This window comes from Bradyrhizobium sp. LeoA1Lang (assembly GCF_055413685.1).
This window is the reverse complement of sequence record NZ_JBVAPG010000021.1, coordinates 1-57671: the sequence shown is the minus strand read 5'-3', so window position 1 is coordinate 57671 and position 57671 is coordinate 1. Positions and strand designations below refer to the sequence as shown.

The following is a 57671-nucleotide window of genomic DNA, read 5'->3' as shown; positions in this document are numbered from 1 at the left end:
CACTTTTTTTCGTCATGGCCGGGCTCGTCCCGGCCATCCCGATCAGGAAGGCAGTGCGCCCCTAAGCGGGGTCACCTCTGCGACTCGGCTTCGCCGAGTCGCAGAGGTCAAGCCCGGTGACGACGAGTAAATTGTCCTAAGCCGCGCCCCGCGCGGTCTTGGCCTCGCACCATTCGGTCCACAGCCGCATCAGTTCGCGTGAGAGGTTGTCGGCAAAGCGCGGCGCGTCGCACAGGGGGGACGCGGCGACGCGGGCGCGCAAACCGGAGCGCAGGTCGGCGAGTTCGTCACGCCGGCGGGTCCAGTCGACCGCCATGGCGACGTAGTCGTCGATGCTGGTCGTGCAGAAGCTGCCGAGCCCGGCTGCGGTCAGGTGGGCCGCGGAGTGGCGGCCGGCGAACGTGTCGCCGACGAAGGTCACGGTCGGAACGCCCATCCACATCGCCTCAAGCGTGGTCACGCCCGCCGAATAGGGGAACGGATCGAGCGCGAGGTCGACGTCGCAATAGGCCTGCAAGATCTTCGGCTGCTCGGCTTCGCCCACAAGCTCGACACGCTCGCGTGGCACGCCGCCCTGGCCGAGCACGTTGTAGATGGCGTCGCGCGTGCTCGCCTCGCCGAGTCCGCCATAGACCATGAGGATTCGCGAATCCGGCACCTGCTCGAGAATCCGCGCCCAGGCCTTGCCGACCTCGCTGTTGAGCTTCGCCGGCCGGTTGAAGCAGCCGAATGTGAAGCGGCCGCCATTCGCGCTCGGCAGCGGCAGCACCTCGGGGGCTTTCTCGGGCGGATGATAGCAGACGTAGCAGTCCGGCAGGCGGATCGGACGCTCGATATAACTCGCGTCATGCTCCGGCGGAATTTCCACCGGATCGGCGATCAGGCCGTCATAGGTGTCGAGCCCGACGGTGCCGACATAGCCGGCCCAGCCGAGCTGGATCGGCGCCGCGCGCGTGGCGAACAGCGACAGGCGGTTGCCGGCGGTGTGGCCGGCGAGATCGAACAGGATATCGATCCGATCATCGAGGATCTGCTGCCCCAGCGCCGGCCCGTCCATCCCGGACACATCGCGCCAGGAGACCGAGATCTCCTTGTAGCGTTCGCTGAAATCGTCGTCCTGCCGCTTGCTGTCGGTCTTGTAGCAGCAAATCTCGTAGCCGAGCGCGGCGAGCGCCTCGAACGCGCGCAGGACCAGGAACGACACGGCGTGACGATGCATATCCGCCGACACCAGGCCAAGTCGCGGCTTGCGCGTCGGATCCGGCGTGTTCGGAAACGCCAGCCGATCCATGGGCGCGGTCGGCCGATACAGCGTCGCCCACCGCCTGTGGGCGTGCAAGAGCTCGTCGCGCGTGACGCCGGGCTTGTGCTGGAGCGCGAACAGCAGCGTTCCGGCGAAGCCGGGGTTGGCAGGATCGAGCTCGCCCGCCCGCCGATAGGCAGCGACAGCGTCCTCGATGCGGCCCTGCCCGAGCAATCCGAAACCGCGGGCGACATGATGCTCGCCCTGCAGCGGATCGAGTGCGAGCGCGCGATCGACATAACTCAAGCCACGCTCGAACTGGCGGTGATTGATCAGGAATTGACCGTACATGTACTGCGGCAGAGCCACGGTCGGAGCGCTGTCGGCGGCGAGTTCGAACAGCCGCCCCGCCTGCTTGTCGCGCACCGCCAGCCCGAAATTCACGCCGAGCTCGATGATCGCCTTGTAGTTCTGGCTGTCGAGCGTGGAGGCGGCGCGGAGATCGTCGACCGCCTTGTCGAACTGACCGTCCATCACATAGGCGAGACCGCGTGTGCGATAGGCCTCCACGTAGCCCGCATCGAGCTCGATCGCCTTGTCGAGCGCCGCGAGCGCCTCACTGCGCCGGTTCTCGGTGAGCAGCGCAAGACCGAGACTGTATTGCGCGAGCGGCATGTTGGGCAGCAGGCGCAGCCCTTCCTGAAGATAGGGGATACCATCCCGGGTGCGCCCGGTGCGCGCCAGACACGTGCCGATCTCGGTCAGCGCCGGCGCGTGGGTCGGCGTCACCCTGAGTTCCGCCATGAACGCCTCGCGCGCGTCGTCGAAGCGATCGAGCCGGCACAGCGCCACACCCTTGCAGTAGTTGAAGGCGGACTGGTCGGGCGCGAGCCGCGCCGCCTCGTTGAATGCGCGCAACGCCTGACGCCAACGATCCTGCTGCCCATGCGCGACGCCCTGCTGGTGCAGCTCCTGTGCGCGCCGCAGATTGGCGGACGGACGCTCGCCTCCGTTGATTGCGGGCGATCTTGCGGCGGATGGTGACGGCACCGGCCGTGCCAGAATTGCATGGCCGCCATGCTCCACGCGTATCGCGAGGCGCCCGCCTGAATTGTCTTCCATGTGGGAGGCCTCGCTTGAAACAATTCCCGCGTCGATGGCACCGCCGGAAGACGGTCATCAGGTCGGGATTCCATAGATCATTTATCAGAGTATTGCCAAGTTATTTTTCCACACCTGACTCAAAATTTTCTCTGCGCGAGGTCAAGGCTCACGTTGTCTATTAGATGTTAGCCAATCATCGACGACGGAGACATAACTTCGACGCGTGAGTGACTTGCAATCTTCATACGTCATCGCTGTGACTGTGACAGATATGCATAATATTACTTCATCAAATCTTGAACATTACTTTGCACTCTCGTGACGACGGGATGACGACGCGCGCCGCTGGTTACAAACCAAACCCCACAGGACCTGAGACATGAAAATGCAATCGTCCAAATACCTGCTCGGCACCGCGTCGGTGCTCGCGCTGCTCGCCTCGTCGGCCACCGTGCCCGCGAACGCGGGCGCCTCCTCGGCCACCAAGCCGATCTACTTCGCCGGCAGCACGCTCGCCTCGGAAGCCTTCCGGCAGATTCTCGACTGCTACACGGGCGGCACCGTCGGCTTCGGGTTCGGCGCCACGGCCAACGACGGCTACCAGTTTGGCGGCTTCCCGGCACCGGGCCATCTGCCGACCACCTGCACCGTGAGTACGGTGGTGAACGGCCTGTATGCCGGCGTCGGCTCCGGCAACGGCACCCGCGGCTTCATCGCCAACAACCCGCAGCAGTGGTATAGCGGCTCAGTGACCGCAGGCTCGGTGATGACGTCGACGATCACCACCATGTTCCTGCCGGCGGCCAAGCCGCCGATCATCGACTATTCGAATACGGGCTCTCCGGCGACGATCTTCGGCAGCTATCCGTATCCGCGTGTCGACGTCGGCATGTCGGATTCGCCGCTGGCGATTGCCACCGGTGCCACGACCCTTACGACGGTGTCGTTCACCTTCACCCCGGCGCAAAGCTGGTCGACCACCGGCGGCGTGGCCCCCGCTATCACCGTGGGCACCTCGACGGCTGTTGCCTATAACCCCACCACCTATGGCGCGCCGATCCAGGTTCCGGCGTTCGAGGTCAACGTCGCGATCGTCGTCAACACGAACGGGATGACCACCGTTAGCGGAACAACAACAATAAGCAGCGTCTACTCGGCGGTCACAGGCGCGGGCACCACGCCAGGCACCCAAGCCAACCAAGGCGCCGCCATCCAGCTCACCACGGCGCAGATGTGTGCGATCTTCTCGGGCCTGGTGACGGATTGGAACGACACCACTCCCAACAAGGTCCCATACCTCGACAGCGCCGGCACGCCACAGCTCGGGGCCTTCAACGACGCCAACAAAGACCCTTCGGGCGTGGCGCAGCCTTACTCGGCGACCTCCAAGACCATCAGGGTCGTGTATCGCGGGGACGGCAGCGGCACGAGCTTCATCCTGACCAACTATCTCAAGGCCGTCTGCCCGCAGATCTCCTCCACGTATGCGACGATCTTCGGCGCCACGAACCTTCCGAGCACGAGCTTTGCGACCCTGATCGCCAACATCAACAACTCGGCCGTCACGTCGCAGTGGATCGCCCAAACGGGAAGCGGCAACGTGGCATCCAATGTCAGCACCGACGCAACCAACTCGGGCCGGATCGGATACGTCAGCGCCGACTTCTCCCAGCCCTACACCACCAACGTCCCGACCGCGGCGGGGGGGACCGTCACAGCACCGTATTCGGCAGCGCTGCAGAACGAACAGCTGCGCATCGCCGGCATCTATGTTCCGGACAACACGACACCTACAACCCTGGAGTTCATCGCGCCGACACCGGCCGGTGCCCTCAACGCGTGGACCGACACCAGACTGCGGGTGCCGGCGACGACCTGGACCTGGGTTGACTTCAACATCTACAACAACGTCTTCGGCTCGGTGACCCAGGGCGGTGTGAGCGTGACCGGCAAGTCTGTGCTGCCGCTCACCAACAGGGCGAACGCCTATCCGCTCAGCGGCACCGCGTTCATGTTCCTCTATAGCTGCTACAAACTCCCGGCGGGAGAGCAACCCACCGACCCCGTCAATCGCGTCACCAGTCTGACGAACTACCTGACCTGGCACTACGCTGCCAGCAACCCCTTGCTCACGGGCGTGATCCAGAACGTCGGGTTCAACCCGGTGCCGGCCTCCTACGCGACCATCATCAGGAACAAGTACCTGAGCCCCTCCAGCGCCGAACGAATCGCCGCGGGCGGCACAGCCGGCACCAACTGCGCCAGCGCCGACGGCGCGCTGTAAGCCAACGTCGACGACGTTCAACGACAAACTCAGCCGGGCGCCTCGATCGAGGCGCCCGGTTTTTTGTGCGCGACTGTCCTCTAGTTAGGCCTTCTAACTCTCTATTCGTCGCCACCGGGCTTGTCCCGGTGACCTCGCTTACGGACGCACTGAGTCCATGATCACGATGTCAAACGCACTGCTTCCCTGATCGGGGTTGTTTCAGCGACTTCGGCGAAGCCGAAGTCGCTGAGGACGAGCCCGGCAACAACGAGAAAAAAGTGCGGACATGACAACGACACGACGACTGCGCAAGCACCGCGAAAACGTCGCGCACCCCTAAAAATAAGGCGAAAATCGCTGCGCCTTGGATCGATTCAAATTGTCTTAGGGATGTGAGCACTGCACTGGCGTCGTTGTCGATACGGCGCGGAGGGCCGCCTGGTCCTGCGCGTCTTGCTGCCCCATGGTCCTGCTGACTTCCCCGAAGGTCTTCTTCATCACCATCCATTTCACCGCATCGAACAAGATCTTTTCCGGTCCCGAGGCCATGGGCGGGTCGCGCGACGCCGCGTCACATCGTGAAACAGGGAGCATAAAGATGACTAAGAGATCCTTTGCCGGGCGCCTGCTGGGCTCGACCTCGCTGGTCGTGCTGTCGGCCGTCGCCGTGATCGGCGCGGCGCAGCCGGCCGCGGCCCAGACCGGCCTCTACGGCGGCGGCAGCACGCTGCCATCGCTGGCGCTGCGGCAGATCTTCGACTGCTACGAGGGCGCCACCCTCGCCAATGACGGCCAGACCTTCTCGCCGGGCTTCACCTTCTCGCCGCCGAGCCCGAACCAGCTGCCGACAAGCTGCACGCAGTTCTCGACCACGGTCGAGGGCCTGTTCGCCGCCGTCGGCGCCGGCAATGGCCAGCGCGCCTACATCGCCAACGATCCGAAACAGCTGTTCCGCGGCAGCCCGGACTCGGCGCCGGCGCTGGTGCGCAAGCCCTCCGCAAAGCCGCCGTATCGCGACACGGCCAACGCCAATTTCTCGAGCTATCCGTATCCGCGGCTCGACTTCGCCGCCAGCGACATGCCGCTGGCGAGCCCCGTCGCCGGCCTGACCACGATCTCGTTCGGCAGCTTCCTGCCGACGACCAACTGGCAGAATACCCTCTTGATCGCGGCGAAGACCAGCACGGCGGTGAGCTTCAACACCGCGGCCGTCGGCACGCCGATCCAGATCCCGGCCATGGCAGTGCCCGTCGCCATCGCGGTCAACACCGCGAACTCCCTCACTGGCGCGACCTGGACCAACCAGTCGGCGCTGTCGCCGAACACCCAGGCCGGCGGCGCGATCCAGCTCTCCTCGGCGCAGCTCTGCGCGATCTTCTCGGCCACGGTGACGGACTGGAACGACACCTCGACCCTGATCCCCTATCTCGACGAGAACGGTGTGCAGCAGTTCCAGCACTTCTATGACGACAACACCAACGGCACCCTGACCCCGGTCAGCTATACCAGCCGCCGCCTGCCCATCAAGGTGGTCTACCGCTCCGACGACGCCGGCACGAGCTACATCCTGACCAACTATCTCGCCGACCTCTGCCCGCTGCTCGACCCGACCGGCACCTACAACTACAAGAAGATCTTCACCGGCGTCGGCGTCGACGGCGCCACCACCGCCAACCTGCCCTCGAGCAAGTTCCGCAACCTGCTCAAAAACATCAAGGCGGTGAAGGGCGAGGCCGATCACGACCACAACGATACGTACGATGTGGACGACGATTCCGAGCGGCCCGATCCGCGCTGGATCAACGCCGAGGGCGCCAACCAGCAGGCGCTCAAGATCGGAACCGGCTCGCTTCTCGCCGGCCGGATCGGCTATCTCAGCGCCGACTTCACCCAGCCCTATGCGACGACCGTGACCGAGGAAGTCGCCGGCGTCATGCTCTCCGGCCCGGCTCCATTGTCGGCCAGCGTTCAGAACGAAGTGCAGCGCCTCCTCGGCGTCTATCATCCGGGCCAGTCGGGTCAAAACTTCGTGCCCCCGACGCCGGACAGCACCGCTCAGGCGTTCAGCAGCCTGACGCCTCCGGCGCTTGATGGCGGCTACAATGGCTGGAATATCTACGGGCAACGCTACGCTGCTGGAACCGTGATTGGCGGCGTCGACTACAGCGATCTGTCCGTGATCGGCGTCCCGCTCGTGGCGGAGAATGTCTATCCGCTCACGGGTGCGAGCTACATCAACGTCTACAGTTGCTACAGCGATGCCACCGGCACGCGGGTGCCCGTCCTGAAGAACTGGATGGCCTGGCTGTTCGGCGGATCGATCGACGCGCTGCCGGCCTACAATCCGGCGACGTCGAATGCCAACTCACCGGGGTATGATCCGAACGTCGCGAAGGTCATCCGCAACAACGGCTTCCACGAACTCGACCCCGCATGGGCGACCAACGCCCTGAGCGTCTACCTGACGACGAGCGTTGCGGGCGGCCTGCCGAGCGCGATCGCGGCGTACAACCCGTCGGGTGCGCAGATCGACGGCTGTCAGGGCGTCACCGGCGGCGCGAAGTAAGGAAGCATATGAGATCGTGATCCGGTGAGAGATCAGCGGATCACGATCGCAGCGACAACAAACGGCAACGGCCGGGTCCTCGATGAGGCCGGCCGTTTTTCGTTGTTACGCAGAGTTTGCAGAAGTGCTTCGACTTCTTATCGCGCGCGCATCATCCCCACCGGTGTCATCGCCCGGCCGAAGGACCGGGCGATCCAGTAACCGAGAGTACCCATGATTGAGATCACGGCGAACCAAGACGTACGATTGTCCACGTCGTACCGCTTCATTTCTATTACTGAACTCGGCGTTTACTGGATCGTCCGGTCAAGCCGGACGATGACACTGAATTTGTAGAGACCCCTCGCCCCTCACACCTTCGCCGGCTCCGCCGCGCCAGCGTCGCGGACCGTGCTGCCGCCGCGGGTGGTGCGGATCATGTCGAAATAACGGCTGCCCGCTTCCGGCTCCAACGTCTTGCGATGGATCAGATGCTGGATGCAGATAGCCGCGAGATCATGGGAGCCGTAGCAGTGATGGGCCACCAGGGCGAGATGCCTGAGCTGCTCGTCGCTCATCGTGTCGGGCCGGGTAAAATCGCGGACATACACCGCGTCGGCTTCGACCAACTGATGGATCGCCGCAAATGGATCGGTGCCGTGCAACGGCCAGATCATGCGCCGGTTGAACTCGGTCAGGGCGTGCGGAATGAAGCCCTGGCCGCGCAGTTCCAGGTCGATCTCGCCGAACACCGGCTGTTTCTTGTACAGCGGGACAAACGAGACTTCGGTCTGGATGACAGCCGCCTCGGCCAGGCGCCGCTGCCCATTCTGGAAGATCGCAAGCTCCGAGCCCTGCACGTCGATCTTGAGGAAATCCATCGCCTCGATTTCGCTGACATCGTCGAGTTTGCGGGTTGCCATCCTGGAGTCGGCGACGACCCGCCCCCACTCGATGAAGCCCGGAAAATGCTTGAGCATGTGCGGGTCGGGCTCCAGCAGGCTCGTCATGCCCGATGCGAAGCATTCGCGCAGGCGGGCCTGCTCGCCGTTGCCGACGACATAGGGCAGATAGGTCTCCAACTCGCTCTTGCGGGCGTTCAGTTCGGCCAGCGCCGCGCGCTGCGGCTCGAAGCCGTAGAGGCGGCACAGGCGCCTCTCGAGCATGGTCTTGTACGGCGGGTCGGCACCGACCGGGTTGGCGCCGATATCGACCACGGCGGTGAGGCGTTCGGGCGCAAGCAGCGCCGTCAGCGGGTCGGAGTCGGCGTATGGAGCTGACGGCGCGGGCGGTGTTGGCTGGGCTGAGGTCATGACAGGTCTTCTCCCTACTTCGGCGTCGCGGGCTGGCCCCCACCGAACTCTCGCGTCGCCGGGCTTGTCCCGGCGATCTCGCTTAAAGCATGATCCGAAAAGGTGGCGCCCCAAACGCGCTGAACTACTCCTGCGCTTCGCCCCGGCGACGCCTGTCGTCGTCGCTGGTGTTCGGCGTGCCCTGATTACCGCCACTTCCGCTACTGCTCGGCGTCTCGCCATCGCCGCCGCTGCCGCCATAGCCCACCACCTCGACGATGACGATGGAGGGCTGATCGTTCGGCTTGGCCGGCCCGGGCTGGCCGGCCTGTTGCGTAGCGGCGGTCGCGTTGTTGTTGACGGCCGCCAACGCGGTGTTGGGCGGCGGGGTGAACGCGAGGCCCGTCACGGTGCCGGTGGACTGGATGTTGAAGGAATTGAGCACGACCTGCGCCACCAGCGTGATGTCATTGCCGCGGATGCCCGCGGCGCCGAGATCGATGGTGCCGCGTGGCGCGACCAGGGTGACGTTGCTCCTGGTCGGATCCTGGCCCGGCAGCGTGACCAGGGCGGCGATACCGGCGCCGGTGATCAAGCCCTGCGGATTGGTGTAGCAGTAGCCGACGACCGTGCAGATCACGCTGACAGCCGGACTCGAGACATAGGTCTTCGGCCCCGAGCCGGCGTTGATGTCGCCATTGGCGACGAACAGGCCGATGTCGCCGCCCTGCTGGGTCATGATGCGGCTCTGGTTGACCAGGATGGAATCGTCGGCGAAGGCGCGGATGCTGCCGCCGCCGAGGGTGAGGATGCCTTCCTGGTTCGGCCGGAGGATGTCGAGCGAGGCGTGGCCGACGGTGATGCCGCCGCCCGGGCCGACGATGTTGATGTCGCCGCCCATCTGGGTCTCCAGCACGGAGGCGGCGATGTTGAGCTTGCCGGTCGCGATCTTCGGCGCGGCATTGCCGTCGACGCTCAGCCTGTTGTCGGTGTAGCCCAGGCCCGCCGGGAACAGGGTGGAGATCGCGGTATAGGCGCGGGCGTACTGCCCGAAATAGGGGCTCGACGGATTCTTGTAGTCCTTCCCCACCTGGATGACGAAATCCAGGAAGGCGCGGTTGACCAGCAGGCGCTGGCGCGCCGGCGACAGGCCCTGGAAGGTGGTCCAGGCCTCGCCGCGCGGCTGCCCGAGGGCGGCGGCAATGCCGGCGAGAAAGTCGATGCCGCCGGTGCCGGCACGGGCCGGATCGATATACTGGCTGATCGCCGCAGCATAATCGATGCCGGGCTTGACGCCGAACAGCACGTCGATCTCTGCGCCCTGCGCCGGCAGGTAAGGCTTCACGGGGTCCGCGTTGCCGAACGTACTTCCGAACGTATTGCCGAGCGCGCTGCCGTTGCCGAGCGTGGCAATGCCAGAGGTTTGCGACGGCTCGTACACCGACGGCGTGAACGGCCCGAGGTCATGGCCGGCCTGCAGCACGAAGGTGCCGGGCCCGTAGAGGACATAGGAACCGCCGACAAAATCATTGCCGGCGGCGATGCTGGTGATGTCGGAGGCGTTGTTGTTCTGGCCGATGAAAACAAACGGCTTCAGTTGAGCGCCGCTGCCGGTGGTCGCAGGCGCCCCCGACGGGGCGGTCGCCGCGTAGATATTGTTCCCCGCCTCGATCCGCGCCGGCTTGATCAGTTTCAGAACTGCCGGGTTACCCGCCGTGCCGGTGGCATCGATATCCTGGCCGGCCGCGATGACGACCGGGTTGGAATCGTTCGCGTGCAATGCCTGGGTCAGAATGGGGAGCGGTCCCCCGAGCGGACTGATGTAGTTGCCGTAGTCCAGTTCTAATGAATTCGCGTGGATATACTGCGCGGTCCCGTTGATGATGTCAGGCATCGTCAGGCCCGCCCCGAGGTCGATGGAGCCGGCGGCGACCAAATTGATGGTCCCGGTGCTGTCTCCGCTCAGGGTCGGATACGGCACCAGGTTGGCGTTTCCGATGCCGTCGATGGACGTGGTGCCGCTGTTGAAGACGATGCTGCCGCTGAGCGCCGCCAGATCGAGCGTGGCGGGCAGCAGCAGGCCGATCGTGCTGGAAAGCAAGTTCAGGTTGGGCGCCTTGCCCGCGAACAGCCCGGTGCTCGCCGCCGGCGCCACCGTCAGCGCCGTCACATCGCCGGTGACGCTGGTCAGCGAAATGCCGCTGCCGGGACCATAGCTGGTGAACAGGTTGCTCCAGATGGAATTGGATTCGCCAGCCGTGCCGGGCAGGTATTGGGACGGGGTCCGCACCGTCGCATTGAGTGGCAACGCGGCGGGATCGTAGACATTGCCGAGCGTCACCGAGCCACGCGCGCTCAGGGTGATGAAGCCGTCCTGCACCGCGAGCAGCAGCGGCAGCGCGTACGAGCCGGTGACTCCAAGGGTGTTGTCCGTCGTGATCGCCCTGGTCGGCCTGCCCCCGTTGAGCGGATTGCTGGTGGTGGCCTGCACCGCCCCGCCGACCCGGATCACGCCGGTGCCGCGGCCGACCAGGAAATTGCTGCTCAGGAGATCACCGCCGGCAGTCAGGCTGAGGTTGCCGCCGCCATAGTAGGTCGCCTTCGCGTTTGCCGCGGTAAGGCCGCCGCCGACCACCAGTGTCTCCGGCAGTGATGCGCCGACGTCGACGATGTCGGCGCCCGCCGAGAGCGTGATGTTGCCACCGCCCAGCGCGCCGAAGCCCTGGAAGAAGGTGGCGTAGTTGATCCAGGCCGCGGTCTGGCAGGCAATCGATCCTGCGGCCGCGCAGTCCGCAAACGGCGTCGCGCTGCTGCCGTTCGACACGCCGTAATGGATATACCAGTCGCTCCACATCTGTCCCGTGGCGGCACCGACGACCCCGGTCTGACTGCCGTCGGTGTCGGTCGGCATCTCGATGCCGATGATCGATCCGCCGGCGGTGACGGTCACCGCGCCACCGCCGGTGGCCCACGCCGGGGTGCTGACGAGGCCGTTCGGCGTATCCGTATAGGCCCTCGGCAATGTCGGCGCCTTGAAGTCCCCAGGCGTCGCAGTGGCTGCGCCGGCGGTGTAGACCGCGCCGGGCGCCACCTGGTCGAGCAGTTCGACATTGCCGGCGGCCGCGATGGTGATGGAGCCGGTGCCGGTGCGCACCAGCGTCGGGATGTTGATGATCAAATTCGAGGGGTTGCCGAAGGGATCGGGCGTCGGCATCAAAACATTCTTGTACGACGTATGCCCGTCGATGGTGACATTCCCCGTGACGGTCGGCGGCAGCGACGACACCGGGATCACCGCATTCGGATCGACCGAGGGCGTGTCGTCAGACCTGAAGGTCGCCCCGGCGACGAAGTCGTAGGAGAACGAGCCCTTGCTGCCGCCGAGGCCCACCGGCATCAGCGCGATGGCCGCCGTGGTGTTGTAGACCGGCATGCCCAGATAGATCGCCGGATTGTTGGCGATCTGGTTAGCCGGTGGCAGCGCCGACGGCAACGGCAACGTCGGCGGGGGCATGGGCGCATATGTATCAGCGAACAGCGTGAGATAGGCCAGCGGCGCGGACGGCGGCGTGACCGCAAAGCAGGCCAAGCAGAACTGAGCATCAATCCCCGCGACATTGTCAAGGGTTCGCGGCTTGCCGTTCAAGGCTGCGTCCAGCGAGCGCGGCGCTCCAGATATAAGCCGGCCGTTGTTTTGCAAATTTGCATCGATGACATCAAAGAAGTAGTTCTGCCACAACGATGCGTAATCGGCCCCCGCTGCAGCGCCATTGATGTTGTAATAAAGGTAGGGATTCACCTCCTTGGTCGGCGCCACCGGGATGGATGGAGGGAGGACCGCCGTCACGAAGAAATTGGTCCGCAGCACCCTCGATACATCGGCATAAGTGAAATACGCGCCTCTTCCAGCCGGTGTCCCTGTTATGGTGGCAGCATTCGTATTGCCCTGCACGATCTCCACCTGGTAGGCGTGATACATGTCCACGTACTGAATATAGAACTGGTTATACTGATCAATCACCTGCGCGCGCAGGATCGGATCGCCAGGCAGGTTTGGATCGTCGCTGATGAGAGCCGGCTTCTGCAGGTGGAACTGCAGTGAATTGAACAGATTGAGGTTCTCGGTTGTGCCATCGAGGCCGAAAAACGCCGCGTCCCCCAGCGAGGGGGCGGGCGGGAATCCAACGGCATCAGCCTTGAACAACAGCAGGTCGCCCTGGAACAGACCTTCATAGGCGGCATAGGCGGCCGTTGCGGTTTCCAGTGCGTAGGCCTCCGCCGCGTTGCTCGGCGTTCCTGCAACCGGCTGATAGAAGCCGTCGCTGATGGTGGCGTTGATCTGCACGTTGTTGAGCGCACGCAGCGCCAGCGTGCCGGGCTCGCCCGCCCCCGTGCGATAGTAGAGCGTGGTGCCGGCGCCACCAAGAGGCGCACCGGCACCGAAATTCCAGTTGCTGGCGACGGTGATGTTGCCGTTGTTGATGGTCGAGCTGGGATTGACGAGATCGATCCCGGGCCGCAGGTGCAGCATGGACGTCGACGACAACGCCACCGCGGGAGCGCTGGATCCCGCGATCTGCAGCTTGGCCCCGGCGAAACTCGCCTTCACGGCATCCGCGTTGAACGGATTGTTGACGAAGCCCAGCAGCGTGTTCTGGTAGAACTCGACATGGGGCATGTAGGCCCCCTCCGCCGGCCGGTCGATCGTCGAGATGGGATAGAGGCCGTCGGCGGCAAAGATGAGCTGGGTCGGCTTGCCGTTGGTCAGGGTGGCGTCGAAGAATCCGGCGGGATCGATGATGCCGTCGAAATGCTGCCGGAGCTGTGCCTGCTGCTCCGGCGTCAGCGCGTTGTAGGCCGCAACCGTGGTGACAGTGCTGCAACCGCCGGGGATCAGGGAGCAGCCGTCGGTGGTGCTCCACACGGCATAGGCGTTGAGCACCACGCCGCCGCCGCTTGCGTTGCCCAACGCGTCGGCATTGGTGATGACGGTGCCCTTGAAGTCGACATTGACGCCGCCGCTGGTCAGGATCGGCGCGCGGATGATCACCGAGCCGCCGGTGTTGTCGATGTTGGCGCCGCCGGGGCCGCCGCTGACATTGAAGATGGCGCCGTCGGCGACGCTAATGGCGCCCGATGTGGTCACGTTCTGGTAGCCGTGGGTGGCGTTCAGGGTGATCGTACCGGTGCCATCCTTGTCCGGCGTGCCCGTGGTGCCGAGGGTGATGGTGCCGCCCTTATGCACCAGAGCGGACGTGCCGTTGGAATACAGCGGATCGCGGGGATCGTCGGCCACGTACGAGGCATTGAGAACCGCGGTCGCGCCGATCCTCACGCCGCCTTCGCCGGTGGTCGAGCCATTGACGATCCTGCCGGCGCCATAGAGCGCGATTTCGCCGCCGGTCGATCCGCTGGCGTCGATGGTGCCGTCCACGATCACGCTGCCGTTGTTCGCAACCAGCAGCACCTTGTCGGACGACAGGGTCTGGCCGGCGGCGACGGTGATGTCGCCGCCGCCGAGCCGCACCGTGAAGCTGCTGCTGAAGCCCGCTCCCAGCGGCAGCACACGAGATCCACCCAGGCGGTCGGCCTCGAGCGTGAAATCGCCGCCGAGATCCTTGAAGGCGGCATGGCCGTCAAGCGTGCCGTCGAGGGTCGCCGTGTTCGCGGCCACGACCGACAGCGATCCGGCAAAGCCGTTGCCGGCCGCAGCCAAGCTCACGGTGGCGCCGGGATTGATGGTCACGTTGCCTGTGGCCGACACCAGCCGCACATTGCCGCCTGGCGCATCCTGGGCGAGATCGAGGACGGTGATGCGCGAGCCGGAGGCATCGATGAAAGCCCCCGCACCGAGCACGACATCGCCCGCGGTCGCAGCGAGGGTGACATTGCCGGACAGCGCGCGGATGGTGGCGTTGTCGGTGATCGAGCCGCCGCTGACGGCGAGCGCGCCGCCGATGTTGGTGGCGACGCCGGCCGGCGCGGTCCCCGCGCCGGTGGCGAGCGTCACATTGCCTGAGGTCAGGACCGATTGGGTCGCGCCGCCGTTGACCACGATCACGGGGGCGGACAGCAGCATGTTCGCCGACCTGGCGCCGCCGCCGGAGAAAGTGATGGTCGGGAGGCTGGAATAGCCGGTGCCGGCCTGGGTGAGATTCAGCCCGGAGACGACCAGGCCGGACACCGACGCGGTGGCCGTGGTCTGCGATCCGCCGCCGCCGCTGATGGTCACGGTCGGCGCACTGACATAGCCGCCCCCCCCACCGGTGACGGTGATGGCGGTGGCGTTGACCAGAGCCTTCGCCGCCGCGCCGCTCCCGCCGCTGCCACTATTATCGATGAAGGAGAATGTGGGCATGCTGGTGTAGCCTGCCCCCGGATTGGTGATGGTCACACCGGTGACACTGTACGACGAAACGTCGATGGAAGCACTGCCATCGCCTGTCAGGCTATCGATAGTGAGGGAGTCGTAGAAAGAAACGGGGAAGCCGGACCCGGAGGAGATGAGCCTGACGCTGGTGATCGTGCCGTTGGAATCGACGACGGCCGTGCCGGTGGCCTTTACCTGGTTTCCGTTGGCGTCTGTTCCGAGGACCGTGACAACATCGCCGTTGCTGTAGCCGGAACCACCGTAGAAAACTGTAAAGCCGGCCACGCCCATCAACGCGGTCGCCGTTGCCCCGGAGCCACCGCCGCCAGAGATGACGACGTCGGGGATGCTGTTGAGGTAACCGGAACCACCGCTGGTGATCACGGCGCCGCCGACGTTGAAGGTCAGCGCCGCGGCCGCGACCGGGCCGGTATCGAGGCTGCCGCTGCCGCTGAAGGCAATGGCCTGGCCGGCATTGAAATTGATCTGGCCGAAGCCGGCAAGGCTCTTGGCGCCGAGATCCTCGGTGATGGTTCCCGTGGCGTTCAGCGTCAGCGTGCCGCCGGTCCCGAGGATGCCGTTGCCGGTGGCGCCGCGGCTGTTGGCAAGCGTAATGTTGGTGGCGCTGACCGTGGTGCTGCCGCCCTCGCTGTAGAGCCCCGCGCCGTCGAAGGTCAGCGTGCCGATGGGATGGGAGGGATCGCCGATCCGCAGGCCGCCCGCGTCATAGAGATTGATCACCGTCGCGCTGCGCAGGCGCACCGAGACCGCGTCGTTGAAGTTCGCGAGCACCGCATCGTTCAGCACGATGCCGGACGAGCCGCCGCCGATGTTGATGACCGAGCCGGCGATGTCATAGTTCGCTGCTCTCAAAATTGCGTTGGACGCGAGCGTGCCGCTGCCGCTGGTGTCCAGCGTCAGCGCGTTGCCGCCGTCGATGATCGCACCGGCGCCGACGGAGAACGCGCCCCGCGGCACGGAGCTGCTCGGCGGCGTGCCGGGACCGGTGTATTGTCCCGGCACGAAGAACCGCGTGACGTTCACGACGGTGCCGTTGGAGACGCGCAACAGCGAACCGTCGCCGGTGATGCCTGCGGTGTATCCAGTCAGAACTCCCTGAGAATTGTACTGCGCGACAGGATCGGCGCCGAAGCTGATGTCGCGGCTGGTGCCGGCCGGCACCGTCCCGATCGCCTGGACAACGCTGCCGTCGCCGACCACGACGCCGCGGCCGCCGGCGAGCGAGACCAGCAACAGCTCCGGCCCGGTGAGCGGATGCGCCGCATCGTTGTCAATCTCGAGATTGAGCGCGGTCGCGGTGATGTTCTGCACGCCGTCGACGATCTTCGCGGTGCCGCCGATCATCACCGAGGACGCGCCGAGATCGCTGATCTGGTCGACGTCGAGCACGAGATAGCCGTTCCGGGTCGGAAGCTCTCCATTGGCCTCGCGTACCGCGACCAGAATATTCTCGCCGCCGATCTGGACCTGGCCGCCGCCGCCGACCAGGCCCGGCGCGAGAGCGCTGGTCCCCGGCGCGAAGCGGTTGGTGCCGGCAAGGTCAAGCGAGGTGTTCGCGCCGAGCAGCAGTACGCCGCCGTCGATCGGCAATGGCGGCGGGGCCTTGCCCGCGGCGAGCGCCTGGTTGCGGAAGAAGGTGGTGCCCGAAGTGATGTCGATGCGCGAGTATTGCGACCACACCGCCTGCGACTGCAGCTGGAACATGGCGGTCTGTGACGATTGCGTGCCGGTGAGCGCATTGCCGAGCTTGCCGGTGACATACTGCGAGCCGTCGGGGCTGGTGAAGTTCACCGGCGTGTTCGGGTTGACGTTCCCAGCCACCTGCACCACGCGGTAGGCCCCGGGCAGCGTCGCATACATGCCGGGCAGCAGCGTATAGGTGCCGGCCGGGATGCTGCTGCCGGGCCCGATGGTCACCGACTGACCCGGCGCGATTGCGTTGGGGAATGCCCCGCCGCTCGATGCGCTCGCGCCGGAATAATAAGGCTTATAGGCGAAGTTGGGATCATAGGCCGCGACCGCGGCCTGATAGGTCGGGACCAGGGCATAGACCTGGCGCCCGTCGTCGTATTGCGGTGTGACGGCGCCGGTCGCGAGGTTCTGCTGGTAGGTCGTCAGCACATTGCGGGTGCCGCCGGTGCCGCCGACGAATTCGGTGGCATAGATGTCGCCGCCGCCGTTCAGGTCCAGCACGGCGCCTTCGCTGGTGGTCACACGGTCGCCGAACAGGCTGATGGATTTGCTCGGCGGCGCTGACAGCACGGGCGGCGCGTTGTTGGTGCGATTGCTGTCAGTGGGAGAACCCTGGTACCAGGTGGTGCCGTCGACGGTGTAGCCGTCGGGAATGACGAGACCCGCCGCCGAGACCGAGGTCAGGCTGCCGGCGGCCAACGTCACGCTCTTCGTCGCAGTGAACGCGCTCGGGGCAAGGAGACCGCCAAGGCCGACGCCGGAAAGCGCACTGGCGAACTGGGTCGGGACATCGCTGCCCGTTCGCACGCCCAGGATGATGCTGCCGAGCGGCGCCCAGAGCGTGCCGCCCTGCTCGATGACCCGCGCGCTGAGCAGGATGCCGCCGCCGGCCGAGAGCGGCGCTGTCGGTGTCCCGTTCTGCGCGATGGTGATGGTGCTGGCGCTGTCGAGCTTGCCGGTCGACATCAGGACGAAGTCGGTGTTGCTGACCGGATAGATCTCGGCCGCCTTGAGCGTGAGGTTGCCCGGCGCGACCAGCGCCCCGCCGGAGGTCGGCCGTCCGGAGCCGTTGCTGCTGGTGACAAAGCCATAACTATCCGGCAGCAGCCGGATGGCGGACGTGCTGGCGAAGCCGGCGGTGGCGATGTTGTCGAGCGCGATCCCGCCCTGCAGATCGATCCATTGCGCCGAGACATTCAGTGTGCCGTCGGCAAGGGTCGGGCTGCGGAAGCTACCACTCTGGTTCGGGGTGTCTCCGACAACGCGGACATAGCCGGCGTTCAGGTTCACGGTGGTGCCGCCGATGCCGGGGATCGTGCACCCCGTCCCGCAGGCCGGCGCAAAGGTCGCCGGATTGGCGAAGTCGATGCCCGACGGCAGCAGCCCGGTGCCCGCCGGCAACAGCACGACATGTCCGTTGTCCGCGCGCAGGGTCAGCGCGCCGGGGATTGTCACATCGACCGAACCGGCGAACGCGACGGCGGCACGGGCATTCAGGGTCACGGAATCGAAGCCGCTGTTGCTGAGCGTGTCGGCGCCGATGAAAGCGCCAGCCGTGGGCGATGCGCTGGGCGCGGGCAGGTTCGCCGCGACACGGCCGGCCGGCTCGATGACAATCGCGTCGGGCAGGTTGAGGACCGCCACCGGCAGGAGGCTCGCGACCGCGCTGGGGATGGCGACATCGCCGATGGTCAGGCTGCCGCCCGTCGCCAGCGGCGCGCCGCCGGCTGCATCGATGCTGCCGGCAAAATAGAGGCTGGAGCCCACGAGTTGCAGCTTGCCGCCATTGCTCCAGGCCGCCTGCCCGACCAGACGCGGCGCGAGCCCGCCCTGCGGCTGCTGGATCAGGTTGCTCTCCGCGGCGACGGCCGCGCCCTGCAGATTGAACTGCGCGCCCGGCCGCACCACCACGGTGTTGCCGCCGAGCGTGACGGTGCCGCCATCGAGCAGCGCGCCGGTGGAATACGCGACAACCCGCGGATTGGGCACGAACACGCCGCCGACATCGAGCACGGCGCTGGAGCCGATCGAGACCTCGCCGAACACATTGATGGCGCCGCCGGGCGCAACGATGCTGCCGAGGACGGTGACGTCGCCCAACGCAGACGTGATGTTGTTGGGTCCAACGACGATTGCATTCCCCCCGACCAGGCTGACGGTGGCCCGCGGATCGGCCACAATGGCGGCGCCGCTGTCGATGACAACGCTGGTCCCGTTCAATGTCAGGCTGAGCGGCTTACGCAAGCCGTCCGGCAGCAGCCCCGCGGACGCAAAATCGCGCATCGGCACGCCGGTCGGGATCTGCACGACACCGCCTGTGGGTGGCACGACCGTCGGCTGCTGCAGCACCACCTGCGTGCCGGCGGTGACTGTGGTTCCGCCATAAACATCATTCAAGGTATACTGCGAGAAACCGCCGCTGGTGAAGAATGAGGGTGACAGAACCAGCTGGCCGGTACGGGCATCCGACACGGCGAAGCCCGCGGCGGACGACCCGACCCTGGCGGCTGTCGCGCTCGACACATAGGACGTGGCCTCTGCCGCCGCGCCGTCGATGACAATGGTCGGCACCTGCAGGGTCAGCGTGCCGCCGCCGTCGAAGCCTCCCGCATAGATGGTGCCGCCAAACAGCACATTGGCTTGATCGGGATGATTAGTCCCCGTCGGAAGGAAGTTATACGCGTTAGCCGGGGCCTGCGGGTCATTGCTGAAAAGAACCCACCGGTTGCCCCCACTCTTCGACGTGTATGTCTGAAGCGCCAGGCTGCCGCCCTTTCCGACCGGCAGGCCGTCGGACCCGGTCCTGAGCTTGCCGGTGGTGTCGACATAGCCACCTCCGGACACGTCGATGATGCTGCCGGGCGCCAGCACGATGCTCTGGGTGACGTCGACGAAGGTGCCGTCACCGCTGTCCGACGCGTTGCCGGCCGCGAGCGTCGAGATGCTCACGCTGCCGCCGTTGATGAAAGCCTGGCCCTCGAGCTGATCCGACAACAGGCCGGTGTCGTTGACCCAGCGGCCGCGCACGTTGAGCACCGCGTTCGAGCCAATCACCAGCGCCGGCGTCGGTGGCGATTGCGGATTGTTGACGGCATAGGTGAAGCCGGTGAGGCTGATCTTGCCGGCGGATGCGCTCAGCGTGCCGTCGATGGTGCCAACACCGTCGAGGGTGATGCTGCCGCCGGGGCGCACCGACAGGACGGCATTGGTCGCCATGTCGAGCTGGTGCGCGCCCGTGATCGTCACACTGCCGAGCGACGCATTGGAGAGCACGTCGGTGAAAATCGAGAACACGCCGTTGGCGAGCGTCGGCGACCAGGTGGACGCATTGGTGAAGCTGAGGCCGCTCAGGCCATACGGGTCCGCTCCCGCATCCGCCTGCGACTGCAGCACCACGTTGTTCGGGTTGAAGCTGGTGGCATCGGTCGACGGCTTTGCGAAGGTGATGCTCAGCGACGCACCGCTCGGCATCTTGTCCAAGCCCGCGCGCTGGCGGGTGCCGGCGACCGCATTGCCGATGATGTTGTTGACGATCGGGTTGACGGCGGCCACGGTGACGGAGCCGGCATCCGCGCCGGCGATGTAGGCCGCCTCGTAGTGCGAGTAGCTGCCGCCGCCGAACGGATTGGAATAGATTTCGGTCAGCCTCGGATCGACGGTGCCGTTGACCTTGTGCAGGACGGTGAAGCCGTTGGCGAGGCCGAGATAGGCGACGTTGGGATCGGCGCTGCCGATGTCGTAAATGCGCCCGTTGGCGCCGAGCAGGCGGGTGGTGGTGATGACGCCGCCGGTGTACTGCACATAACCGGCCGAGACATCGATCACCGCACCCGGCTGTTGCACGACGTTGCGGCCCGACGTCGTGAAGCTACCGCCGGCGGTGAGGATCTGCTGGATGCTCTGGGGGATCAGCCCGATATAGCCGTCCACGTCGATGATGGGCGAGCCGACCCGAGCATCGATCAGCACGGTTTTGCCGATGAGGCTCTTGGCGAGCGGACTGTCGGCCACCTCGGCGGAGGTGATCGTGATGCTGAGCTGGTTGACCGACATCGGCAGCGTCACGCCGGCGATGCCGGAGAGATCGATGGTGCTGCCTTTCTCGAGCAGGACCGTGCCGTCGATGCCGGCGCCGATCGTCAGCGCAGCGCCCGGCGCCTTGATCAGCGCGCCGGCGCCGCCAGCGCCGCTGCCCTGCACGTCGACACTGCCTATCGCCTGGATATTGATCGTCGGCTGCAGTACCGCCTGGAAATACGGCGACGCACTGTTGCTGCCGTTGACCGTGACTGAGGAATTCGCTGTTGCGGTCGGCAGCGTGCCGCTGGTCTCGTCCGGCAGGATCGCGGTCAGGCTTGATGCTCCGAGCACGATGTCGCCGCTCGCGCCACTCGCGCAGCCGCCTTGCGGGCAGACCGTGCTCAGGCTGATCGAGCCGGTGCGCGTGGTGGCGGTGGTGGCGACGATGCCGCCGAGTTGGTTGATCGCGCCGCCCGAGAGCGTCGCCGCGCCGTCATTGGAGACGAGCAGGCCGCCGGCCTCGTTGGTCACGGCGCCACCGCCGGCCACCACTTGCATCGCGGTCCTGGTTCCAACGTAGTTCGAAGGCGGCGTGACCAGGTAGACGGAGCTGTCCGAGGCGAGGATGATCTGGCCGTTCTGGGTGGTGATGCGGCCGGCATTGCTGACGCCGCCGTCGGCGAGCAGCGCCACATAGCCGCCGTCGCCGGTGGAGGTGATCTTGGCGCTGGTGTCGATGATGGCACCGGGCTGGACGATGACCTTGCCCGTGCCGCTGCCTTGATTGAAGATCGCGGCCCCCGAGCCGGTGACACCGGCCGCCTGCGGCACGTCGCTGAGCAGCGAGAACAGCCCGTTCTGCAGGAAGCCCTGGTAGTTGGTGGCGCTGAGCTTCGACGACAGATCCAGCGTCGAGGCGATCAGGGTGTGGACGTTGATCTGGCTGGTGCCGCTGAAGATGATGCCGTTCTGGTTGATCAGGTAGACCGCGCCGTCGGCCTTGATCGTACCCATGATCTGGCTCGGCGAGGCGTTCGACGCGACCCGGTTGAGCGCGGCCCAGCTCGCGTTGCCCTGCTGGTTGAAGTTGACCGTGGTGTCCCTGCCGACGTTGAACGACTGCCAGTTCAACACCGCCTGCGACTGCGTCTGCTCGATATTGACCGTGGTCTGGCCGTTGCTCGTCGTTTGCGTCGGGGTGTTGGCGCCGACCCAATTGGTGACTGGATTGGCGACGCCGGGCGCGGCGAGGCCGCTGCTCGGCACCAGTCCGCCGATGTTCAGACCGTTCGGGATCGAAGTCGGCGCGCTCGCCGCGAGACCGCGCGCCGCGCTCTGCGCCGCCCGCAAGGCCTGGATCGCCTGCGCCGCGCGCGCCATCGACGCTTGCGTGTTCTGCGCTGCCTGTTGCGCCTGCTGGGCCGCGGCCTGCGCCGCAGCGGTCGCCGCTTGCGTGGCTGCGGTGTTCGCGCCCCATGAGCCGAACGGGCGGGCATGGGCTCCCGAACTGACCGCAATCGCGACCGTGCTTGCGCCGACGAGAAGCAAAGCGCGGCGCGAATTCAACCGGGGGCGGAGAAGCGAATGCATGCGGAGCCTTCCAAAGCAGCAGGTGATGCGAAACGAATACGACGCAACGCACCGGCCAGCCTGGAACCAGCCTGGCGCGATGCCGACAGGTCGATGATCGGCGCACGCATAGTCGCCTGCGCGACCGCCTGCACCCAAGCGGACGCACGTGACAATCCGTGACGCCTCTCCTCACTCTCAAGACAGGTTGAGACAGGCTAACGCGAAGCGATTCCGGAAAAAAATTTTAACCCTGGCAGGCGCGCGGGCCGGCGGCCGCGGACGATGCGAAACCAGCGTCATTTCAGTTGCTTGGCGCGGCGCGAAGCTTGCGGATCTCGCGCAGGCGCTGCTCCACGGCCGAGCCCGCGGTCTTGACGCTCTTTGCCCCACCGCCGAACAGCGCGAAATCGACCGCGCGCTCGCCCTGGGTCAGCACCAGCCGGCGCGGCTCGATCCGCTCCACCTTCCAGCCGCTGACGTCGTCACCAGTGCGGACGCGCGTCACCTTGTCGCCCTTGCCGCCGGCGCGGATGGCGGCGCGGCCGTCGCCGTTCTCGCTGACGATGCCGAGCACCACCACACTTGGCGGCGGTGGAGGTGGTGGCGGCGGCTCCTGCCGCGCCACCGGCACGACGGGCTTGGGCGGCGGCCGCCGCGTCGGCGAGAACAGCGGCTTGTCGCGCGTCGCAGCGAGCTCGGGCAACGGCTGCAGCTCCACCGGATTGCTGACGGCAACGTCGCCGCCTGCAGGCGACTCCGCCGCGCCGGCAAGCGACGCGCACAGGCAAAGCGCAACCGCCATCGATACTTGCAGGATCGACGCCGGTGCGATCGATACTCGCCGCGTGACGCTTCTGCGTCCACCATCCATGCGTCTGTTCATGTGCGATCCCCGCGTCGTCTTCGACATACCGTCATCAGCGCGTGCGACAATCAAGGTGCATCACGCAGCGGCGCGTTGCAAGACATCATCGATCGTTGCAAGACGTCATGGATGAACGCGTCGTGTCTGCGCAGAGTGTTTGCGTCAAATCGGTGAACACGAATCACAACGCGGCATTCTCGCCATGCGCGGGATGTGAGCGCCGCTGTTACAACCGCGTCATCGAAGCCGAACACACTTCGCGCGCACGAGCGGACGACATCTTACCGGCGCTCGAGCTTTCAAGCGACACTTGAAGACATCGATACCAACGACATCGATACCGAAGAGATCGACAGTAGAGACGTGGCGTCATGCGTACGAGTCGCATTCCTGCCGGCCTTGCGCCGCTCGCACTCGGCGCCATGCTCATGGCCTCGGGCTCCATCGTGGAATGCGCCTTCGGCTTCGGGCAGGCGCGGGCTGCATGCACGCTGCAGGCGCGCGGCGGCGCGATCACGCGCGTGGTGCAGATTGAGCTCGACAACGTGCACCTGCGCCGTGACGACCCCAACGTACCGTCCGATCTCGAGCAGATGCCGCACCTGCGCGACTTCCTCGCCAGCAACGGCACCATCGGCAGCAACCATCACACCACGCCGCTGGCGCAGACGGCGACCGACACCCTCACCGTTCTGACCGGCCTGCACGGCGACCGCATGGGCGTGCCGATCGGCGACGGCAGCGGCACGTTCCGCAGCGACGGCAGCGTCGGCTTCGCCAGCGCATTCGGTTACTGGACCGCGAGCGGCGGCGACGGCAAGCCACTGATGCTCGCCGACACCGGCAAGACCGTGCCGGCGCCATGGGTGCCGTTCACCCGCGCGGGCTGTGACGTCGGCGCGTACGCGACCATGGGGCTGACGCTGCAGGACATCGCCGATGTCGCGACTGTGCTCGGGGCGTCGGAGGCGCGCGCCGCAGCCGGCGATCCCGCCAAGGCACGCGCAGAGCTCGTCGGCGTCGCCATCCATTGCGCGCGCGGCAGCACGCTATGCAGCAACGCCCACGCACGGCCCGATCTTCTGCCCGACGAGCCCGGCGGCTATTCAGGTTTCAGCGCGCTGTTCGGCCACCGCCATGTGCAGCCCCTGATCTCGCCGAATAGCGCGGTCACGGACATCCAGGGTGACGTGATTGCCGACGACGCCGGCCATCCAGGCTTTCCCGGCGCGTCAGAGACAACGGCGGCGCAGTCTCTTGGCTACGCCGCGGCGATGCTGGAGGCCGGCGTGCCGGTGGTCTATGTCGCGATCGGCGATGCACACAAGCCGGCCGCGATCGCCGCGCGCCGGCGCAGCTTCGGTCCCGGCGAGCGCGACTACGTCGCAAGGCTCGCCGCCTTCGATGCCGCGTTCAAGGCGTTCATCGACCGGCTGGCGGCCGGCGGCATCACGGCGGGCAACACGCTGTTCATCGTGGTGCCGAGCGGCAACGACCGTTTTGTCGGCGGACCGCCGAGCCCGCCGGAGTGCGACGGCGTCGCCCTGCCCTGCAGCTATGAAGCGACCGGCGCGATCAATGCGTTCATCGACCGGTTGCTCTTCACTCAGCGTCGCAACGTCACAGCGTTCGACCTGCGTGCCGGCAACGCGCCGGCCTTCTACATCCACGACAACCCGCTTGCTGCCGACCCGCTGACGCGCACGCTGGCGCAGGACGCAAGCAAGCTCACCGCGCTCAACCCCGTCACCGGCAAGACCGACCGGCTCGCGGCGATGCTCGCCGACCGCGCGCAGATGCAACTGATGCACATGGTCACGGCAAGCCCGGCGCGCACGCCGCACCTCATCATGTTCGGCGATCCCGACTACAACAACCGGACCGCAGCGAGCCGCGCCGATTGCGCCACCCCGCCCGCCTGCGTCGCGATTGATCCGGACGTGGCGTGGGTCGGCGGCGACATGGCGCAGATCGCAGGCACGAGCTGGTTCGCCATAGCCGGTCCGGGCGTCGCCCATCTCGGGCAGACGGCTGACATCCTCTCCCATCACGCCGACCTGCGGCCCACGATGCTTGCCCTGCTCGGCCTTGCCGACAGCTACGTCCACGACGGCGTCGTGCTGGTGGACCTGCTTGAAGCGAATGCGCTGCCACTGGGGCCCGCAGGCGGCCGCGAGACATATGCAGCGCTCGCCCGCGCCTACAAGACCCTCAACGATCCGCTCGGACAACTCGGCCGCAACAGCCTTGCGCTCGCAACCCAAGCGATCAAGGGCAGCGATACAAGCTATCAGCGCTATCTCCGTGCGATCGGGGCCGTCACCGCCACCCGCGATGCGCTGGCGGGCGAGATGAAGGCCGTGCTCGACGGCGCGGCGTTCGCGCGCCGCCCGGTCAACCCGGCCGCGGCCCGCCCGCTGATCGACCGCGCCGGAGCGCTGCTCAACGAGGTTGAGGAGCTCGCAGGCGGCAGCGTCGCACCCGCCGATCGTCCGTGGAAGGCGGCCAGCGATGCGCATTGACACGAGCGCGGCGGGCGCAGTCCGCGCGTCTCGCAGGAGAGCACAAGGGAGAGCCATCGTGCAGTTGATCGAACGGTCCCGCCTGTCGCGCGCGACGTCACTTGGCGCCATGGCCGGCGTATGGCTTGCAATCGGCGGCCTTCTGGGCGGCTGCATGATCGACAAGAGCACCGATCTGCCGGGTCGCGATCCGGTGACCGATCCGATCCGCGATGCGGATCTGCGCGCGCGCTGGACCGGTCCGGTCGGCGGACCGTCGTCGGGCGGCAGCGCGCCCAGCCGTTCGATGCAGCCGATGGTGTTTCCCGGCGCCGAGCAGGATCTCACACCGGCGCCGTCTTCTCGCGAAGTGAATGGGGCGGCGCGTGTCGCCTCGGCCACCGACGGTGATCTCGCAACCGAAGGCGGCGGCGTCGAAATGAACTTCGACAGCGCGGATATCCCGACGGCCGTGAAATCGGTGCTCGGCGACAGCCTCGGACTGAACTACGTGATCGATCCACGCGTGCAAGGCGTGATCACTCTGGCCTCAGCACAACGGATCCCGCGCAAGGACGTGTTGCCCATCTTCGAAAGCGTGCTGCGGATGTCGAACGTCGCGGTACTGCGCGAAGACAAGCTGATCAGGATCGTTCCGCTGCCGGAAGCCTCCGGCGCGGGCCCCTCCACCTTCGGTGCTGGACAGCCGGGCTATGGCGTCTCGATCGTGCCGCTGCGCTACATCTCGGCGGCGGCGATCGCCAAGACGGCGGAAAATTTCCTGTCGCGGCCGGGCGCCGTGCGCGCCGATCAGACGCGCAACCTTCTCCTGGTCCAGGGCACCGCCTCCGAGCGCCAGGCCGCGCTCGGCGTCATCGGAACCCTCGACGTGGAGTGGCTGCGCAATCAATCGGTCGGGCTGTACCCGCTGAAATCGACCGCGCCCGAAACCATGATCCGCGAGCTTGAAAAGGTGTTCGACACCGCCGAAGGCGGCAATGGTCAGGGTGTGATCAAGTTCCAGCCGGTGTCGCGCATGAACGCGGTGCTGGCGGTAAGCCGCAACAGCAAGGTGCTCGAGCGCGCGACCCAGTGGGTGCGGCGGCTCGATCGCTCCGATCCCACCGGCACCACGGTGCGAGTCTACAGCCTGCGCTACGGCAACGCGCGCAGCATCGCCCGCATCCTCAACGAGATGTTCGTCGGACGCTCCTCGCAGTCAGCCGGTCTTGACAGCCAGACCAGCACGACCGCGCCCGGACAGAGCGGAACGACATCGCGGCTCGATTCGCTCGGCACCGGCACGCTCAGCAACAACAATCAAGGCACGACCACGCAGGGCGGCACCGACAACTCGAACAACGCCAACCGCAGCGGCGCGACGCAAGCCGGCTTCTCAGATCGCAAGGACGACGACCAGGATGCGGCGGGGCTCGGTGGAACGGGATCGGGCGCGATGCCGCGCGGGGTGTTTCAGAATGTCCGGATCACCGCCGATAGGTCGACCAACGCGATCATGGTCTATTCCAACCAGGAAGATTATCTCGTGATCGAGCGGGCGCTGGAGTCGCTCGACCGGCCGCGGCTGCAGGTCGCTGTCGATGCCATGGTCGCCGAGGTGACGCTGACAGACCAGTTGCAGTATGGCGTGCAGGCCTATCTGACCAGCGGCAACGCAAACCTCGGCCAGGACAGAGGATCGGTCGGCCTGTTCAGCGCTGCGCAATCGGCGACGCAGTCGGCCCTGCTCGCGCGCGTGCTGCCCGGCTTCAACCTGCTGCTCGGCGCCGAATCCAATCCCAAGCTGGTCCTGAACGCGCTCTCCACCCTGACCACCATCAAGGTGCTGTCGGCGCCATCGCTGGTGGTCGCCGACAACGAGCCGGCGATCCTCGAGGTCGGCGACCAGGTGCCGATCTCGACCGGCAGCACCGTCACCGGACTGAACGTGGTGAGCAGCATCAGCCGGCAGAACACCGGCATTATCCTGAAAGTGCTGCCGCATGTGCATCCGAACGGATCGATCGAGCTTGAGATCGAGCAGGAAGTCTCCAACGTCGTCAATCCGGGCGGCTTCAGCGCCCAGAACCTGACGCCGACCATCTCGCAGCGGCGCATCCGCTCGACCGTCGGCACCAGCAGCGGCCAGACCGTGCTGCTTGGCGGCCTGATCAAGGAAGACGACGAGCGCACGGTGTCCGGACTGCCCGGCCTCAACCAGATCAAATATCTCGGCGACCTGCTCAGCCAGAAGAGCGACATGAGGAATCGCTCGGAGATCATCGTATTCGTCACCACCAAGGTCGTACGCAACAGCCACGACGCCCAGGTGGTCGCCGAGGAGTTCCGCGAGCGCCTCGATACCATGCGGCGCGCACCGACGACCTTCGACGCGCCCGCTGCGGCGCCGACGCCGATCGCGCGCAAGTGAGACGAAAGCTGAAGCCGTGATGGCGATGCTGTCATCCATGCTGGGGCTCCTGGGAGCGGCCGTCGTCAGCACGGCCGCGACCGCCGCCGAGCTGAACAGCGTGACGCTGAAGGATGACGTCACCATCATCGCCCTTAGCGGCGACGTGGCGGGGGGCGACACGGAGGCTGCCGAAGCGCTGATCAAGACCGCCAACGACAGCAACCGCCTGATCTCTGCCGTGCGGCTCGATTCACCGGGCGGCAGCCTCTCCGAGGCGGTCCAGCTCGCAAATTTGATCCGCAGGGCGAAGCTGCCGACGATTGTCGCGGCCGGGTCGCGTTGCGCCTCGGCCTGTTTCATCGTGTTCGCGGCAGGAATAGAGAAATTCGCGAGCTACGACGCCGCGATCGGCGTCCACGGCGTGTCCGACAAGTTCGGCCACGAAACCGCGCAGACCGAAGAGGCGACCATGGCTATGGCCCGCATCGCGAGCGGGTTTGGCGTGCCGCCACGCATCACCCGGCAGATGGTGACGACGCACGCCCACGACATCGCGTGGCTGACGCCCGACGACCTGCGCGGCATGGGCACGATCATGACCGATCGACCGGGACGTCGCACTCCGCCGACATCGGCAGACGATCGGTGGGTTGCCGGGTTCGACATTCCGTCGGACGAGAGAACGACAAGGCCGCAGCAGACCGATCAGCGCTCGACCGAGGGCGCCGGCAAGCCCGGCCGGAACTCGATGCCTTGGCAAAAGAGGTAGGAGGCTGGTTGGAGATGATTGCCGGGGGCTGCCCGCGAGCGTTGCTGGCTCCTCCATCAAGGCCGGCCGTGTGACCAGCGCGACGACGCAAGTCATCTTGGTCAGCGTGACTCCACGCTGCTTCATTCATTGCTGGCGCTTGCCAGTTTGTCCAAAGAGATGTCTCCAGCGAGCCCGCTGCCGCCCTCCTGACCGTCCGAACCGTAGGAGATGATATCGTATGCGTTGCGCTCGCCAGGCGCACGATAGACATAGGGATGGCTCCACGGGTCATTTGGAACGACACCGCTCTTGAGGTAAGGACCATTCCAACTGGCGACGCCCGGAGTCCGCTGCACGAGGGCTGTGAGGCCCTCCGCGGTCGATGGGTAACGGCCGGTATCGAGATTGAAGAGGTCGAGCGCGCTTGCGAAGCTCTGCATCTGGATCTTCGCCGCTTTGACCTTCGACTCGCTCAGATAGCTGAGCACGCGCGGGCCAACCAGTCCCATGATCAAGCCGATAATGGCGATGACGACCAGCATTTCGACAAGAGTGAACCCCTGCTCGCCCTGCCGCGTTCTGTCCTGGCCGATACGCCTGGACATAGCGATGGAGCCTTGCTTCGACATCACTGTCCCCGTCTCATCCAATGAGTTGCGTAACGCGCAACTCGCGCTGGCCTTCCCACCACACCACCTGGCAAAGGCCTGATCTGATCGAAGTCAGCGGCCACCATGACGCTTAGCGCTTTCAAGGATGCCGAGACGCCGGAACGGCACCACATCCTTTGGTTGAACAATAATGGTCAGCGCCCGGACGACAATCGAATTTTTTCCATTTATTTGTTGCGGGTTTGGCGTTCGTCAGTCGTCTATGCCAGATGGGTTCAATCCCACGCTGCAGCACTTTCCACAAATGCCAGTGTTTGAAGCGCTGTCGCGATGTATAGCCCAGCTCCTGGCTGATCTCAGCGTGCTGCAGTGATTACTCCTGTTCGCTAAGAGGTGCGGATCGCTTCGTTTGGTGCGCGCATGTTACTGGCCGTGATTGCTCGGCCCGCAAAGCCTTATGAGCCATGATTACCTTCCGGCGGTAACCGGCCAGAACATTGCGCCGCTCGTCGTCCGGCACGCCGATGCGCTCTCCATTCGGCTCGGCTACCGCATCCGAGGCGTGGCCACCTGAGGCAGCGCTGCTCGAACCGAAAAACCATCAGGCCGGCAGCCTGCACGAGGCCCAGCCGACCGCCGTGAGCTTGGCATCCGACATGCGGCGGGCCCAGACCTCGAGCTCGACGACACGCGCGCCATCGGCCAGCGTGCCCACAGCCGTCACCACGCCGGAGAACGACACGGGATCGAAGACCTGCAGCGTGTTGATGAATTTCATCTTCAGCCAGCCCTTGGTGAACCAGGCTGCGCCGAACACCCGTGCCATCAGCTCCGCGGCGGCGCCATATTCCTGCTGGCCCTGCACGATCAGGGTCGGCAACTTGCCTTTCTTGGCAATCTGCAAATCGTTGTGCGTGTTGCGCACGTATTCGCCGATGCGCGAGAAGACCGCCGTCTGCTCGGCCGTGAAGACCTTGTTCAACGGCGTCAACACGTCACCTACAGCCACATCGCTACCGGCCTTCTCGATCCGCCGCGCACAGTCCGCAACTTCTCCCGTCACGCTGCGTTCGGTCGTCCTACTGCTGCCGCGGCCGGCGATGAGACCCGGCACCGTGCGCAGGATTTCGACGCCGCGGTGGCGGACGATGCTGCGCCCATCCTCGCCGGTTGCCTGGGCTTCCATGACCACATAGCCTTGGCCGCGCCGCTCATAGGCCTCGACATATTGGCCGGAGAGCGTCACGCGTTCGCCCAGCTTCACCGGGCTGTCGAACCAGATCTGCTCCTCGGTGTGGAAACCCACCGTCTTGCTGGCGCGATAGCGCGTGGTGAAGAGCTGAACGAGATCGTTGCCCAGCAGCGCCGGATGGCCGATGCGCGCACCGTCGAACGGGCTCTCGCCCCGCAGATACCAGTCGCCGTAGTCGTCCTGAGTGAAAGCGAAGCGCTTGATCTTGTGATCGTCGACGGTGATCGTCACCGGCCCCAGTTCCTCCGGTATCCGCAGGTTCTCGAACACTGGCTCCTTCAGGCCGGCCTCGAGGTCATCTGCGGTCGCGGCCCGGCGAGGGTCGGTCAGGTCGCGCCAGGGGTTCGGTGCGGTGGCGGTCGATTGGGTCATGGTCTCGTCCTGGAATCGCTTTTCGAGAGGTGCGCGAGCGGTGGCCGGCTGCGGCTTCGGCCGAATGTAAGAAACAACGGACCCCGGCCGCTCGCGCCTGGCCGGAGTCGGGAGCATCAGAAGGTCAGGCGTGAAGGCAGGACCTTCCGCTTGCGGCTCTCCGGGTCATACCACTCGGTCACATTCGACTTGGTGATCAGAGGCGAATCGAAGGCGATCGTCTTCTTGATCGGCTTGCCGCGCAGGATCTGCACTGCGGCCTCGATGCCCTCCGAGCCGAACGGAAGATACTCCCACAGGCCATCGAGATCGCCCTTGTAGATGCCTTCCAGTGCCTCGACGGTGAGACCGTCGTAGCCGGTGAACCACATCTGGTCCTTGCGCCCCGCCTCCTTGGCGGCGCGCACGGCGCCGAGCGCCATGTCGTCATTATGGCAGTAGACCGCATCGATCTGCTTGTTGGCCTGGAGCAGATCCTCCATGCCCTTGATGGCCTGCGTGCGGTCGTAGTTGGCGACGATGTGGCCAATGACCTTGATGTCGGGATGCTTCTCGATGACCTCACGCCAGCCTTTGCCGCGTTGCTGGTTGATCACCGATCCAGGCTTGCCTTCGATCTGCGCAACCAGGCCTTTGCCGCCGAGCTTCTTGACGTAATACTCGCCCGCCGAACGCGAGGTCGCCAGCGTGTCGGTCGCGAGGTGACACGCAAAATCGGCGCCGCCGGCCAGCGGCGAGCTGAGCACCACGATCGGAACCTTGACTTCGTTGATCTGCTTGACCGCGGGCGTGATTGCCTCGGCGTAGTAGGTCGAGATGATGATGATGTCCACGTTGCGGACCAGCAGGTCCTCGATATCGCGGACCTGCTTGGCCGGCTGGTCGTTGGCATCATAGACGACGGCCTTGAGACCGTACTTCTTGGCGGTCTCCTCGATGCCCGCCTGTTGTTGCTTGATCCACTCGGTGTTGGAGAAGGACATCGTGAAGCCGACGGTCTTTCCCTGTACGGCCTGGGCAAACGAGTCCTGTCCCCAGATGGCCGCGGACGCAAACGCCGCAGCGCCGGCGCCGAGCTTGAGGATATCACGGCGGTTCGTCCGCCGCGTTCCGTCGTGGGTCATGATTTCTCCTCCAATTGCGGGCTTCAGCGCCGCTTTCTCCATTCGCTCATGACGACCGCCAGAACGATGATCACGCCCTTGAGCAGCATCTGAGAATAAGGTGACACGTTGAGCAGGTTGAGGACGTTCGACAGGAACGCCATGATCAGCACGCCGAGCACGGTGCCGCCGACACCGCCGACGCCGCCATCGAAGGTGGTGCCGCCGATCAGCGTGGCTGCGATGGCATCGAGCTCATAGAGCGTGCCGGCATTGGGCTCCCCGACAGTGAGGCGGCTCGCCAGGACGACGCCGGCAAGACCCGCCAGCAGCCCGCTCACGGTGTAGACGAGCACCTTGTTGCGCTCGACCGCGATGCCCGAGAGGCGAGCCGCCTCCTCATTGGCACCGACGGCATAGACGGCGCGGCCGAACACGGTGTAGTGCAACGTCAGAGCCGCGATCAGCCATACGATCGCGAACAGCACCACCGGTGCCGGAACAGGCCCGATGAAGCCCGAGCCCAAAAAGGTGAAGGCCGCCGACGCATCTCGCACGATGACGTTGCTGCCTTCCGTATAGATGTAGACGAGGCCGCGCACGAAGATCATCGTGCTCAACGTCGCGATGAAGGGCTGCAGGCGCAGGCGCGTGATCAGTAGCCCGTTGACGATGCCGACCGCGACGCCCGCCGCGACCCCGACCAGCACCGCGGCGCCCACCCCGTAGTGCGCGAAGCCGGCCGTCAAGGCGGCCGAAATGCCGACGATGGAGCCGGCCGAGAGGTCGATGCCCCGATTGAGGATGACGTAGGTCATCCCGATGCTGACGAGGCCGATCATGGTCGCCCCGCGCAACACGTTCAGGATGTTGCGAGAGGACAGGAAGTACGGCGACAGCAGGCTTGCCACAACGAGCAGCAGTACGAGCGCGAGCACGTTGCTGTAGCGCACCAACAAGCCCAGGGCCCGATTGTAACCGGAGTTAGCGGTTTTGGGAGAGGCCGCGCCCTCCGTGATGGCGGTGTCGGTCATGCGTGAAGCTCTTGCTTGATGGATTCGACAGGGAGGGCGAGAGCGAGCAGGCTTTCTTCCGTCGCACGGTCGCCCTCGACTTCGCCGGTGATCCGCCCGTCGCTCATGACGAGCACGCGATCGGCCATGCCCAGGATCTCGGGCAGTTCGGAGGAGATGAGCAGGACCGCAATCCCCTCCCGGGCGAGTTGATCGACGAGCGCGTAGATCTCGCGCTTGGCGCCCACGTCGATACCGCGGGTGGGCTCGTCAAGGATAAGCACGCGCACGCCCTTGAGGAGCCATCGCGCGAGGATGCATTTCTGCTGGTTGCCGCCGCTCAGCACGGCGACCGGCTGCTCGGCATGGGGAGTGCGCACGTTGAGGCGGCCGATAAACGCACGGGCCTGCTCGGCCTGCTTGCGGCTGTTGAGCACGCCGAAACGGCTGTGCTTCTCCGGAGCCGCGAATGCGATGTTCTCACGAACCGAAAGCGGCATGAAGAGACCATCGCGGCGATCCTCGGCGATGTAGGACACACCCTTTCTGATGGCGTCGGCCGGGCTGCGCAGGACGACCGGTCCTCCGTCGATCAGGATGCGTCCCGCCGAGATCGCGGTTGCACCGAACAGCGCGCGCGCCAGCTCCGTTCGGCCTGCGCCGACTAGGCCGGAGAGGCCGAGTATCTCGCCAGCGCGCAATGTCAGGCTTGCGTCCCTGAAGCCGTGGCCTGAAATCTCCCGCGCCTCCAGCACCGGCTTGCCTGGCGCCCTCCCCTTGGCGGGAAAGCGCTCGCCAAGGTCACGCCCGACCATGAGGCCGATCAGCGCATCCTTGCTGGTCGACGCCACGTCGAGGGTCGTCACCTTGCGACCGTCCTTGAGGACGGTGACGCGCGAAGCGATCCGGAAAATCTCGTCCAGATGATGCGAAATATAAAGGAAGCTGACGCCATCGGCCTGGAGCCCCCGCACGATCGTGAACAGGCGGTCGACCTCCACCGGAGTCAGACTCGCAGTCGGCTCATCGAGAATGATCAGACGCGCCTTGAATGCGAGCGCCTTGGCGAGTTGGATGAGCTGCCGCTGAGCAATCGACAATGCCTCGACCGGAGTGCGCGGATCGAGATCGAGGCCGACGCGCTCCAGCAATTCGGCGGTCCTGCGATCGGCTTCGGCCCAATCCACCCGTCCCCAGGCCGCCAGGGGCAGGCGCCCCATAAAAACGTTTTCCGAAATGGACAAAGGACTGCAGAGTTTGGGCTCCTGGTGCACCATGCTGATCCCAAGCTCGAGCGCCACGAAGGGATCCGGAATCCGAACCGGACGGCCATCCAGCAAGATTTCGCCGTCATTCGGCGTGTAGATTCCGTCCAGGACCTTCATCAGAGTGGATTTTCCGGCGCCGTTTTCTCCAATAAGTGCGTGTATTTCGCCGCGATCGACCAGCAATGACACCTGATCAAGCGCCACCACACCGGGAAACGACTTCGAGATACCGCGAACATCAAGAAAAGCCGGGACCGACGCCAAGTATTTCCTCCATCTCACCCGCGTCTCCACAGCTTTTAAGACTTGTCGCGCGGCGTATGATCGATATAAAAACGTTTTTGTATCGGCCGCGCAAGCTGAAAATGCAATCTGGCAGCCAATACGTTCTGAAATTTCGTGGGGTCCGCCTCACGGTGCCGGGAGCCGCCATGAAGAACAAGCTCGTTTCACTCGAGGCCGCGCTGGCCCCGATCCCGTCCGGCGTGACGCTCGCGATCGGCGGGAGTCTGCTGCGGCGCCAGCCCAATGCAGCCGTCCGCGAGTTGATCCGCCGCGGGGTCAAGGACCTCACCTTGATCACGTGGGCGACCACCACCGCGACGGACATGCTGGCGGGCGCCGGCGCGATCCGGCGCTGGGAAGGCATCTATGCGGGGATGTTCAGCCACGGCCTCGCCCCCAATTTCAGGCGCGGCGTCCAGAGCGGCGCCATCACGGCGCGCGACTTCTCCGAATGTGCGATCGTGGCACGCTTCCGCGCGGCCGCAGCGGGGCTTGCCTTCATGCCCGTTCGCTCGCTGCTCGGCTCCGACATGGCGGCGCGCAATCCGGAGCAAATCCGGCCCATGACCTGCCCCTTCAGCGGGGACAAGCTTCATGCGGTCGCCGCAGCCGACGCCGATTTCACCATCATTCACGGTTACGCCGGCGACTGCTATGGCAACGTGCAGTGGCCCGTGGTGCGCGACAGCGACGACATCGACCAGCTCATGGCGAGCGGTGCCAAGCGGCTCATCGTCACCGTCGAGAAGATCATTCCGCACGAGCAGGTCAAGACGCAGCCGACCCTCACCTATATTCCCGGCCAGTGGGTCGAGGCCATCGTCGAAGTCCCGCAAGGCGCGCATCCGGCCGCCTGCGACTCCATCTACGACGAAGACGAAGAGCACCTGCGGCTTTACCTCGAGCACGCCAAGACTCCCGAAGGCATGGCGACCTATCTCGACCGCTTCGTCCGCACGCCGCGGGCTCACGACGAGTACCTTCACGCCAGCGGCGCTTCCGCCCGCCTCCCGTCCCTCTCCGTTCAGCAGGGCTGACGCATGAACACACTTACCGTCTCCGGCGCCGTCACCGGCTTCACCGTCAACGAACTCGCAGCCTGTATCATTGCGCGCGAAATCCGGGATGACGACCTGATCTTTGTCGGCGTCGGCACCAACGGACGCGCCTTCACGCTCGCCGTCGGCATCCCGCTCACCGCGTGCCGCCTCGCGCAACTGCGCCACGCGCCCGGCGCCACGGTCTACTGGGGCAACCTCCTGGATCCGGACCTTTCCAGCATGCCCGACAATCTCCGCCAGGACAGCCTGACGCGCTGGCATGCCGCTGCCTGCCCGGCCGACACGGGTTTCAAGTGCGACATGCTTGGCCGCGGCCGCTTCGACGTCTCTTTCGAGTCCGCGGCGCAGGTCGATCGCCACGGCAATCTCAACATCACCGCGATCGGCGATTATGCAAAGCCGGACGTACGGCTGGTCGGCTGCCTCGCCCAGCCCGAGCATCTGGCCTTTGTGCGCCGTCCCATCATCGTGGTGGACCTCGACAAGCGTACGTTCGTGGAGCAGGTCGATTTCGTGACCAGCGTCGGCCACCAGGTTCGCGGCACTCCGCGTCGGGAATTTGGCCTGCCAGGGCCCGGCCCGGCGCTCGTGGTCACCGACAAGGCCGTCTTCGACTTCGGGTCCGACGGCGCCATGCGCCTGCGTTCGCTGCATCCGGGCGTAACGCCCGACGACGTGCGCTCGCGCATGGGCTTCGCGCCGACCATCCCCGAAAACATCGCGGTCACTGAGCAACCCTCGCTAGAAGAGTTGCGCCTGCTGCGCGAGGTGATCGACCCGCGCGGCGTGCTGATGCGGGTCTAAGCGCCCGCTTCAGCCGAGCCAGTCCGCCACCACCTCGCTGGTGTGCTCTCCGATCGACGGCGCCCGCCGGCGGATGCTGTTTGCGGTCTCCGAGAGCTTCACGGTGACCCCGTGCATCGGCACATTGCCGTCGGGATACGCAATATCGACGATCTGCTCGCGATGCTTGAGCTGCGGGTTTGTGACCACTTCGGCAATGGTGGCGACCTTCCCGCAGGGCACCTCGGCACGCGCCAGCGTCTCGACCACGTCGTCGGAGTGGTGCTGGGCGATCCAGCCGGCGATGATGGTTTCGATCGCGTCAGCGTTGGCCATACGTCCGGCGTGCATGGCAAACCGATCATCCGAGAGCAGGTGCTCGAGACCGGCGGCCTTGCACAAGCGGGGAAACAGCGCGTCATTGCCGGCATTGAAGTGAATCCAGCGCTCGTCCTTGCAACGATAGTTGTTGGCCGGCGCCGAATAGCGGTCGCGCGCGCCCTTGCGCGTGGCCTCCGTTCCGAACAGCGCGTATTCGGGAATGGCGGTCAGCAGCAGCGTCACCGCGCTGTCCAATAGCGCTGCGTCAACCACCTGCCCCCTGCCTGTCCGCTCGCGCGCCTGCAAGGCTCCGAGCGCACCGACGGTTGCGTAGAGGCCGGTCACCTGGTCGACGACGAAAGCGCCGGAAGGGACCGGCTTGCCGCCGGCCTCGCCGGTGATCTCCATCAGGCCGCTCATGGCCTGCGCGATGACATCGAAGCAGGGGCGCTGCGCGTGCGGTCCGGTCTGCCCGAAGCCCGAGATGCGCACCATGATCAGACGCGGATTGATGGCGGAAAGCTCCTCGTAGCTGCATCCCATCTTCTCCAGGGTGCCCGGCCGGAAATTCTCGATCAGGATGTCCGCCTTGGCGGCGAGGTCGCGCAGGAGCTGCTGGCCCTCGGCGTTGCGATAGTCGAGCGCAAGGCTGCGCTTGTTGCGATTGAACATCATGACATAGAGGCTCTCGCCTCCGATCTTTGGCGCGATCGCCCGGGCATCCTCACCCTTTCCGGCCCGCTCGACCTTGACGACGTCGGCGCCCATGTCGCCCAGCAGCATTCCGCAAACGGGTCCCGCAATGAAGCGCGACAAATCGAGGACCTTGATCCCCTCAAGCGAACCGGCCATTTCCTCTCCTTGACTGGAATTATACGGCTTCTTTCTTGCGCTTTCTGCCCGCCGCCTGGGGGGCGCGCGCGGTGGACCCGCGGACAACGAGTCCCGTCGGGAAAATCTGCTCGCGTGCCGGCGACGGACGCTGGTTGCGGATCCGCTTCATCAGCATCTCGGCCGCAGCCGCGCCCATGATGCGCTTCTGCAGGTGGATGGTGGTCAGGTCGATGCGACGGAAGGAAGCGAGCCGGATGTCGTCGAGACCGACAACCGAAAGGTCGGCCGGCACCTTGATGCCGAGCTCCATGGCCGCCTCGATCACGCCCATGGCGTTCAGATCGTTGCTGGCCATGATCGCGGTGGGGCGATTGGGCAGAGACAACAAGCGCAGGCCGGCGTCATAGCCGGTCGGCAGGTTGTAGTCGCCGTTGAAGATGAGTTCGGCGTCCCGGTCGAGCTTCAGGCGGCGGATCGCGGCCTTGTAGGCCTCGAGCCGTTCGGCGGCGGTCGAGGAGTCCATCGGACCACGCACGAAGCCGATGCGGGTATGGCCGAGACTGGCGAGATGATCTACGGCCTGGGTGATTCCGCCGACATTGTCGGAACCGACATAGTCATCCTCGTGGCGCGGACTGCGCCGTTGCACCAGCACAAAAGGCGTCCCCGAGTCGAGCAACTCGCGAACGCGCGGCGTATCCGTGTATTGGGAGATCAGCACCATGCCGTCGACCTGGCTGTCGAGCAGCGCACGCATATGCCAGATCTGCTTCTCCTCATCGCCATCCGTGTTGCAGAGAAGCAGGCTGCACTTTTCGCGGATCGCCACGTCCTCCACGCCACGGACGAAATCCGGAAAGGCCGGGTTGGCGACGTCGGCAATCAAGACGCCGATGGTGAAGCTGCGCTGCATCCGCAACGCCCGGGCCACGGCGGACGCACGGTAGCCGAGACGCTCGGCGGTCTCCTTCACCAGCCGCCGGGTCTCCTCGCTCACATGCTGCTTGCCAACCAGCGCGTTGGAGACGGTCGAGAGGGCGATACCGCACTCGTTGGCGACATCCTTGATCGTTATGCGCTTCTTGTCTTTCATGTCTCAGGCTCTCCGACACCCATGCACCGTTCGGCACCAATAGCGGCCGGCCGGGCTTCGTCCAGATTCAGACCCTGAGAGAACGCGCATCGCAAGCAGATTAAGTCCACAGTTGACCACAGCGTCATAGCACGTGTAGCTTGCAAAACCAAGAAACGTTTTCGGAAATCGTTTCGTGGCTTTTTCAAGTCGACACGTTCAGGTCCAGATGGAGGATGCGAATGACACCCGGCACCAGCGGCGCGGCCCTTCTTGAAGCGCGTGGCGTCAGGAAATCCTACGGCCCGGTGCATGCCCTGCGGGGAGTCGACTTCCGCATCCGCAAAGGCGAGACCGTCGCGCTCGTCGGCGACAATGGCGCGGGCAAGAGCACTTTCGTCAAGATCCTGTCCGGCGCCATTCAGCCGACCGGAGGAGAGATCCTGTTCGACGGCCGCCCCATCGCGATCTCCTCCACCGAGGTGGCGAGGAATCTGGGAATCGAAACCGTGTACCAGGACCTCGGCCTCTGCGACAATTTGAGCGTCGCCGACAACATATTCCTGGGCCGGGAAAGAACCTGGGGGATCGCCCCGCTGCGTTTCCTGGACAAGCGCAGCATGCGCGCGGCCGCCGACGATGCGCTGAAGGGCCTTTCTGTCAACGTGCCGCGAGCTGACGCCAACGTTTCCGGCCTCAGCGGGGGCCAGCGCCAAGCCGTTGCGCTTGCCCGCACCAAACTGTGGAAATCCTCGCTCGTGCTGCTCGACGAGCCGACTGCCGCTCTCGGCGTGCAGGAGACCAAGCGCGCCATGGACGCCGTGCGGAAGCTGCAGGAACAGGGCATCTCGATCGTGCTGATCAGCCACAACATGCCGCTGGTGATGGAGATGAGCCATCGCGTGGTGGTTCTACGGCACGGGACCAAGGTCGGCGATGTACCGACCGCCTCGGTCAACGGCGACGATATCGTGTCGCTGATCACCGGCGCCCGCCAGACATGGATCGAGGCGGCCTGAGCGCCTCACGAACAAGGCCCAACCATGGCGCAAACGCCGTCGAAACTCGCCTCGCTGGCCGAGGCCGCGCAATCCGTCGCCAACGGCGCATCGCTGACCGCCGGCGGCTTCGCACATTCCCACCAGCCGCTCGCCTTCACGCGCGAGCTCGTCCGGCAAGGGCGCTCGCAGCTCACGCTGATGAGCGTCGCAGAATGCTGGGTCGCAGAGTTCATGGCCGCTGCGGGCATGCTCGAGAAGGTCTATTTCTCGAACTTCATGTTCGAGGGTTACGGCCGCTGCCAGCGCTTCTCCAAGGCGGTGGAGGCCGGCACCATCGCGGTCGAAGATCACAGCCATTTCGGCATGGTATCGCGCTTGATGGCGGCGGGGCTCGGTCTGCCATTCATGCCCATGAGGGCGATGGCGGGGACGGATATCCTCGCGGTCTCTGGTTTCGAGCCGGCGGCGCACAAGGCGAAGCGCCTGGATTCGCCCTTCGGCAACGGCGTTGTCACCGCGGTCTCTCCGCTCAAACCCGACGTGGCCGTCATTCACGCCGCCCGCGCGGACCGGCTCGGCAATGTGCAGCTATTCGGGACAACGTCAGTGATCGAGGAGCAGGCGCGCGCTGCGGCACAGGTGATCGTCACCGTCGAGGAGATCGTGGACACCGACGTCATCCGCCGGCAACCGGAACTCACGCTGCTGCCGGCGCTGATGGTCGACATGGTGGTCCATGTGCCCTACGGCGCCCATCCGACGGGAGTCTACGGCTACTACGACCATGACGCCCCTCACCTTGCCGACTACTACACAGCGTCGCGCTCGGAGACTGATACGGCGGCCTGGCTCGACCGCTGGGTGCATGGCCTGCCCGACCATTATGCCTATCTGGACGCCCTGACGATGTCCCGGCTGCTCCGCCTGCGCGTCGACCCCGCGCTGGGTTACCTGCGTGAGGTCCGTCATGACTGATGTCAGCCGCGACGAATACATGGCCGTCGCCGCCTCACGCGAGATTCGCGACGGCGACACCGCCTTCATCGGGACAGGCCTGCCCATGGTGGCCGCCTATCTCGCCAAGGCGACGCACGCGCCGCGCGTCAACCTCGTGTTCGAGTCCGGCATCATCGATCCCCAGCCCTACCGACTTGTGCACGGCTCCACCAAGGTCGCCGGTACGTTCTATGCCCTCAGCCTGCTGCAGCAGGCGAAGGTCGACATCGGCTTCCTTGGCACGGCCGAGATCGATCCCTACGGCAACCTCAACTCCACGGTGATCGGGCCCTACGACCGGCCGCGGGTCCGGCTGCCGGGCAGCGGCGGTGCAAACGACATTGCCAGCATGGCGAAGCGTTTCGTGGTGATCGCGCGCCTCGACCGCAAGCGCTTCGTCGAGAAGGTGCAGTACCTGACGACACCGGGTTTCCTCACTGGCCCTGGCGCACGCGAAGCGGCGGGCTTGCCGGGGGCCGGCCCGGTCAGGGTGATCAGCGATCGCGCGATCCTTGGTTTCGATCCGGCCTCGAGGCGCATGCGCGTGGAGCGCCTATATCCCGGCGTAACGCTTGCCGAGGTGCAGGAGCCCATCGCCTTTCCCATCGATGCGGCACCGACGCTCGAAATCGAGCCGGAGCCCGATCTTCATCTGCTGCGTCTGCTGCGCGACGTCATCGATCCCGACGGGGTCTATGTCGGCCGCGACGAGCGCTGAGCACACCCGAGGATTCCCGCCAATGTCCGCCGGACACAAAGTCGTTTCGCTCGCCGATGCAATCGGCCTCATTCGTGACGCCGACTGTGTCGCCCTTGGCGGTCACGCAGGGCGCAGGCCACCAATGGCGCTGGCGTGCGAGATCATCCGGCAGGGCCGCAAGGACCTTCGTCTCGTGTCCTGGGACAAAGGCCTCGCGCTCGAACTCCTCATTGCCGCGGGTTGCGGCGCGCGTATCGCGGCCGATGACATGGAGACGCGGGATCGCATCCGCGCCATCGCGCTCGGCTTGCCCTCCACATCGGGCACGTGGGACTCCCATTTCCGCATATTGCGGCCGGATGTCGTGCTCCTGCATGCGCAGTGGGCCGATGCGGACGGCAACGTTCGCTTCGCGCTGGATCAATGGGAGCCCGAACTCCCGGACTTGCTGCTCGCGAAGGCAGGCGCAAAAGCGATCGTGTCCGTCGAGCAGGTCGTCAGCGCTCAAGCGATCGCCCGGCGCCCCACCGATCCGTTCCTGTCCGGTGAGGCCGTCGCCTGCATTGTCGAGGCGCCTTACGGCGCCTATCCCGCCGCCTGCGACACCCGCTACGAAGCGGACCACGCAGCGCTTGGCAAGATCGCCGAAGCGACTCGGTCGCACCAGGCCCTACGGGCCTGGCTGGACAAGCATGTCTTCAAGCCGGGCGATCACTGGGCGACCCTCGATGCCGTCGGTTCGCGACGGCTGCTCGGCATCACGACCGACCGAGTGTTGAGGGTCTGATCCGCGAAGCCGCCGCACCCGGCTGCAGGCCTCAGATCGGATCCTTCCAGACGTTCTCGCTCCCGTCGATGCGGACGTCGATCAGGTAGAAGCGGCCCGAGGCCTTGCCTCGTGCAATCGCGTCGGCCAGATCGCCGGGATTGGCAACCTTCTCACCGTCGCCGCCCATGCACTTGGCGATGCCTGCATAGTCCACGTCGCCGAAATCGACGCCGATGTAGCGCTGGCCGTGGAAGTGCAGCTCTTCCTGCTTGATGTTGCCGTACGCCATGTCGTTAATCACGATCAGCGTGAATGGCGCCTTCTCGCGCACGGCAGTCTCCATGTCGCCCATGCTCATGCCGAGCGAGCCGTCGCCCACGACGGCGATGACGTCCTTGCGCGGTCCCGCAAGCTTGGCGGCGATCGCAGCCGGCAGACCGAAGGCCATGTTTCCGTAGCCGACCGGCTTCATGTAGGCGCCGGGCGTCTTGATCGGCAGCATATGCGTCCAGACGCCGGGGTTGCCTGCATCGGCAACGATCACCGTGTTCGCGTCGATCGCCGCGCCAAGCGTCTGCATGACCCATTGCGGCTTGATCGGTCGCGACGTTGCGTAGGCCGGAGCGAAAACTTCCTTGCGCCAATCCTCCCGCAGCCGCCTGGCCTGAGCGAGCCAGTCCGCCCGCGCGGCGGCATTGGCCGATACCTTGCCCTGCAGCGCCACCGCGAGCCGCCGCAAGGCATCGGCGGCGTCGCCGATCACGCCCACCGCGACCGGGTAGTTGCGACCGACGATCGCCGGATCGAGGTCCACCTGCACGATGTTCCGGGTGAGCGGCAGCGTCCAGCGCGAGGTCGACGCTGCGTTCATGCTGTTGCCGACGACAAGGATGCAATCTGAGTCCTGCAGCAGATGCTTGGAAACCTTGGTGCCGAAGCGGCTGCGCGGGCCAAAGCACAGATCGTGGTCGCCAGGCACGGCGGAGATGCCATTGAAGCTCGTCACGATCGGCGCACCGAGGAGTTCGGCCAGCTTCAGCGCGGCCTCGCCGGCCCGCGCGATGATCGCGCCGCGACCAAGCCACAGCACCGGTTTCCTGGCGGCGGCCAGCGCCTGGGCAGCCGCCGCGATGGAGGCTTCAGCAGCGACCGGGCGCTCGTTGAAGCGGTAATTTTGCGGGGCGATCGGCTCGAACGCGATCTCGCCGCCCTCAACCGCATCCCGGGCGAAATCGAGGAGAACGGGGCCGGGATTGCCGGTCGTCGCCACACGGAAGGCCTCGCGCACAGCCTGCGGAATGCCCTCGCTGTCCGGTACGAAGCGGCTCAGCTTGGTGAACTGCCGAAAGAGAGTGATGTGATCGGCATCCTGGTTATCATCCTGGCCGATATGCCGGCGTCGGTTGTTGCAGGTAATCACCACAACCGGGCTTGAATCGCGGTGTGCACCGCCCACGGCAGTAATCAGGTTGGTGGCCCCGGGGCCGGTGGTCGCGAGGCAGACGCCGGGCTTGCCGGTCAGGCGACCGTAGGCGTCGGCCATGTGTGCGGCAGCACGCTCGTCGCGCGTCGTGATGAAACGGATGCCGGGCTCGTCGTAGAGCGCGTCCATGATCGAGAGCGTTTGGCCGCCAGGCACGCCGAAGATGAACTCCACCCCTTCGAGCTTGAGGCATTGGATGACCGCGCGTGCGGCTCCGATCTTCGCTCGCGCGGGCTGTGAAGTCGTCATCTGCTGCACTCCTGACTGTCTTTGAGGTCTGCGGCCGCCTTGGCCATGGCAGCGACGCGTAGCAGAAAAAAACGTTTTCGGAAATCGTTTTTTGTGTCTTTATGCCGGTACGCCAAACCGACGTACGGGATCCATGAATTTTGCCTGCCTCTCCCGCCGCCATCACCTTCACAGGATCGGTTCATAATGCGGGGTGACCTGATCCTCGCCATCGACGCCGGCACCAGCAGCACGCGGGCCACGCTCTTCGACGCGACCGGCGTGCGGCTTGCCCATGCCAGCCGCCCCTTCAGCGTTGCGCTTCAGGCGTCGTTCGCCGAGGCCGATCCAACGTCGCTATGGGCAGCGGTCGTCGAAACGGTCCGCGACCTCCGGGTTGATGGGGCGCGCATCGCCGCGATCGGCGTCACCGCCGCGATTGGCATGGTGCTCACGGACGCGCATGGGCTGCCGCTTGCGCACATCTGCACATGGCAGGACCGGCGCGCGACGCGTGAAGCTGCCCTCATCGAGAACCGGCTTGGCGCCGCAACGGTCTATGACATCTCCGGTCGCCGGATCGCCCCCGAGCTGACCGGGCCGCTGCTGCTGTGGTTCCGCGATCACCGGGCCGACGTCTTCGCCAAGGCGCGCCTGATGCTGACCATGAAGGACTGGCTGCTCATGCGCCTTTGCGGCGAAGCCGTCTGCGACCCTGCGGGCGCTTCCTATTCGCTGTTGTTCGATGTCGGGCGGGGAGCCTGGAGCCAGGACTTGATCGCAGCGCTGGAGCTGCCGCGCGACCTTTTCCCCGAGATACGCGACGGCACCGCGATCGCCGGCCGGCTGACCCGGGACGCGGCGAATGCGCTCGGGCTGCTGGATGGAACATCGGTGGTGGTCGGCGGCCCTGACGGCACCGTGGGCGGAATGGGAGGCGGCATGGTCGAGCCCGGCATCGCCGTCAACGTCATGGGCACCACGGACGTCATCTTTGCTTGCGCCGACCAGCCGTGCTTCGATCCGGATCGCCGCCTCGTCCTCAATCGCTTTCCCGTTGGAGAAGCCTGGTGCGTCGGCGGTCCCATGGCGGCCACCGGCGGCGCGATCGCATGGCTTGCCGGCGTGCTCGGCGCCGACTTGCCGACACTGACGGCCGAAGCCGCCGCGATCGCAGCCGGCAGCGACGGCCTGATCTTTTCACCCATGCTGGCGGGTTCGCGGACCCCGCGATGGGACGTCACCGAACGCGGCGGCCTGACGCGACTGAGTTTCGAGCACGGACGCGGACACCTGTTCCGCGCCGCGCTCGAAGGCGTAGCGGTTGAGGTCGCAGAGGTCTTCGATGCGCTCGCGGCCGCGGGCATGCCGGTGCGCGAGATCCGCGCCGTCGGCGGTGGGGCCGAGTCTTCGCTGTGGCTCGAAATTCGTGCCGCCCTGCTCGGCAAGCCGCTCATCGTACCGGAGGTCGCCGAGGCTTCCGCGCTCGGTGCCGCCATGCTGGCAGCCGTCGGCGTCGGACTCCATGCGGACCTCCGGGCCGCCAGCGCCGCGATGGTTCGAATCCGCGAGAAGATCGAACCGGCGCCCGATGCGATCGCCGCCTACGCTCATCTCAAGAAGCAATATCTCGCCTACCGCCAACACCTCGACAGACTTCCGGTTCAGGAAGCAGGAGATCTTTGACATGTTCAGTGCGCTACAGGGATTGAAGGTCCTCGATGTGTCGCGCTTCATCGCCGGCCCGTTCTGCGCGATGCAGCTTGCGGATCACGGTGCAGACGTCGTCAAGGTGGAGCGCCTCGACTCGGGCGACGACACCCGCGAGAACGAGCCGAAGCTCGGCGGCGAGAGCGTCTATTTCATGACGTACAACCGCAACAAGCGCAGCTTCGCGCTCGATTTCCGCAAGCCTGAGGCCCAGCAGGTGCTGCGCGAGCTCGCCGGCAAGGCCGACATCCTGATCGAAAACTTCCGTCCGGGAACGATGGAGCAGATGGGCTGCGGCTGGGAGGCGCTGCACGCGCTCAACCCGCGGCTCATCATGGTGCGCATCTCGGGTTTCGGGCAGACCGGGCCTCTCTCGCAACGACCCTGCTTCGACGTGATCGCGCAGGCGACGAGCGGATTGATGGAGCTCACCGGCGACCCGAACGGGCCGCCAACCATGGCCGGCACCTTCGTGGTGGATTACACGACCGCGCTCTACGCGACCATCGGAGCGCTCACCGCTCTTGCCGCCCGCGAGCAGACCGGCAAGGGCCAGCTCGTCGAGGCCACGTTGCTCGAGAGCGCAGCCAGCCTGCTGATGACCGCGATCCCGGAGCAGGCTGTCCTCGGCCGCAGCATGAGCCGCCAGGGCAACCGGGACCGCTACACATCACCAGTCAACACCTTCAAGGGATCGGACGGCGCCTGGGTGCATATCGCCTCCGGCACCGATCCGCTGTTCCAGCGCCTGGTCACCGCGATGGGACGCGAGGACCTGCTGCAGGATCCGCGCTTCGCTACCGTGAAGGCGCGCGTAGCGAACGCATCCGCGATCGAGGCCGAAGTCCAGGCCTGGGTCAGCAGACACACCGCCGACGCCGTGGTCGAGGCCATGGACCGCGCCGGTGTCTCCACAATGGCAGACGTGGTCGAGAACCCGCAGCTCAAGGCCCGCAACCAGATTCTGACGGTCGATCATCCACGCGCCGGCGCATATCCGACACACGGGATCACGGTCACGTTGCGCGAGACACCGGGCGCCGTGCGCCGACCTTCCCCTCTCGTCGGCGAGCACACAAGCGAAGTGGCTGCCGAGTGGCTCGGCTGGCCCCGAGAACGCTGCGATGAGTTGATCGGAAAGCGCGTGATCGGATGAGGGGCTCACGGCGCCCGCGCTGGACCTCGGATGCCGACGAAACATTCGGCCCCGTGGCGCCATGCCGCGCTGGCCGACCTGCCCGGAACAGCGGTCTTAGCGGTTGACCTTTGCGAGAGGGCCTGATCAAGTAGTGTACAGAAACGTTTTTCGGAAATCGTTTTTGGAGCAGCAGCCCTACGGCGGAAACGTTCTGGGCCGATGCCCCCGCCAAGGGCCGGCCCTTATCGGGAGGGACTACATGTTCGCTATACGCTGGCTCAAGGCACCCATGCTCGCGCTGGCCGCGGCCGCCGCGTTTGCCGCGGCGATGCCTGCACAGGCACAGGACAAGATCACCATCGGCGCGATCATCTACGCGCGTGACTCGCAATACTGGCAGCAGATCGAGCGCGGCATGCGCGACGCGGCCGCGAAATACGGCGCGACGATCACGTTCGGCCTCAACCAGCGCAAGCTGCCGACCGAGGGCCAGGTGATCGAGGACTTCGTCACCCGTGGAGTCGACGTGCTGATCATGCCGCCGCTCGACAAACAGGGTTCGGTCGCGTCCGCCCGCCGGGCCAAGGACCGCAACATCATGGTCGTCGAGTACGATACCAGACTCGAGGATGCTTCGATCGCCAGCCACTCGATCGGCGTCGACAGCCACGAACTGGCCGCCGCGGTCGGCAAGGAGCTGCGCAAGTACCTGGAGAGCAAGGGCGGCCAGCCCTCGATCGGCATCATCACGCTGCCGCCGATCAACGCCAACATGCAGCCCCGCCGTCAGGGCTTCCTGTCCGCTCTCGAAGGCTTGAAGTACGAGACCGTCGCCGAGGTCAGCGGCGCCACGCCCGAGGAGGGCGCGAACGGCCTGGAGAACATCCTCCGCCGCAAGCCTGACACCACGGCCATCTGGGCCTCCAACGCCGGCACGCTCGCCGGAGCGGCAGCCGCAGCGCGCCGGGCCAACACGCAGACCAAGCTGTACGGCATCGACATGAGTCAGGATCTCGCCCAGATGCTGCTCGACCCGTCCAGCGCGGTGGAGGCGATCGCCGATCAGCAGCCTTACCGCATCGGCTATCTGACCGTCGAAACCGCGGTGAAGGCCAAGCGCGGCGAAAATCAGCCCCGCTACGTCAACGTGCCGGTGAAGCTCTACACCAAGAGCGATCAGCAGCCGGTGAAAGAATATCTGGACCTCGTGCGCTCGTTGTCCAACTAAGGCGCGAAGTTCCTTGGAGCCCCTCGAATCTTCCTGCGAGAACTCATGTCCATGAACAGCACGCTCGCCCAACCTCGCGAAGGCATCAGTCCTGCGCGATTGAAGGCGGCCCTGGCCTCCTGGCGCGCCGAGATCGGCGTCGGCATCGCGCTGGCGGCACTCATCATCTACTTCTCGGCGACGGCTTCGAATTTCCTGACCGTGGCCAACTTCGCGACGCTCCTCACCCAGACTTCGGTCGTCGCGATGATCGCGGTCGGGATGACGATGGTGATCATCGCAGGCGAGATCGACCTGTCGGTGGGAGCAACCGTCGGCCTTGCCGGAACCGTGATGTCGCTCCTGGTCGTGAAACTCGGCTGGTCGCTCGTGACCGCAAGCGCACTCGCAGTCGGCATTGCAGTCCTCATCGGCGCCTTCATCGGGGCGCTGCGCGTGATCTGGGCGATCCCGTCGTTCATCACAACGCTGGGGCTGCTGTCGGCGCTGCGCGGCGTCGCGTTCTACGTGAGCGACGGCCTCACCATCGGGCCGATGCCGAAGGCGCTCGACGGTCTATGGTACGGCTCCGTTCTCGGCCTGCCCACACCGGTTGTTCTCATGGCCGGCACGATCGGAGTTGGCTGGCTCTTGCTGTCGCAACTGCGCTTCGGGCGCCACCTCTATGCCGTCGGCGGCAACCCGATCACAGCCTCGCACTATGGCGTGCCCGTGCGGGGCATCCGCATTGCCGTGTTCATCATTGTCCAGGTGCTCGCGGCGATCGGCGGCATCATGCTGGTCTCGCGGCTGAACTCGGGCAGCGCCACCGTCGGCGAGCACATCGAACTCGACGTGATCGCCGCGGTCATCGTCGGCGGAACAAGCCTGAATGGCGGTTATGGTCGCCTTATCGGCACTGTGCTCGGCGTCATGTTCGTCGCCGTGCTGCGCAACGGCATGGTTCTCGCCGGCATCGACCCCATCGTGTTCCTGATCGCCCAGGGCCTCGTCATCATCCTCGCCGTCTGGTGGAGCATGCTCCGCCGGCAGCGCACACGTGCGGACGGATTCGCATGAGCAAAGCTCCACTTGCCTCGAAGTTGATTACCTTGGCGGAAGCCGCCGGACGCGTTCCCGACGGTTGCCGGCTCGCTCTCGGCGGCTTCGCCGTCTATCAGAAACCGATGGCCTTCGCGCGCGAGTTGATCCGCCAAGGCCGGCGTGACCTGACGATCATCGGATCCGCCCACTCCTTCGATGTCGACATGCTGGCAGGCGCCGGCTGCTTGAAGAAGGTGGAAACGTCTTATGTGGGGCTGGAGAAGCACGGCCTGGCACGCAACTATCGCCGCGCGGTGGAAGGCGGACGCCTCAAAGTCGTGGACTATCCCGAGATGGCCTGCTGGGACCGCTTCCGCGCCAACCAGGATGGCTTCGACTTCTGGCCGGCCAAGTTTCTGGGCGGCAATGATGTCGTCACCTACAACGACGAGATCAAGGAATTCCCCTGCCCCATCACCGGCCGCAGGCTACACGCTTTCCCGGCGGCAAATCCCGATGTGGTGGTGATCCACGCCATCGCGGCTGACGAGCAGGGCAACATCGTAACGCCGGCGCGGCGGCTGCTGCCGCAAAGCGGCGACGTGCTCATGGCCCGCTCGTGCGAGCGTGTCATCGTGACGGCGGAAAAGATCGTAGCAAGATCCTTCATCAAGCGGCACGCCCGTTTCGTCGAGCTGCCCTCCTATCGGATCAGCGCCGTGGTGGAGGTCCCATGGGGCGCGCATCCGACGCCTACCCTGGGGCGATATCTCGCCGACGATACCCATCTCGATGCCTATGTGGCGGCCTCTGCAAGCGAGGGCACCTTCGCCGGATACCTTGATGATTGGGTCCGCCGGACGGCAGACCATTTCGCTTATCTGGACAAGCTCGGCGCCGCCCAACTTTCCCGTCTCACCGATCTCGGAAGCCTTGCATGACCGCGCCCGCCACCCTCAACGAAACGCTCGCCGTCGCACTGGCGCGCAGCTTTGCCGATCGCGAGGTCGGCTTCACGGGTCTCCTCACGGGCGCAGCGGCGGCCCTGTTCGGGACCGGCATCCCGCTTGCAGCCATGGAGCTCGCCAAGCGCATGCATGCGCCGAACCTGACCATCCTGCTCGCCGGCTGCTACCATAACCCGGACTTCAGCGAGATCGACCGGCTGCCCGACTCGGAGCACAGCGCGATGCTGCGCGACCTGCCGTGCGAGTCCCAGATGGTCGACTATCCGGGCCAGTTCGTGCTCAAACGCGGCGATGTAAGCTTCGGATTCAGCAGTGCAGTGCAGGTGGACCGCGTCGGCAACATCAACAGTGTTTGCGTCGGCCCGCACGACCGGCCCAAGGTTCGCCTCGTCGGCCCCATCCTGCAGCCCGAGCACATGACGCTGTTCCGCCGCGAATATGTGATGATGCCACACCATGACCGGCGCAACTTCGTCGAGAAGGTCGATTACGTCTCCGGCGTCGGCTACCCGGGAGGGCTCGACGGGCGCAGGAAGCTCGGCCTTGACTGGGGCGGCCCCTGCATGGTCGTCACCCCCAAATGTCTTTTCGACTTCGACCGCGAGGCCGGGCGGATGAAGGTCCACTCGATCCACCGCGGCGTCCGCCGGCAGGAGCTGCGGGACGCCACCGGATTCGACCTCGGCGACCTTTCATCGATTCCCGAAACCGAGGCGCCGACAGCGGAAGAGTTGCACATCCTCCGCCGCGACGTGGATCCGCGCGGTGTCCTGATGCCGGCCCAATGACAGGATTGACTTCGGCTCAGACACCCCCGTAGATCACGAGTGACGGTTCCCCTCGACGGGGATCAAAAGGGAACGTGGTGCGGGACTTCTCCCCTAAGCCACGGCTGCCCCCGCAACTGTAAGCGGCGAATCTTTCGTCATACGCCACTGGGAGCCTCGGTCCTGGGAAGGCGACGAAAGGTTAGGACCCGCAAGCCAGGAGACCTGCCGTCAGCCGTGGTCACACGCGAAAATGTCGGTCGGGGAGTACAGACATTGCTTTCGCCCAGCGTGCCATAGGCACGTTCGAGCGAGACCTCGTTCGCTGTGACGTGCCACTGACGTCATACCGAGGTCTGCTCGTGCTCTCTATCGTTACTATCCCAAGGCAGCGTGATGCTGCCCGGCTCGCTTTCAGATATTTCCTCCCGGTTCTGCTGCTCGAGTCTTGTTCGGCGAAGGCCCAGCAGCCTGATTCGTCCCATGTCTTGCCTCCGGTCAGCGTTACCCAGCCGCAAAAGCCTCCGGCAAAACCCAAGCGCCTCGATCATGAGCGTTCAACTTCGGCGGCGCGACCTCAGCCGAATCGAGCCGCGGCGGCACGAAGCGCCATGCCCTCGATCGCAACATCCGACACGCCATCGCCGACGCTGAGCCTGAACAAGCAGAACGCGAGTGGCAGCCGCCTCAACCTCACTCCACTGCAGACGCCCGCCAGCGTCGAAACGATCACGTCGCAGACCATCGCAGAGCGCGGCCAGCATAGTGTCACGGACGCGGTCACCCAGAACGCAGTGGGCTTTACCGCAAGCCCGGCCCCCGGTAATGGCGGCCTCTCGTTCAGCACACGCGGCTTCACCGGAAGCAATTCGGTGATGACGCTTTATGACGGCACTCGCCTCTATGTTGGTGCCGGAACCGTGACCTTTCCATTCGATACGTGGTCGGCGGATCGCATCGAGATCATGCGCGGGCCAGCCTCCGTTCTGTACGGCGAAGGCGCGATTGGCGGGATCATCAATGTGATCCCCAAAAAACCCGTCACGACGCCCTACAACGATGCCGAGATGTCGCTCGATACCAATACGACGCGACGCATTGCAGTGGATAGCGGCGGCCCGATCAATCCGAACGTATCCTATCGCGTCAATGCCGTCGGCAACATGTCGAACGGTTGGGTTGACCGCGACGAGACATCGAATGTTGGCCTCTCCGCCGCAGTGCGGGTCCAGGCCGCCGAAAACCTCGCTTTCACACTCTCGAACGACTACGGCAATCGAAGCCCCTCGCGCTATTTCGGCACACCGCTGATCAACGGCGCAATCGACGACGCGTTGCGGTTCAAGAACTACAACGTGCTCGACAGCGCGATCCGCTATCAGGATAACTGGAGCCAGTTCAAGACCGAGTGGGACGCGGCGGACGGAGTCAAGGTCCAGAACACACTCTACTACCTGACCAGCCGTCGGCACTGGCGTGATGTCGAGAATTATAGTTGGAATCCTACGACACAGTTGATCAACCGAACCAGCTACATCGAGATCTTCCACGACCAGGCTCAGGTCGGCAACCGGATGGACGCAACGTTTCGTGGCCATCTGCTGGGCTTCGCCAACGAGTTCGTTGCGGGTTTCGACATCAACCGGGTGGACTTTACCCACACCAACAATTCACCCTATGGCGGCGCGTCTTCGGTTAGCCCCTATGCCGGCGACATGGGGTCGTTTGCGGTCACGACGACGCGAACCACGCCCGGCTACAATGCGATTGTCAATCAATACGCATTGTTTGCCGAGGACCGGCTGTCGCTGACCGATCAGTTGTCCGTTGTAAGCGGCATCAGGTTCGACCGACCGGATGTCGACCGCACCGATTACAGGACACCAACGAATAATTTCGATATCTCGCTGTCGGGTACGAGCTGGCGAACCGGAGTGGTCTACACCCCGGTCTCGAACCTCGCATTTTACGGACAGTATGCGACAGCCGTCGATCCCGTCACCAATCTCATCTCGCTGTCGGCCACGCAGAAAAGCTTCCAGCTTGCCACGGGCAAGCAAAGCGAGATCGGAATCAAGCAGTCGTTCTGGGGCGGTCGTGGTGAATGGACGCTGGCAGGTTACCAAATCGTCAAGAACAACCTGCTGGTCCCAGATCCCAACAATCCCGCCGGCCTCGCGCTGCAAGTCGGCCAGCAATCCTCGCGCGGGATCGAAGCGTCGATCGGCCTGGCGCTAGACGATGGCTGGCGTGTCGATGCCAATCTCGCGGTGCTGCAGGCCAGGTACGACAACTTCAGCCAGGTGGTAGGCGGCAAACTCGTCAGCTACGCCGGCAACGTTCCTCTCAACGTGCCGCAGCAGGTATCGAACGTCTGGGTGACCTGGGACTTCGCGCCGAACTGGTCCGCCTATGGCGGTGTGCAGATCGTGGGGCAAACCTTTTCCGACAACGCCAATACCCAGCTTCGGCCCGCCTACACCGTGGTCAACAGCGGACTACGCTGGAAGCCTGACGAGCAAACAGCGGTCGCGCTTCGTATCTACAATCTCTTCGACACCGTCTACGCCACGTCCGCGCCTTCCGGGCAATGGCTGCTCGGCATGCCGCGCACGGCAGAAGTGTCCATCAACGTGAAGTTTTGATCATGCGTCGCGCCATAATCCGGCGAGGACGGCGGTGGCTTTACATCACCCATCGCTGGATCGGCATCGCGACCTGTTTGCTGTTTGCGATGTGGTTCGTCTCGGGCATCGTCAACAATTTCTCAGAACTTGATGGCGACGTTGACTTTGACGGCGTGCAAACTGGCATCAGTGGCGATCCGGCCAGTGTAGAGCAGGGCCAGGCTCATGTCTTGCCGCATCAACGTGTCGAGACCCGCCTCCACAAGCAAGGCATCTCTCGCGATGGGAACGCTGGTGATGGCGAATGGCGTGGGGCTGGCGGCGAACGACATCGATGCGGCAGACGTCACGTTATCATAGGCATGCTGCCATCCGAGCGCGCCGCGAGCCGTGGTCAGCCAGGGCCCTGGTGCAGGGATCGGAGCCTGCGCACGAAGACCGAGGGTCGTGAACGTTGCCGAGGTGTCGTTGGCGGCCACGGTCAGAGCCGCCGGTCCTCCGGTTTCTCTGAAGCCGTCGCTGCGGATGCGGACATAAGCGAGATCCGCGAAGGCCTCGGTGGTCATCCAGCCGGTCTGCAGGCGATGTGCAGCTTCGCCAAAGATCTGGGCCGTGCCGGCGCTGTAGTTCGCCTTGGCGATGTCGCCGAAGCCGGGGAAAGCGACCATTCGTGTCGTCGAAATGTCGTGACGCGAGTAGGCGGCCCCCGTGCGGAGCAGGATGTCGCCGATCTGGCCACCGCCATAAGCTGCGATGTGGAATGTGTCGATCGTGCCGGATGAGAGGCGAGCATCGACACGCGCGTCCGTCCTCCCGCCGCCAGTTGCAACGCCAAATCGCCAGATGTGATCGAGCGTAACATCGACACCGCCGACGGCGCCGCCGGTGGCCGAACGAAGCGTCGCGGCATTGCCGTCGCCGTTCAGCCGCGTCCAGTTGCCGTAGCCCTGAACCCATGTGGAATAGACTGGCGCGATGACAGGAGGCTGGGCTTTGACCGGCCATTGGGGGCCGGCCTTGGCGTTGCGCGCTTTCTTTGCATAAGACAGCGCGGCATCGTCCTCATCCGCCAGCGCGATCGATTGTTGTCCGGTTGGCTCTTGCACGGTGTCCTGCCGCTGCCGGCCAAGAATGGCGTCGCGCAACAGCGCACTCTCGTCCACCATTAGCGAATGCAGGCTGGGATAGACTTCGCCCGACACGCTGTCGAACGCGGCGCGCGCCTGGTCCGGCGTCAGCAGAAGCGCTGCGCCGACCATCGGATTGTTCATGCCGAGGAGTTCAAGCCCGCGTCCCGCCGAGATCTGGTTCGGCGTGCTGCCGATGCCGGCGAAATCGACGCTATTGCGCACCAGCGTGAGGTACACGTTGTTAGCGTCGTAGGCGAGCGACGGATCAAGAAACGCGAAATTCGAGCTGGCTCCGCTGAAGGCGCCGGTGCGGCCGCCGGTCGTGGTCAGGATCGTGTATTGCGTATTCGGAGCATAGTTGCCGGGGCTCGCAATGACGCGCACGGTGCCGCCGTCGAGGGTGGCGGTATGGCCGGCCCCCGTAATCTGGAGCGCGCCACTGCTCGAAGGGGTGACGCCAACGGTGAAGAACGCGCCCATCTGATGGATGTAATTGCCGTCGAATGCCAGCGTGCCACTGTCAACCCGCACGTTGCCGCCACTGGCATTCGTGACGTTGCCGACAACCTTTCCGTTGCCCGTGAGCGTGCCGCCGCTTCGCACGTTGACGACAGGGCTATTGAGCTGCCCGTTCACTCGAAGTGTGCCCGCGTGCACGGTCGTGCTCGTGGAGAACGTGCCCGAGCCGCTCAGCGTCCAGTCGACGCCGCTCATTGCCAGCGTTTCGAAATTCTGAAACTTCGCGATGTTTTCGGTGCCGGTCCCTTCCAGGATCAAATTGTCGGCGCCGCTGCCGCCCACGACATTGCCGTTGAGCGCGGAGCCCGTCTGCAAGCGCAAGGTATGCGTCGCGCCGGCGGGGCTGCCGCCAGCAAGCGCGAAGTTGATAGCATTGACCCCGCCCGTGATGGTGCCGCTGTTGGTCACCTCAGCCGCAGCGTTATTTCGAATCAGAATTCCGTTCGAATCCGCCGCCGAGCCGCTTCCCAGGTTTTCGATAGTGCCGCTGTTGACGACCGTACCGCCGCCCCAGATTTCGGCAGCCGATCCGCGCGACGACCTTATCGTGCCCGCATTGCTAAAGGACGTGAACGCAGCGCTGGCACTCGCATAAACGCCGTTAAAATCGCCGTGGATGACGCCGGTGCCGGTATTTGTGAAAGCCGAAGGGCCGCCCTGAATCAGCACGCCGGAGCTGTAACCGCTCGTGCGTGTGGCACTGATCGTACCGCTATTGAAGAGTGTGCGTGATGTTCCTTGCCCGATCGAGACCGCATTGAGGCCGGTCTCCGTCTTGATCGTGCCGCCGAAGTAATTGTTGACCGTCCCCCCCATCCACATGGTCACGCCCTCCCCTCCACCACCAGTGATCGTCCCGTAATTGTTCAGCGTTCCCGCGCCACCGGAGGGCAGATGGGCAACGGAATCGAAATAGCCGAAGGTAATCGCGGTCAAAGTCCCCGAGATTGTCTTTCCAGCATTGTTGGTGATGGTCCCGCCCTGCTTGAGCCCGATCGTGTTGGATCCGGACACCGTACCGTCATTTGTCAGCGACCACGGCTGCAGGGTTGCCGATATGGCCGTTCCGCCGCTGCCGACCGTGACGCCATTGGCGATATGCGCTGTCGTTCCGGAAAACGTATCGAGATCTACGCTCGGTGTGTTGGCCGTGATTTCGACATCAGCGGCGAGGACGCGATTACTTGCAACATCATGCGCAAACTGCGAGCCGATAACGGCTGCACATGCCACTGCCGCCGTCCGCACGGCATTCCAACGATCCGTCACGCCCCATCCCCAACCTGACGATTCCTGTCCAGCGCCATGTTTAGCGGCAGCGTTCCCAGCCGTATCCCCGCCAACTGGAGGGGGACATCGAGAAATCCCACTCATGTTTCGCCCCACAATGCGAGCTGCGCGAATGCTTGCGCGCGGGTGCGCGCGCCAAGTTTCTGGCGCGCGGTCGAGGTAATATTTGACGGTCGTGCGCGCGATGCCGAGGTCTTCGCCGATGGCGCGGTCGGACTTGCCCGCCCCCACCTTGCGCAAACATTCCAGTTCACGAGGGGTCAGCAGGTCGCGCGGCCCTTGCTCGCGCTCGAAGCCACACAATTTCCGCGCACGCTCATGAGTGAGAATTGCGAGGCATCGCAAATGCGCACGCTGGACAGGTGTTGCCGTTCGCTCGCCGCCGGTCATGGTCACGAAAGCGAGTTGTCCGCCCGGACCATGGATTGGGATCGACAATCCATCCGCCCAGCCCATCTCGGTCACTTCCTTCCAGAATGCTTCTTCCTTGGCAGAGAGCCGCCGCGCGGCTTTTGCCGTCAGCCAGGTGTAAGGACTGGATTGCCGCCGGACCTCCGTGATGGTGAAGTCGTGGGGCGCGAGATTGCGCTGCGTGTAGAGCGCAGTCCACGTCTCCGGCCAATTGCAGAAGTAGAATTGGGGCTTTGCATCGCCCCCGATCGGACGAAAGGCGCCGCAGGCCGAGGCCGAGTAGCCGTAGGCGGCGACTGAGCAGGCGAAAAGACGAGCGAGAGTGGAAACCTGGTGGCACGCCTCTATGGCATCCACGAACTCCCACCCCCCAGGTTGTGAATCTTGTTTGTCGGTCAAAAAATGCCCAGCCTCAGCCGACGAGGCGGTGAGCCTCTTCCACGAGACCGAGCCGTTGACCCCGGAACGCATGCGGGACAATCTGAGGCAGGATCAATCTCTTAAATCGTTGCGACCTATAGCTTTCGGGACAGAATGCGCAGTGGGGCGTATGCGGGCAGAAGCGGGCAAAACAGGACAGCAGCGTGGCGGAGGGGCAGAAACGGCGGCTGGAAAGCTGGAAGGAGATTGCGTCGTTCTTCAATCGGGATGAGCGCACGGTCAGGCGCTGGGAGCGCCTGCGCGGGCTTCCCGTTCACCGCATTCCGGGAGGCGAGCGCAACCTGGTCTTCGCCTACCAGGAAGAACTCGAGCGCTGGCTGGCGGGAGATGTTCGGGATCGCCGGACCGAAGGGGAATGTCAGATATTTTGTGTAAGAGACTTCTGTGAAGGGTGAATTGCAGTCGTTTGGGTGCCGTCGCGAACTTGGTTGGAATTTGTCCGTCGCGAGTCTCCGGTGAACGGATGATATCTGCTCAGGCGGCACGATCAACCGGCTGAGCAATGGGCTTGCTGGCGAGGGTCTGCCAGCCGTCGACTTTGCGCATGCTGATCTGCCCGGAAGCCAGCAGCGCCCAGAACAACATCGCAGCGGTCTCGGCAGACGGCAGCAC

Annotated in this window: 32 protein-coding genes, 1 pseudogene and 1 riboswitch; of the genes and pseudogenes, 19 read left to right on the top strand and 14 right to left on the bottom strand. The window is 65.1% G+C overall.

Going from position 1 to position 57671, the window contains the following annotated elements; all coding sequences use genetic code 11:
- Positions 1-136: 136 nt before the first annotated feature.
- Entirely contained in the window at positions 137-2365 is a 2229-nt protein-coding gene (locus ACZYOF_RS10320; RefSeq protein ID WP_463715695.1) for an O-linked N-acetylglucosamine transferase, SPINDLY family protein, read from the bottom strand.
- Positions 2366-2726: 361 nt separating this feature from the next.
- On the opposite strand from ACZYOF_RS10320, the gene ACZYOF_RS10315 reads away from it, so the two are divergent.
- Positions 2727-4631 (top strand): substrate-binding domain-containing protein, encoded by a 1905-nt coding sequence (locus ACZYOF_RS10315; RefSeq protein ID WP_463715694.1) that lies wholly within the window; start codon positions 2727-2729, stop codon positions 4629-4631.
- A 580-nt stretch (positions 4632-5211) separates the two neighbouring features.
- On the top strand, positions 5212-7179 hold the full coding sequence (locus ACZYOF_RS10310) for a substrate-binding domain-containing protein (RefSeq protein WP_463715693.1): 1968 nt from the start codon (positions 5212-5214) through the stop codon (positions 7177-7179).
- Positions 7180-7529: 350 nt separating this feature from the next.
- Here ACZYOF_RS10310 and ACZYOF_RS10305 read toward each other — a convergent pair whose 3' ends face one another.
- The 3 genes from ACZYOF_RS10305 to ACZYOF_RS10295 form a co-directional block, all read right to left on the bottom strand.
- Positions 7530-8471, bottom strand: a complete 942-nt coding sequence (locus ACZYOF_RS10305) for an FkbM family methyltransferase (RefSeq protein ID WP_463715692.1) — start codon at positions 8469-8471, stop codon at positions 7530-7532.
- Between the two features lie 124 nt (positions 8472-8595).
- The gene (locus ACZYOF_RS10300; RefSeq protein ID WP_463715691.1) at positions 8596-22143 is read right to left on the bottom strand and encodes a filamentous haemagglutinin family protein; all 13548 of its coding nucleotides are present in this window, start codon (positions 22141-22143) and stop codon (positions 8596-8598) included.
- 283 nt (positions 22144-22426) lie between these two features.
- Entirely contained in the window at positions 22427-23008 is a 582-nt protein-coding gene (locus ACZYOF_RS10295) for a hypothetical protein (protein ID WP_463715690.1), read from the bottom strand.
- A gap of 353 nt (positions 23009-23361) precedes the next feature.
- Here ACZYOF_RS10295 and ACZYOF_RS10290 point away from each other — a divergent pair, with 353 nt between their 5' ends.
- From ACZYOF_RS10290 to ACZYOF_RS10280, 3 genes are read left to right on the top strand one after another with little or no spacing between them, the layout of a single operon-like run.
- Positions 23362-25512 carry a hypothetical protein gene (locus tag ACZYOF_RS10290; protein ID WP_463715689.1) on the top strand — a complete coding sequence of 717 codons (2151 nt, stop codon included), beginning with the start codon at positions 23362-23364 and terminating at the stop codon, positions 25510-25512.
- Between the two features lie 58 nt (positions 25513-25570).
- Positions 25571-27922, top strand: a complete 2352-nt coding sequence (gene gspD / locus ACZYOF_RS10285) for a type II secretion system secretin GspD (RefSeq protein WP_463715688.1) — start codon at positions 25571-25573, stop codon at positions 27920-27922.
- Positions 27923-27941: 19 nt separating this feature from the next.
- Complete coding sequence (locus ACZYOF_RS10280; protein WP_463715687.1) at positions 27942-28673, top strand: COG3904 family protein; 732 nt, start codon at positions 27942-27944, stop codon at positions 28671-28673.
- 122 nt (positions 28674-28795) lie between these two features.
- Here the strand turns inward: ACZYOF_RS10280 and gspG are convergent, their stop codons facing one another.
- From gspG to ACZYOF_RS10255, 5 genes are all read right to left on the bottom strand, one after another.
- A complete protein-coding gene (gene gspG, locus ACZYOF_RS10275; RefSeq protein WP_463715686.1) occupies positions 28796-29260 on the bottom strand; it encodes a type II secretion system major pseudopilin GspG in 465 nt (154 codons plus the stop codon).
- A 607-nt stretch (positions 29261-29867) separates the two neighbouring features.
- Positions 29868-30890 (bottom strand): hotdog family protein, encoded by a 1023-nt coding sequence (locus tag ACZYOF_RS10270; protein ID WP_130579623.1) that lies wholly within the window; start codon positions 30888-30890, stop codon positions 29868-29870.
- A 116-nt stretch (positions 30891-31006) separates the two neighbouring features.
- Positions 31007-32014: a substrate-binding domain-containing protein gene (locus tag ACZYOF_RS10265; protein ID WP_463715685.1), complete on the bottom strand. Its 1008-nt coding sequence runs from the start codon at positions 32012-32014 to the stop codon at positions 31007-31009.
- 23 nt (positions 32015-32037) lie between these two features.
- Entirely contained in the window at positions 32038-33027 is a 990-nt protein-coding gene (locus ACZYOF_RS10260; protein WP_130579625.1) for an ABC transporter permease, read from the bottom strand.
- Entirely contained in the window at positions 33024-34556 is a 1533-nt protein-coding gene (locus ACZYOF_RS10255; RefSeq protein ID WP_463699403.1) for a sugar ABC transporter ATP-binding protein, read from the bottom strand. The genes ACZYOF_RS10260 and ACZYOF_RS10255 overlap by 4 nt, the downstream gene beginning before the upstream one ends.
- A 149-nt stretch (positions 34557-34705) precedes the next feature.
- On the opposite strand from ACZYOF_RS10255, the gene ACZYOF_RS10250 reads away from it, so the two are divergent.
- Both ACZYOF_RS10250 and ACZYOF_RS10245 read left to right on the top strand, forming a co-directional pair.
- Entirely contained in the window at positions 34706-35596 is an 891-nt protein-coding gene (locus tag ACZYOF_RS10250; RefSeq protein ID WP_463715684.1) for a CoA transferase subunit A, read from the top strand.
- 3 nt (positions 35597-35599) lie between these two features.
- Complete coding sequence (locus tag ACZYOF_RS10245; RefSeq protein ID WP_463715683.1) at positions 35600-36424, top strand: CoA-transferase subunit beta; 825 nt, start codon at positions 35600-35602, stop codon at positions 36422-36424.
- Between the two features lie 9 nt (positions 36425-36433).
- On the opposite strand, the gene ACZYOF_RS10240 is transcribed toward ACZYOF_RS10245, so the two are convergent.
- Entirely contained in the window at positions 36434-37576 is a 1143-nt protein-coding gene (locus tag ACZYOF_RS10240) for a CaiB/BaiF CoA transferase family protein (protein ID WP_463715682.1), read from the bottom strand.
- Positions 37577-37595: 19 nt separating this feature from the next.
- Complete coding sequence (locus ACZYOF_RS10235; RefSeq protein ID WP_463715681.1) at positions 37596-38651, bottom strand: LacI family DNA-binding transcriptional regulator; 1056 nt, start codon at positions 38649-38651, stop codon at positions 37596-37598.
- A gap of 221 nt (positions 38652-38872) precedes the next feature.
- Here ACZYOF_RS10235 and ACZYOF_RS10230 point away from each other — a divergent pair, with 221 nt between their 5' ends.
- From ACZYOF_RS10230 to ACZYOF_RS10215, 4 genes are read left to right on the top strand one after another with little or no spacing between them, the layout of a single operon-like run.
- Entirely contained in the window at positions 38873-39649 is a 777-nt protein-coding gene (locus ACZYOF_RS10230) for an ATP-binding cassette domain-containing protein (RefSeq protein WP_463715680.1), read from the top strand.
- Between the two features lie 24 nt (positions 39650-39673).
- Positions 39674-40606, top strand: coding sequence for a CoA transferase subunit A (locus tag ACZYOF_RS10225; protein ID WP_463715679.1), 933 nt, complete (start codon positions 39674-39676; stop codon positions 40604-40606).
- Positions 40599-41345 carry a CoA-transferase subunit beta gene (locus tag ACZYOF_RS10220; protein ID WP_463715678.1) on the top strand — a complete coding sequence of 249 codons (747 nt, stop codon included), beginning with the start codon at positions 40599-40601 and terminating at the stop codon, positions 41343-41345. Before ACZYOF_RS10225 ends, ACZYOF_RS10220 begins: the two co-directional genes overlap by 8 nt.
- The gene (locus tag ACZYOF_RS10215; protein ID WP_463715677.1) at positions 41323-42114 is read left to right on the top strand and encodes a hypothetical protein; all 792 of its coding nucleotides are present in this window, start codon (positions 41323-41325) and stop codon (positions 42112-42114) included. The genes ACZYOF_RS10220 and ACZYOF_RS10215 overlap by 23 nt, the downstream gene beginning before the upstream one ends.
- A gap of 31 nt (positions 42115-42145) precedes the next feature.
- Here ACZYOF_RS10215 and ACZYOF_RS10210 read toward each other — a convergent pair whose 3' ends face one another.
- Positions 42146-43828, bottom strand: a complete 1683-nt coding sequence (locus tag ACZYOF_RS10210; protein WP_463715676.1) for a thiamine pyrophosphate-binding protein — start codon at positions 43826-43828, stop codon at positions 42146-42148.
- A 186-nt stretch (positions 43829-44014) separates the two neighbouring features.
- On the opposite strand from ACZYOF_RS10210, the gene ACZYOF_RS10205 reads away from it, so the two are divergent.
- From ACZYOF_RS10205 to ACZYOF_RS10175, 7 genes are all read left to right on the top strand, one after another.
- Positions 44015-45493 (top strand): xylulokinase, encoded by a 1479-nt coding sequence (locus ACZYOF_RS10205; protein WP_463715675.1) that lies wholly within the window; start codon positions 44015-44017, stop codon positions 45491-45493.
- Between the two features lies 1 nt (position 45494).
- Entirely contained in the window at positions 45495-46673 is a 1179-nt protein-coding gene (locus tag ACZYOF_RS10200) for a CaiB/BaiF CoA transferase family protein (protein WP_463715674.1), read from the top strand.
- A gap of 271 nt (positions 46674-46944) precedes the next feature.
- On the top strand, positions 46945-47883 hold the full coding sequence (locus tag ACZYOF_RS10195; RefSeq protein ID WP_463715673.1) for a sugar ABC transporter substrate-binding protein: 939 nt from the start codon (positions 46945-46947) through the stop codon (positions 47881-47883).
- A 45-nt stretch (positions 47884-47928) separates the two neighbouring features.
- Positions 47929-48942 carry an ABC transporter permease gene (locus ACZYOF_RS10190; protein WP_463715672.1) on the top strand — a complete coding sequence of 338 codons (1014 nt, stop codon included), beginning with the start codon at positions 47929-47931 and terminating at the stop codon, positions 48940-48942.
- Positions 48939-49847, top strand: a complete 909-nt coding sequence (locus ACZYOF_RS10185; protein WP_463715671.1) for a CoA transferase subunit A — start codon at positions 48939-48941, stop codon at positions 49845-49847. Before ACZYOF_RS10190 ends, ACZYOF_RS10185 begins: the two co-directional genes overlap by 4 nt.
- On the top strand, positions 49844-50662 hold the full coding sequence (locus ACZYOF_RS10180) for a CoA-transferase (RefSeq protein ID WP_463715670.1): 819 nt from the start codon (positions 49844-49846) through the stop codon (positions 50660-50662). Before ACZYOF_RS10185 ends, ACZYOF_RS10180 begins: the two co-directional genes overlap by 4 nt.
- Before the next feature lie 26 nt (positions 50663-50688).
- A riboswitch (cobalamin riboswitch) is annotated at positions 50689-50888 on the top strand.
- Positions 50889-51252: 364 nt separating this feature from the next.
- Entirely contained in the window at positions 51253-53286 is a 2034-nt protein-coding gene (locus tag ACZYOF_RS10175; RefSeq protein WP_463715669.1) for a TonB-dependent receptor, read from the top strand.
- A gap of 122 nt (positions 53287-53408) precedes the next feature.
- Here the strand turns inward: ACZYOF_RS10175 and ACZYOF_RS10170 are convergent, their stop codons facing one another.
- Entirely contained in the window at positions 53409-56975 is a 3567-nt protein-coding gene (locus ACZYOF_RS10170; protein WP_463715668.1) for an autotransporter domain-containing protein, read from the bottom strand.
- Positions 56976-57202: 227 nt separating this feature from the next.
- Between ACZYOF_RS10170 and ACZYOF_RS10165 the strand changes: the two genes are divergently transcribed.
- The gene (locus ACZYOF_RS10165) at positions 57203-57454 is read left to right on the top strand and encodes a hypothetical protein (protein WP_463715667.1); all 252 of its coding nucleotides are present in this window, start codon (positions 57203-57205) and stop codon (positions 57452-57454) included.
- 79 nt (positions 57455-57533) lie between these two features.
- Here the strand turns inward: ACZYOF_RS10165 and ACZYOF_RS10160 are convergent.
- Positions 57534-57671 (bottom strand): annotated as a pseudogene (locus tag ACZYOF_RS10160) (IS256 family transposase); the annotation flags it as partial.

Bases quoted from the DNA above. Each gene is read 5' to 3' on its own strand.
- ACZYOF_RS10195 (WP_463715673.1), top strand. From the start codon at position 46,945: ATGCTCGCGCTGGCCGCGGCCGCCGCGTTTGCCGCGGCGATGCCTGCA.
- ACZYOF_RS10225 (WP_463715679.1), top strand. From the start codon at position 39,674: ATGGCGCAAACGCCGTCGAAACTCGCCTCGCTGGCCGAGGCCGCGCAA.
- ACZYOF_RS10240 (WP_463715682.1), bottom strand. From the start codon at position 37,576: ATGGCCGGTTCGCTTGAGGGGATCAAGGTCCTCGATTTGTCGCGCTTC.
- ACZYOF_RS10220 (WP_463715678.1), top strand. From the start codon at position 40,599: ATGACTGATGTCAGCCGCGACGAATACATGGCCGTCGCCGCCTCACGC.
- ACZYOF_RS10180 (WP_463715670.1), top strand. From the start codon at position 49,844: ATGACCGCGCCCGCCACCCTCAACGAAACGCTCGCCGTCGCACTGGCG.
- ACZYOF_RS10290 (WP_463715689.1), top strand. From the start codon at position 23,362: ATGCGTACGAGTCGCATTCCTGCCGGCCTTGCGCCGCTCGCACTCGGC.
- ACZYOF_RS10215 (WP_463715677.1), top strand. From the start codon at position 41,323: ATGTCGGCCGCGACGAGCGCTGAGCACACCCGAGGATTCCCGCCAATG.
- ACZYOF_RS10265 (WP_463715685.1), bottom strand. From the start codon at position 32,014: ATGACCCACGACGGAACGCGGCGGACGAACCGCCGTGATATCCTCAAG.
- ACZYOF_RS10205 (WP_463715675.1), top strand. From the start codon at position 44,015: ATGCGGGGTGACCTGATCCTCGCCATCGACGCCGGCACCAGCAGCACG.
- ACZYOF_RS10250 (WP_463715684.1), top strand. From the start codon at position 34,706: ATGAAGAACAAGCTCGTTTCACTCGAGGCCGCGCTGGCCCCGATCCCG.
- ACZYOF_RS10230 (WP_463715680.1), top strand. From the start codon at position 38,873: ATGACACCCGGCACCAGCGGCGCGGCCCTTCTTGAAGCGCGTGGCGTC.
- ACZYOF_RS10315 (WP_463715694.1), top strand. From the start codon at position 2,727: ATGAAAATGCAATCGTCCAAATACCTGCTCGGCACCGCGTCGGTGCTC.
- ACZYOF_RS10200 (WP_463715674.1), top strand. From the start codon at position 45,495: ATGTTCAGTGCGCTACAGGGATTGAAGGTCCTCGATGTGTCGCGCTTC.
- gspG (WP_463715686.1), bottom strand. From the start codon at position 29,260: ATGTCCAGGCGTATCGGCCAGGACAGAACGCGGCAGGGCGAGCAGGGG.
- ACZYOF_RS10320 (WP_463715695.1), bottom strand. From the start codon at position 2,365: ATGGAAGACAATTCAGGCGGGCGCCTCGCGATACGCGTGGAGCATGGC.
- ACZYOF_RS10300 (WP_463715691.1), bottom strand. From the start codon at position 22,143: ATGCATTCGCTTCTCCGCCCCCGGTTGAATTCGCGCCGCGCTTTGCTT.
- ACZYOF_RS10280 (WP_463715687.1), top strand. From the start codon at position 27,942: ATGGCGATGCTGTCATCCATGCTGGGGCTCCTGGGAGCGGCCGTCGTC.
- ACZYOF_RS10270 (WP_130579623.1), bottom strand. From the start codon at position 30,890: ATGACCCAATCGACCGCCACCGCACCGAACCCCTGGCGCGACCTGACC.
- ACZYOF_RS10310 (WP_463715693.1), top strand. From the start codon at position 5,212: ATGACTAAGAGATCCTTTGCCGGGCGCCTGCTGGGCTCGACCTCGCTG.
- ACZYOF_RS10235 (WP_463715681.1), bottom strand. From the start codon at position 38,651: ATGAAAGACAAGAAGCGCATAACGATCAAGGATGTCGCCAACGAGTGC.
- ACZYOF_RS10190 (WP_463715672.1), top strand. From the start codon at position 47,929: ATGTCCATGAACAGCACGCTCGCCCAACCTCGCGAAGGCATCAGTCCT.
- ACZYOF_RS10295 (WP_463715690.1), bottom strand. From the start codon at position 23,008: ATGAACAGACGCATGGATGGTGGACGCAGAAGCGTCACGCGGCGAGTA.
- ACZYOF_RS10305 (WP_463715692.1), bottom strand. From the start codon at position 8,471: ATGACCTCAGCCCAGCCAACACCGCCCGCGCCGTCAGCTCCATACGCC.
- ACZYOF_RS10260 (WP_130579625.1), bottom strand. From the start codon at position 33,027: ATGACCGACACCGCCATCACGGAGGGCGCGGCCTCTCCCAAAACCGCT.
- ACZYOF_RS10185 (WP_463715671.1), top strand. From the start codon at position 48,939: ATGAGCAAAGCTCCACTTGCCTCGAAGTTGATTACCTTGGCGGAAGCC.
- ACZYOF_RS10245 (WP_463715683.1), top strand. From the start codon at position 35,600: ATGAACACACTTACCGTCTCCGGCGCCGTCACCGGCTTCACCGTCAAC.
- ACZYOF_RS10210 (WP_463715676.1), bottom strand. From the start codon at position 43,828: ATGACGACTTCACAGCCCGCGCGAGCGAAGATCGGAGCCGCACGCGCG.
- ACZYOF_RS10175 (WP_463715669.1), top strand. From the start codon at position 51,253: ATGCCCTCGATCGCAACATCCGACACGCCATCGCCGACGCTGAGCCTG.